Origin of the sequence: Thermoclostridium caenicola (genome assembly GCF_900142095.1) — a bacterium.
Lineage (GTDB): Bacteria > Bacillota > Clostridia > DSM-8532 > DSM-8532 > Thermoclostridium_A > Thermoclostridium_A caenicola.
The window spans coordinates 1-52,869 of sequence record NZ_FQZP01000013.1 but is presented as its reverse complement, the minus strand read 5'-3'; the positions used below and the strand labels follow the sequence as shown (position 1 = coordinate 52,869).

Annotated in this window: 58 protein-coding genes; 5 read left to right on the top strand and 53 right to left on the bottom strand. The window is 44.4% G+C overall.

Features of this window, described 5'->3' with window-relative positions; genetic code table 11:
• Nucleotides 1–688: 688 nt before the first annotated feature.
• The 13 genes from F3H12_RS05505 to F3H12_RS05445 form a co-directional block, all read right to left on the bottom strand.
• Nucleotides 689–2,050, bottom strand: a complete 1,362-nt coding sequence (locus F3H12_RS05505; RefSeq protein ID WP_103083271.1) for a hypothetical protein — start codon at nucleotides 2,048–2,050, stop codon at nucleotides 689–691.
• Between the two features lie 94 nt (nucleotides 2,051–2,144).
• Entirely contained in the window at nucleotides 2,145–2,618 is a 474-nt protein-coding gene (locus F3H12_RS05500) for a hypothetical protein (RefSeq protein ID WP_243133201.1), read from the bottom strand.
• A gap of 112 nt (nucleotides 2,619–2,730) precedes the next feature.
• Nucleotides 2,731–3,276, bottom strand: a complete 546-nt coding sequence (locus F3H12_RS05495; RefSeq protein ID WP_078683308.1) for a LysM peptidoglycan-binding domain-containing protein — start codon at nucleotides 3,274–3,276, stop codon at nucleotides 2,731–2,733.
• A 56-nt stretch (nucleotides 3,277–3,332) separates the two neighbouring features.
• Nucleotides 3,333–4,067: an endonuclease III domain-containing protein gene (locus F3H12_RS05490; protein WP_149678343.1), complete on the bottom strand. Its 735-nt coding sequence runs from the start codon at nucleotides 4,065–4,067 to the stop codon at nucleotides 3,333–3,335.
• Between the two features lie 44 nt (nucleotides 4,068–4,111).
• Entirely contained in the window at nucleotides 4,112–4,513 is a 402-nt protein-coding gene (locus F3H12_RS05485) for a hypothetical protein (protein WP_149678342.1), read from the bottom strand.
• Nucleotides 4,514–4,648: 135 nt separating this feature from the next.
• Nucleotides 4,649–6,217, bottom strand: coding sequence for a recombinase family protein (locus F3H12_RS05480; RefSeq protein ID WP_149678341.1), 1,569 nt, complete (start codon nucleotides 6,215–6,217; stop codon nucleotides 4,649–4,651).
• Complete coding sequence (locus F3H12_RS05475) at nucleotides 6,180–6,671, bottom strand: recombinase (RefSeq protein WP_015051360.1); 492 nt, start codon at nucleotides 6,669–6,671, stop codon at nucleotides 6,180–6,182. Before F3H12_RS05475 ends, F3H12_RS05480 begins: the two co-directional genes overlap by 38 nt.
• Entirely contained in the window at nucleotides 6,635–8,203 is a 1,569-nt protein-coding gene (locus F3H12_RS05470; protein WP_149678340.1) for a recombinase family protein, read from the bottom strand. Before F3H12_RS05470 ends, F3H12_RS05475 begins: the two co-directional genes overlap by 37 nt.
• Nucleotides 8,204–8,264: 61 nt before the next feature.
• Complete coding sequence (locus F3H12_RS05465) at nucleotides 8,265–8,483, bottom strand: SHOCT domain-containing protein (protein WP_149678339.1); 219 nt, start codon at nucleotides 8,481–8,483, stop codon at nucleotides 8,265–8,267.
• 53 nt (nucleotides 8,484–8,536) lie between these two features.
• Entirely contained in the window at nucleotides 8,537–9,541 is a 1,005-nt protein-coding gene (locus F3H12_RS05460; RefSeq protein WP_149678338.1) for an N-acetylmuramoyl-L-alanine amidase, read from the bottom strand.
• Nucleotides 9,538–9,957 carry a phage holin family protein gene (locus F3H12_RS05455; RefSeq protein WP_149678337.1) on the bottom strand — a complete coding sequence of 140 codons (420 nt, stop codon included), beginning with the start codon at nucleotides 9,955–9,957 and terminating at the stop codon, nucleotides 9,538–9,540. Before F3H12_RS05455 ends, F3H12_RS05460 begins: the two co-directional genes overlap by 4 nt.
• 87 nt (nucleotides 9,958–10,044) lie before the next feature.
• The gene (locus F3H12_RS05450) at nucleotides 10,045–12,513 is read right to left on the bottom strand and encodes a glycosyl hydrolase family 18 protein (RefSeq protein WP_149678336.1); all 2,469 of its coding nucleotides are present in this window, start codon (nucleotides 12,511–12,513) and stop codon (nucleotides 10,045–10,047) included.
• Nucleotides 12,510–13,085 (bottom strand): hypothetical protein, encoded by a 576-nt coding sequence (locus F3H12_RS05445; protein ID WP_149678335.1) that lies wholly within the window; start codon nucleotides 13,083–13,085, stop codon nucleotides 12,510–12,512. Before F3H12_RS05445 ends, F3H12_RS05450 begins: the two co-directional genes overlap by 4 nt.
• Nucleotides 13,086–13,291: 206 nt before the next feature.
• Here F3H12_RS05445 and erm point away from each other — a divergent pair, with 206 nt between their 5' ends.
• Nucleotides 13,292–14,080: a 23S ribosomal RNA methyltransferase Erm gene (gene erm, locus F3H12_RS05440; RefSeq protein ID WP_058258360.1), complete on the top strand. Its 789-nt coding sequence runs from the start codon at nucleotides 13,292–13,294 to the stop codon at nucleotides 14,078–14,080.
• A 218-nt stretch (nucleotides 14,081–14,298) separates the two neighbouring features.
• Here erm and F3H12_RS05430 read toward each other — a convergent pair whose 3' ends face one another.
• Genes F3H12_RS05430 through F3H12_RS05420 form a run of 3 tightly spaced genes read right to left on the bottom strand, consistent with a single transcriptional unit; the run spans nucleotide 14,299 to nucleotide 19,901 of the window.
• Nucleotides 14,299–16,821, bottom strand: a complete 2,523-nt coding sequence (locus tag F3H12_RS05430) for a phage tail spike protein (RefSeq protein ID WP_149678334.1) — start codon at nucleotides 16,819–16,821, stop codon at nucleotides 14,299–14,301.
• Between the two features lie 4 nt (nucleotides 16,822–16,825).
• On the bottom strand, nucleotides 16,826–17,599 hold the full coding sequence (locus F3H12_RS05425) for a distal tail protein Dit (RefSeq protein WP_149678333.1): 774 nt from the start codon (nucleotides 17,597–17,599) through the stop codon (nucleotides 16,826–16,828).
• Nucleotides 17,600–17,612: 13 nt separating this feature from the next.
• Nucleotides 17,613–19,901, bottom strand: coding sequence for a phage tail protein (locus F3H12_RS05420; protein ID WP_149678332.1), 2,289 nt, complete (start codon nucleotides 19,899–19,901; stop codon nucleotides 17,613–17,615).
• A 133-nt stretch (nucleotides 19,902–20,034) separates the two neighbouring features.
• Between F3H12_RS05420 and F3H12_RS05415 the strand changes: the two genes are divergently transcribed.
• Together F3H12_RS05415 and F3H12_RS05410 are read left to right on the top strand one after the other, a co-directional pair.
• Nucleotides 20,035–20,307 (top strand): AbrB/MazE/SpoVT family DNA-binding domain-containing protein, encoded by a 273-nt coding sequence (locus tag F3H12_RS05415; protein ID WP_004463997.1) that lies wholly within the window; start codon nucleotides 20,035–20,037, stop codon nucleotides 20,305–20,307.
• Nucleotides 20,304–20,708, top strand: a complete 405-nt coding sequence (locus F3H12_RS05410; protein WP_013810281.1) for a putative toxin-antitoxin system toxin component, PIN family — start codon at nucleotides 20,304–20,306, stop codon at nucleotides 20,706–20,708. The genes F3H12_RS05415 and F3H12_RS05410 overlap by 4 nt, the downstream gene beginning before the upstream one ends.
• A gap of 48 nt (nucleotides 20,709–20,756) precedes the next feature.
• On the opposite strand, the gene F3H12_RS13465 is transcribed toward F3H12_RS05410, so the two are convergent.
• From F3H12_RS13465 to F3H12_RS05310, 20 genes are all read right to left on the bottom strand, one after another.
• On the bottom strand, nucleotides 20,757–20,948 hold the full coding sequence (locus tag F3H12_RS13465; RefSeq protein WP_015051368.1) for a hypothetical protein: 192 nt from the start codon (nucleotides 20,946–20,948) through the stop codon (nucleotides 20,757–20,759).
• Complete coding sequence (locus F3H12_RS05400) at nucleotides 20,945–21,328, bottom strand: hypothetical protein (protein WP_149678331.1); 384 nt, start codon at nucleotides 21,326–21,328, stop codon at nucleotides 20,945–20,947. The genes F3H12_RS13465 and F3H12_RS05400 overlap by 4 nt, the downstream gene beginning before the upstream one ends.
• Entirely contained in the window at nucleotides 21,328–21,927 is a 600-nt protein-coding gene (locus tag F3H12_RS05395; protein ID WP_003516029.1) for a major tail protein, read from the bottom strand. Before F3H12_RS05395 ends, F3H12_RS05400 begins: the two co-directional genes overlap by 1 nt.
• A gap of 5 nt (nucleotides 21,928–21,932) precedes the next feature.
• Entirely contained in the window at nucleotides 21,933–22,277 is a 345-nt protein-coding gene (locus F3H12_RS05390) for a hypothetical protein (protein WP_149678330.1), read from the bottom strand.
• Nucleotides 22,274–22,705, bottom strand: coding sequence for an HK97 gp10 family phage protein (locus F3H12_RS05385; RefSeq protein ID WP_149678329.1), 432 nt, complete (start codon nucleotides 22,703–22,705; stop codon nucleotides 22,274–22,276). The genes F3H12_RS05390 and F3H12_RS05385 overlap by 4 nt, the downstream gene beginning before the upstream one ends.
• 16 nt (nucleotides 22,706–22,721) lie before the next feature.
• The gene (locus F3H12_RS05380) at nucleotides 22,722–23,057 is read right to left on the bottom strand and encodes a head-tail adaptor protein (protein ID WP_149678328.1); all 336 of its coding nucleotides are present in this window, start codon (nucleotides 23,055–23,057) and stop codon (nucleotides 22,722–22,724) included.
• A gap of 107 nt (nucleotides 23,058–23,164) precedes the next feature.
• Nucleotides 23,165–23,473: a head-tail connector protein gene (locus F3H12_RS05375; RefSeq protein ID WP_014256683.1), complete on the bottom strand. Its 309-nt coding sequence runs from the start codon at nucleotides 23,471–23,473 to the stop codon at nucleotides 23,165–23,167.
• A 21-nt stretch (nucleotides 23,474–23,494) separates the two neighbouring features.
• Nucleotides 23,495–24,697: a phage major capsid protein gene (locus F3H12_RS05370; RefSeq protein WP_013297316.1), complete on the bottom strand. Its 1,203-nt coding sequence runs from the start codon at nucleotides 24,695–24,697 to the stop codon at nucleotides 23,495–23,497.
• 13 nt (nucleotides 24,698–24,710) lie between these two features.
• Nucleotides 24,711–25,436, bottom strand: coding sequence for a head maturation protease, ClpP-related (locus F3H12_RS05365; protein ID WP_149678327.1), 726 nt, complete (start codon nucleotides 25,434–25,436; stop codon nucleotides 24,711–24,713).
• Nucleotides 25,375–26,697, bottom strand: coding sequence for a phage portal protein (locus tag F3H12_RS05360; protein WP_149678326.1), 1,323 nt, complete (start codon nucleotides 26,695–26,697; stop codon nucleotides 25,375–25,377). Before F3H12_RS05360 ends, F3H12_RS05365 begins: the two co-directional genes overlap by 62 nt.
• Nucleotides 26,694–28,298: a terminase large subunit gene (locus F3H12_RS05355; protein WP_479694066.1), complete on the bottom strand. Its 1,605-nt coding sequence runs from the start codon at nucleotides 28,296–28,298 to the stop codon at nucleotides 26,694–26,696. The genes F3H12_RS05360 and F3H12_RS05355 overlap by 4 nt, the downstream gene beginning before the upstream one ends.
• A 102-nt stretch (nucleotides 28,299–28,400) precedes the next feature.
• Nucleotides 28,401–28,595: a DUF5049 domain-containing protein gene (locus F3H12_RS05350; RefSeq protein ID WP_004400074.1), complete on the bottom strand. Its 195-nt coding sequence runs from the start codon at nucleotides 28,593–28,595 to the stop codon at nucleotides 28,401–28,403.
• Nucleotides 28,596–28,598: 3 nt separating this feature from the next.
• Nucleotides 28,599–29,066 carry a gamma-glutamylcyclotransferase family protein gene (locus F3H12_RS05345; RefSeq protein WP_149678324.1) on the bottom strand — a complete coding sequence of 156 codons (468 nt, stop codon included), beginning with the start codon at nucleotides 29,064–29,066 and terminating at the stop codon, nucleotides 28,599–28,601.
• A gap of 61 nt (nucleotides 29,067–29,127) precedes the next feature.
• Nucleotides 29,128–30,027 carry an amidoligase family protein gene (locus tag F3H12_RS05340; RefSeq protein WP_149678323.1) on the bottom strand — a complete coding sequence of 300 codons (900 nt, stop codon included), beginning with the start codon at nucleotides 30,025–30,027 and terminating at the stop codon, nucleotides 29,128–29,130.
• A gap of 142 nt (nucleotides 30,028–30,169) precedes the next feature.
• Nucleotides 30,170–30,400, bottom strand: coding sequence for a DUF4314 domain-containing protein (locus tag F3H12_RS05335; RefSeq protein ID WP_013297311.1), 231 nt, complete (start codon nucleotides 30,398–30,400; stop codon nucleotides 30,170–30,172).
• Nucleotides 30,401–30,403: 3 nt separating this feature from the next.
• A complete protein-coding gene (locus tag F3H12_RS05330) occupies nucleotides 30,404–30,733 on the bottom strand; it encodes a hypothetical protein (RefSeq protein ID WP_028306848.1) in 330 nt (109 codons plus the stop codon).
• Entirely contained in the window at nucleotides 30,726–31,400 is a 675-nt protein-coding gene (locus F3H12_RS05325; RefSeq protein ID WP_149678322.1) for a virulence factor, read from the bottom strand. Before F3H12_RS05325 ends, F3H12_RS05330 begins: the two co-directional genes overlap by 8 nt.
• A gap of 116 nt (nucleotides 31,401–31,516) precedes the next feature.
• Complete coding sequence (locus F3H12_RS05320; RefSeq protein WP_149678321.1) at nucleotides 31,517–32,770, bottom strand: site-specific DNA-methyltransferase; 1,254 nt, start codon at nucleotides 32,768–32,770, stop codon at nucleotides 31,517–31,519.
• A 5-nt stretch (nucleotides 32,771–32,775) separates the two neighbouring features.
• Nucleotides 32,776–34,074 (bottom strand): site-specific DNA-methyltransferase, encoded by a 1,299-nt coding sequence (locus tag F3H12_RS05315; RefSeq protein WP_149678320.1) that lies wholly within the window; start codon nucleotides 34,072–34,074, stop codon nucleotides 32,776–32,778.
• A gap of 1 nt (nucleotide 34,075) precedes the next feature.
• Complete coding sequence (locus tag F3H12_RS05310) at nucleotides 34,076–34,627, bottom strand: P27 family phage terminase small subunit (protein WP_149678319.1); 552 nt, start codon at nucleotides 34,625–34,627, stop codon at nucleotides 34,076–34,078.
• Between the two features lie 206 nt (nucleotides 34,628–34,833).
• Here F3H12_RS05310 and F3H12_RS05305 point away from each other — a divergent pair, with 206 nt between their 5' ends.
• Together F3H12_RS05305 and F3H12_RS05300 are read left to right on the top strand one after the other, a co-directional pair.
• On the top strand, nucleotides 34,834–35,325 hold the full coding sequence (locus F3H12_RS05305) for an RNA polymerase sigma factor (RefSeq protein ID WP_149678318.1): 492 nt from the start codon (nucleotides 34,834–34,836) through the stop codon (nucleotides 35,323–35,325).
• Nucleotides 35,312–36,607, top strand: a complete 1,296-nt coding sequence (locus F3H12_RS05300; protein WP_149678317.1) for a hypothetical protein — start codon at nucleotides 35,312–35,314, stop codon at nucleotides 36,605–36,607. The genes F3H12_RS05305 and F3H12_RS05300 overlap by 14 nt, the downstream gene beginning before the upstream one ends.
• 384 nt (nucleotides 36,608–36,991) lie before the next feature.
• On the opposite strand, the gene F3H12_RS05295 is transcribed toward F3H12_RS05300, so the two are convergent.
• From F3H12_RS05295 to F3H12_RS05210, 17 genes are all read right to left on the bottom strand, one after another.
• Nucleotides 36,992–37,351, bottom strand: a complete 360-nt coding sequence (locus tag F3H12_RS05295) for an HNH endonuclease (protein WP_149678316.1) — start codon at nucleotides 37,349–37,351, stop codon at nucleotides 36,992–36,994.
• A 489-nt stretch (nucleotides 37,352–37,840) separates the two neighbouring features.
• Nucleotides 37,841–38,296, bottom strand: a complete 456-nt coding sequence (locus F3H12_RS05285) for a hypothetical protein (RefSeq protein WP_004400053.1) — start codon at nucleotides 38,294–38,296, stop codon at nucleotides 37,841–37,843.
• Nucleotides 38,297–38,387: 91 nt separating this feature from the next.
• Nucleotides 38,388–38,690: a VRR-NUC domain-containing protein gene (locus F3H12_RS05280; protein ID WP_014256659.1), complete on the bottom strand. Its 303-nt coding sequence runs from the start codon at nucleotides 38,688–38,690 to the stop codon at nucleotides 38,388–38,390.
• A gap of 301 nt (nucleotides 38,691–38,991) precedes the next feature.
• Nucleotides 38,992–41,547 (bottom strand): phage NrS-1 polymerase family protein, encoded by a 2,556-nt coding sequence (locus tag F3H12_RS05275; RefSeq protein WP_149678314.1) that lies wholly within the window; start codon nucleotides 41,545–41,547, stop codon nucleotides 38,992–38,994.
• Entirely contained in the window at nucleotides 41,544–41,969 is a 426-nt protein-coding gene (locus F3H12_RS05270; RefSeq protein WP_149678313.1) for a DUF7768 domain-containing protein, read from the bottom strand. The genes F3H12_RS05275 and F3H12_RS05270 overlap by 4 nt, the downstream gene beginning before the upstream one ends.
• 15 nt (nucleotides 41,970–41,984) lie before the next feature.
• Nucleotides 41,985–42,806, bottom strand: a complete 822-nt coding sequence (locus F3H12_RS05265; protein WP_149678312.1) for a phage antirepressor — start codon at nucleotides 42,804–42,806, stop codon at nucleotides 41,985–41,987.
• Nucleotides 42,807–42,810: 4 nt separating this feature from the next.
• Nucleotides 42,811–44,733 carry a bifunctional 3'-5' exonuclease/DNA polymerase gene (locus tag F3H12_RS05260; RefSeq protein ID WP_149678311.1) on the bottom strand — a complete coding sequence of 641 codons (1,923 nt, stop codon included), beginning with the start codon at nucleotides 44,731–44,733 and terminating at the stop codon, nucleotides 42,811–42,813.
• Between the two features lie 57 nt (nucleotides 44,734–44,790).
• Nucleotides 44,791–45,543 carry a hypothetical protein gene (locus tag F3H12_RS05255; protein WP_046499199.1) on the bottom strand — a complete coding sequence of 251 codons (753 nt, stop codon included), beginning with the start codon at nucleotides 45,541–45,543 and terminating at the stop codon, nucleotides 44,791–44,793.
• 107 nt (nucleotides 45,544–45,650) lie between these two features.
• Nucleotides 45,651–46,067, bottom strand: coding sequence for a gp33 family protein (locus F3H12_RS05250; protein ID WP_188118392.1), 417 nt, complete (start codon nucleotides 46,065–46,067; stop codon nucleotides 45,651–45,653).
• The gene (locus F3H12_RS05245; RefSeq protein ID WP_188118391.1) at nucleotides 46,057–47,529 is read right to left on the bottom strand and encodes a DEAD/DEAH box helicase; all 1,473 of its coding nucleotides are present in this window, start codon (nucleotides 47,527–47,529) and stop codon (nucleotides 46,057–46,059) included. Before F3H12_RS05245 ends, F3H12_RS05250 begins: the two co-directional genes overlap by 11 nt.
• Nucleotides 47,492–47,683, bottom strand: a complete 192-nt coding sequence (locus F3H12_RS05240; RefSeq protein ID WP_014256703.1) for a hypothetical protein — start codon at nucleotides 47,681–47,683, stop codon at nucleotides 47,492–47,494. The genes F3H12_RS05245 and F3H12_RS05240 overlap by 38 nt, the downstream gene beginning before the upstream one ends.
• Before the next feature lie 75 nt (nucleotides 47,684–47,758).
• Entirely contained in the window at nucleotides 47,759–48,151 is a 393-nt protein-coding gene (locus F3H12_RS05235) for an RNA polymerase sigma factor (RefSeq protein WP_014256704.1), read from the bottom strand.
• A gap of 658 nt (nucleotides 48,152–48,809) precedes the next feature.
• Entirely contained in the window at nucleotides 48,810–49,724 is a 915-nt protein-coding gene (locus tag F3H12_RS05230) for a hypothetical protein (protein ID WP_014256706.1), read from the bottom strand.
• The gene (locus F3H12_RS05225; protein ID WP_149678309.1) at nucleotides 49,708–50,220 is read right to left on the bottom strand and encodes an RNA polymerase sigma factor; all 513 of its coding nucleotides are present in this window, start codon (nucleotides 50,218–50,220) and stop codon (nucleotides 49,708–49,710) included. The genes F3H12_RS05230 and F3H12_RS05225 overlap by 17 nt, the downstream gene beginning before the upstream one ends.
• Nucleotides 50,221–50,402: 182 nt before the next feature.
• A complete protein-coding gene (locus F3H12_RS05220; RefSeq protein WP_149678308.1) occupies nucleotides 50,403–50,927 on the bottom strand; it encodes a hypothetical protein in 525 nt (174 codons plus the stop codon).
• A 12-nt stretch (nucleotides 50,928–50,939) separates the two neighbouring features.
• A complete protein-coding gene (locus F3H12_RS05215) occupies nucleotides 50,940–51,632 on the bottom strand; it encodes a hypothetical protein (RefSeq protein WP_149678307.1) in 693 nt (230 codons plus the stop codon).
• A 123-nt stretch (nucleotides 51,633–51,755) separates the two neighbouring features.
• On the bottom strand, nucleotides 51,756–52,295 hold the full coding sequence (locus F3H12_RS05210) for a hypothetical protein (protein ID WP_149678306.1): 540 nt from the start codon (nucleotides 52,293–52,295) through the stop codon (nucleotides 51,756–51,758).
• Nucleotides 52,296–52,869: the final 574 nt, after the last annotated feature.

Genomic DNA, 52,869 nt, shown 5'->3' with positions numbered 1-52,869 from the left:
GGTATTTTGTGTGCTAACTTAATTCTACCAAACGGTTACGTCCATGTCATTTTTATTGGACTTCTATGAATTTGCGAAAAATATTATACTTTATCGTGAGGTATATAGAATCAAAGATAATAAATGAAAAATATCATTAATAAATGAGTTAACTAGTTAATAAGCAATAAATATCTATCTTATTTCCTCAACCCCCTGTAAAAAAGGGGGTTATCTAATCTGGTAACTCAACTATTAATTTTCGCGACGGTTGATATGTTCCCGCAAACAACAAAAATAATGGTTTCCTGACATTGCCACATCCGGCAGATCGGACTCGAGAAAAGCTAAATGTCTGGAAACCCTTTATTTACAAGCTTTTCAGTTTTTTATTTCTCAACCTTTGACATCAATATCACGCACTCCACATGGCTTGAGCCGCTCGGATTGATGTCTTGGGCTTATTTTTTGAACCTTACGTTTACGGGAACATGTCAATGGGTTTTTCGGTCTTTTTTTCTGAAAACCGACGTTCAAGGAAACAAATCAATCTGTATATCATGGCTATACCATTCAATCTTATTAATTGTACTTACACAGCAGTAAATGCCGACCCTCTTTTCCCAGCTTGATGGTAATGGCAGTATTATGTATGTTCTTGAACTTTCAGACATAATATATTTCTTATTTGATAAATTGAATGGTTCCGTTATGATAAATAATCAGCAAAGTTAAATTCCCAAGGCTCTGCATATTTTTCAATCCACCCTTTATCTTTACCACCATTAGCTGAATACCCCGTTTCTAGTTTCCAATGTTCTCCGTCAGCATATTTAATTAACTTTATGTAATAATAAGGAGAAAGATATGGTGCAGACTCATTTTGAAAGACAATTCCAGCATCATTAAGCCTTGCAGCATAAACATAAATAACAGTACCATCGTTCTCATATTTGTAACAATCCGTCATGCGATAGTACTTTCCAAAGTAATCGGGGAGATAACTTGTGATCAACTCAACAGCACCTTCTAAAGTCATATCTTTCCCGGTAGAATCATACAAATTGATTTGAATCGTGCCAATATAGTCTTTATTTGTTGAGTGCTGGATTAGATACAGTATTGTTTTATCATCATGTATTGATTTGAGGTTTCTTTGCTTTTGTGCATGTTCACTTATTGTTGTAACCTCAATTCGGGAATCCCCAATATTTTTATAGAAATTAACAGCATCGGTATAATTATCATAAATTAAAGGATGATTAGGTAGAGTAAGTAATTCAATAATACTTTTATCAGTGACAGTAGGTTCATTCTCTTTTACATTCTCATTTTTGGGAACAGCAATCAAAATAACAATAAGCGAAATTATTGCCAAAACTACTGTAACACCGAGAATTTTAGCGACAGTCCAGAGGCAGCCATTTTTATTTAATTTTCTGATCTTTATTTTATTTATCATATTACGTACTTGATTACAAAGTTCAATTTCTTCTTGACTAATACCCCTTTCTAGTTCTGCGCGTTTTTCAAACAAATTACGTCCTTCATTATAAGCTTGTATACTGTAGTTAATAAATCCTGTTATGTAATTTAAAATAGCCGCATCTGTACCAATGTTTTTAGATGAACGGCCAGCTTTAATTACGAAACTAAAAGCATCGAGTATTTTTACTGCAGTTATTTTCTCTACGGCAAAATCAAAATTATCATCTTTTCCGATAAAAACAACACGCTTATTAGTAATAATGATATCACCATAATTGCAGTCCCTAACAGTTCCTCTTATTGGCTTTCCTCCATAGCCACCAGTTCGAAGGGAAACTCCTTTTGCAACACGCACACTTACACCGGCGGTTCTGCCTGTATAACCGGTTATCTGTGTTTTATCTTTAAACGTGTATGCTGGTGCTGCATATATAATGAATTCATCTGGTTGAGTGAAAAAACCAGAATAGTATATTTGCGGAAAACCAAACCCAAGCTCGTATGGAATAATATCCGCGTAAGGATTTATTCTGTGAGCAACTGCTATTTTCTTCAATTTTTCCTGTGTCAATTCAGTTGACATTTTAACCCTCCTTGTCATATTTCCTCTATTTGATAGGGAATTAGATTTCGGATTCTAGTTGCATGATAAATGACTCTTTTATTAATCAATCCCTTTATTCAATGCTGTTCATTATCTCTTTCATACTGTCAATTAAATAATCCGTTTCAGGATCTGATGCTTCGTTGTTTTCTAGTAAGCTGGTTATATAGGATTTAATAATATCTTTTGATTTTACAAAGCTGATGTTTCCAGGCAAATTGCTGAGTATCAATTGAGCGTCTATAAATGCGCCCATACTATTAATAACTTGATTCATTGATTTTTCTGCTTGTTCGATGTTCCCGTTTTTCATTGCTTCTTTTGCAGAAATACTAAGGCTACGGATGTCTTCTCCCCATATTGCATATCTTGATGGAGTTGCCTTGCAGTCTTCATCACATGAGTCAAAAATTGCTCTTTCTAGTCTGTCCATGCACATTCTTTCACTGTCGTGTTCTTTTACTCTTGTGATTACTACGGGAGCATTTCTGTTGTTAAAATTATAAAAGTTTATTACAGCCCGCATCAATGATTGTATTTGAGCCAATCTTTATCATCCCTTTCAGCTTAACAATAATAAAAATACCCTGTTCCGGTCTTTTATAGAAACCAGGCAGAGAACAGCAACACGTTTTTTAACTGTTTCATGCTACCACTCACTAGTTCACTTTTGCACCTTTGTCAATATAAATCGGTATCTTTAAAGTTTCTCCCGCTTTTATAAAGTTAGGTTCGGTAATGTTGTTAAGTTCCAGAACCTGTTTAGCATACCATTCATAATTCATTCTGTAATGTTCATTCATAAAGTACGGGTTGATAATATCAACCAGCGTATCTCCTGATTGAATGGTTACCTCACGTACCTCTTTAAGTTCCCATACATCGTCGGGACGGTTTGAAATATTTATACCGCTGGGTATGCCTACTTCATCAGGATCAAAGTATTCTTCGGGCGGTATTACCTTTTGCCCATTTTCAACGATATACCAAATGCCGGTAGTTTCATTAACATACCGTCCTGTCTGTTCGTCATAGGTATACCCTTCAAGTGGTTCAGGATTACTATCAGATATGATTTTTCCAGCAGCATCAATTATAAGTTTCCTACCATCCGGTAATATTTTTTCTCGTGTTTCTACCCCTCCACAGCCAGCAAGGATTATAATTACCAGTCCTATTACAAGTAGAACACTTATACGTTTCAACTATATCACCTCCAAGGCAAACTGCCGCAAAATATATCTTATTATGTAAAAATTGTTTAAACCCTCTTCTTGCATTCAGAATTAATAATACATTCGTTGCAATTAGGATTACTCGGCCTGCACCAGGTTCGCCCGATCTCCCAGCATGAAAAATCTATAATCCCAGGAAACTCAGGATTTAACTCTCTTGCCTTATAGATAATTGAATCTAAATCAGCGTTATTGTCAACCAAACCTGTCCGTCGCATTACTCTTAGAATATGCACATCTGGTGATATGTCAATTGAGTAATAATCAGAAAACGGGATCTTAAATTGTCTGGCAAGAATATTAGCCGCCATTGTGGCAATTTTTTTGCCGCTTCCTTTAAACTGCAAGAATTCATAAACCACTTTTGCGCTACTAGGGTTGTTGCTCCATATTCGCGAAGCATCCCCATTATACTTTACTTTAATATCCTGAACTGCAGAATAAAACACTTCTGCCATTGTATCGTTAAATCTATGCAAGACATTTCTATTAAAAATATTCTTGTACTCTTCAAGTGAAACGCTGGCTAAATCATCAATTTTAAAGCTTCCTATAATCTCCCTTATTCTAAAGGGAATTGACCACGCTCGCTCCGCTTTAATCTGCCTATCCATCAAGCAGGCTAAAACAAAAGCATGGGGCGTGTTTTCAATATCGTTAAGAAATTTATCTTGTTCTATGTCATTAACAAAAGGAATAAGATGTCTTTGTGAATCACTAAATCGTGCTTTTCCTATTGTTACAAGCAAATGTTCCGCCATATTATCACCTTTCCATAGCTTCTCCTCATGCTTAGCGCTATACTTTAATCTTTTAATTTGATACGGTTTCCCGGCAATGCTTCAAACATATCAGGGTAATGCCCGCACCTTGCCCTTATCTGTGTATATTCCGCCTTACTGCCATCCTTTTTTAAATACAGCCTACGCCTATATATCTCATCGGCAAGTTCAGCAGCATGCATCGTTTTGTTTTCTGCCTCTGATAAGACAATTTTCATAGCTTCATGAAGCGTAAAATTAGGCATTTCTTGCATGCCAATTCCTGTATCAGCTAAATTATTTTCATCGTATTTTAAGACTATATAAACCGGCTTATTATCTTTAAGCAGAACAACTTTTCCGTTTTTATCAACAACAGAGAATACATGGTCTATATTGGTTTTCAATGAATCAAAGGGAATTAAGCTATCTATTCTAATATCCATAATTCACCACCTCATTACAATTATACATGAAAAATATTTATTTGTCTATATATTTGTTTATACATTTGTATAAAAATAAAAACGCCGCCAATTAAGAAGGTTTCCTCCTCAACTGGCGGCAATCTTATTTTAATCCTATAGATTCACTTCTATTTCTAACCCAGACTTAAATTCAACCAATATCCTGTCATCATATACCGTTGCTTTTTCAACCAGTTTTCTGACCAGTTTATCATCAAACTCCGTAATATCACCGGTTTGCGTGTTAAGGAAGTCCGACATTTCAGCAATCCGATCCCTCTTATCTTGGCGAAGAGCGTTTCTTGAAAGTGTTTCTTGCCTTAAGTCCCGTAAGTGGTAAATCTCGTTGACAATATTATCGTATGCTTCCTTTGAATTTGCCTTTTGGATCAACTCGGTTTGGAGTTCTTCCAGCCTTTTATCAATATCTGCTGTACTCTCATCCAAATCCTCGCTTAATACGGTTTCAATATTCTTTTTCAGTATAGCCAGGAAAGAGTTTTTCCCGCTGACGGCTATATTGATAGCTTCTACAATCTTCTCTTTGAGAGTATCTTCAAGTATAGTGGAAGCGGTACAAAACAAACCGGTGTTTTCCAATCTGCTGACGCATCTCCATACGATTGATTTCTTTCCTCGGTTATTCCAATGAACCCTGCGGAATACTTCATGACACTTGCCGCAGAACACCATTTGGGATAAGGGATGATTATTGCTGTAGTTTCTCTTCTTTCCGTTCTTACTTATATGCACACATCTTCTGCGGACAAGCTCTTCCTGAACCTGCATATAAATTTCACGCGGGATTATGGGCTCATGGCTGTTTTCTACATAGTATTGAGGAACTATGCCGTTATTGGCCACCCTTTTCTTCGATAAAAAATCTACTGTATAGGTTTTCTGCAACAGCGCATCACCGATATATTTTTCATTCCTCAAAATCTTATTGATGGTGCTGGTATGCCATCTGTGATTGCCTGCACCTGTCAGAATTCCGTCAGCTTCCAGACCTCTTGCTATCTGTAGCATACTGGAACCTTCAAGATATTCTCTGTAAATGCGTTTGACGATCTCAGCTTCTTCAGGTACGATAACTAAATTGCCATCCTTATCCTTTGTATAGCCAAGAAACCGGTTGTGATTGATATGGATTTTTCCTTGCTGATATCGGTACTGAATACCCAGTTTTACATTCTGGCTTAACGATTGGCTTTCTTGCTGTGCCAAAGATGCCATAATGGTCAACAGGATTTCTCCTTTGGAATCCAATGTGTTTATATTTTCCTTTTCAAAGTAAACTGGAATATTTTTTTCTTTAAGCTGCCTTATGTACTTTAGGCAGTCCAGCGTATTTCTTGCAAAACGGCTGATAGATTTCGTAATTATCATATCGATTTTGCCCTGCATACATTCTTCTATCATCCGGTTAAACTCTTCACGCTTTTTCGTGTTGGTTCCAGTAATCCCTTCATCCGCAAATATGCCTGCTAACTCCCATTCGGGATTGCTTTTAATGTAGTTTGTGTAGTGCTCAATTTGCGCTTCATAACTGGTTGCCTGCTCTTCGCTGTCCGTAGAAACACGGCAATAGGCTGCCACCCGAAGCTTAGGCAATTCCTCGGCCTTTGCACTATTCCCAATTCGCTTACGAGCAGGAATTATCGTAACATTCCTGGTTGTCATCTAAAATCACCTCGCTCTTGATAAGACTATAAGCATACTCTGCCTGCTGAAATGGATCATCGTATAGATTATCTGGCATTGAAGCATGAAACCTAAAATTCAGGCATTTCTTTTCATTTCCTTTATGTTCATAAATCCTGCCAAGCGCCTCAGCTCGTCTGCGTCTTTCAAGTTGTGCTTTTTCGAATGTGTCCCTGCTGATAATTGGCGGATAAAATTTATCCTCAACATACCGTTTATCTGTCAGCATTCTTGCAATAGATGTATGGCAGCGCTTAATACCCGCGTTTTTGGCCGCTTCAGTTAAAGAAAGCCCGGAAAGATAAGCCCCAAACAGCTCCTTTATCTTAACCGCTTCCTTTTCGTTAACAACAGCCTTGCCGTTTTGAATGGTATATCCAAAAGGTATATGGCTCATCATTTCATCAACCTTTCCCTTAAGTTCAACCCGCATTTCATTTTGAAACCTATTTCCTCCTGTGAAAACACAATGATTTCTTCAATAAAGTTCTCAAATATATCGCTATCAAATGCATCAATCTGCTTTTCAGCCTTCGTTGCAAATTTAAAAAGCTTTTCAACCTCAAAGAGGATAGTCTGACTCCCATCGATTGTATGTTTTATGGCTTCTTTTTGTTCCTTTAATAAGGCCGCTTCTTTAAGCAGCTCATTTTTCTGTGTATTAAAAAGAGCGGGTTCCAGGTATCCCTTAGCCATAAGTCCCATGATTACCTGAACCCGTTCTGTATTTTCTTTGATTTTTATTTCCAGCTCTTGAATCTTCGCTATATTTTCTGAGTAATTTGTTTCCTTTAAACTTTGTAGCAATGGCCTTAGAATGAACTTATGTCCGAAAATAAGCTTATTCATCATAACAACAAAGGCCTGATGGATCCCATCCTCTCTGACAAATTTCATTGAACAAGCCGAAGCGTCTTTTATATGCTTTGTGCAGCACCAGGCAATGTATTTATGATTACCACTGCCATGAATTCGACGCTTAAAACTGCTGCCACATTCTGCGCATTTGATTTTCCCCGAGAAAGGGTAGCGGTTTTGATATTTACTGCTTCCCTTGATTACGCCTTTTTCTTTACCTCTTTGCTTCAATATTTCTTTGACGGCTTCAAATTCCTCATGGGATATAATGGCTTCATGATGATCTTTTATCATGTATTGATCTTTTTCCCCATGATTATAATGCCGCTTAAAATTCTCATCTGTATAGGTTTTTTGCAGAAGGACATCCCCAGTATATTTTTCATTGCTTAAAATGCCGCGGATAGTTGTCGCTGTCCAGTGTGAACCTCTCTTTGTTGGGATTTTATCCGAATTTAGCCCATCTGCAATTATCTGTGTGCCTTTACCGTCCAAAGCCTCGGAAAAAATCCGCTTTATGATTTCAGCCTGTTCTTTATTGATAAATAGCTTTCCATCCACATAATCGTAACCATAGGGAGGATACGAAATTTTGTATGTTCCGTTTTGGAACCTACGTCTGATAGACCACTTACTATTTTCTGCAATGGATAATGACTCGTTTTCTGCAAGACTGCTCAAAATTGTCAGCACCAATTCGCCTTCCATGCGCTGTGTGTTTATATTCTCTTTCTCGAAATAGATGAAAACACCGAGATCGGTAAGTTTTCTCACCATCTCAATACAGTCGGTTGTGTTTCTGGCAAATCTGCTGACCGACTTGGTTATAATAAAGTCAATTTTTTTGTTTTCGCAATCTGCAAGCAGTCTCAAAAGTCCAGTTCGGTTTTCCTTTTTTGTGCCTGATATGCCTTCATCATAATAAATCCCTGCAAATTCCCAATCAGGATTTGCTTTTATATAGGATTCATAATGGTCCTTTTGTGCTTCCAGGCTTGCCATTTGCTCATCACTGTCTGTTGAAACCCTGCAATAAGCCGCTACCCTCACCTTTGGCTTGAAAGCTTGGAGAGCATTGTTTCCATCAATCCTTGTTACCTTTCTCACTGTTTTCACCTCCTTTGGGCATGTGACATGTTACCTCTGTGTGCCGCTAATAGCAAGCTAATTAGGCCATAAGCTGTGCATACATCGGCGTGAAAGTTTTGCGGTTCAACTTGTCGATTTTGTTGAATTCTTCTTCTGAAATCAGTCCCGCCTTAAGCATCCTCTGCAGAATTTTGTACGCCCGCCAGTAATCAACCTCTCTTTGAATTTCCTCCTGTGATATCTTTGTATAGTTCGTTTCCTGCGGGTTATATGGTAAATGATTAGCCGCCTCTATCATTCAAGCACCTCCTATAAAAACTTGGGACAGCCGCGATTGGCTGTCCTTTATCGTTATTTAGGCAATTTCAGAACTTGTCCGGGGTAAATAGTATCCGTAGTCAGGCTATTCAGTTTCTTGATCTCCGGATATCTTGTTCCTCTACCGAGTTCTTTTTCCGCTATTCTCCATAAGGTGTCGCCTTTTTGCACTGTATAGGTTCTATTGCACTTGTTATCAGGAATGCTGTTTACAATTACAAGGTTTTCTTTTGCTACCCAAGTGTTTATGCCTGCAATCTCTTGACCGCCGGATTTCTTAACCTTTTTGCCAAGCAATACACATTCTTTGCCGCCTTTTATGACCGGCTTGCCTTTGTATAAAGTCTGTGTGACCCTGTGGTAATAGTCATTTTTGACCCACGTTGGAACTTCCACACTGCCGGGGTAGTAATTCTTTACACTGACCTTAAACTCCACCATATCTCCAATTCCAATATCAGTATTGATATCTGTACTGTTCTCCAGCGCTTTTTTTACTGCTTTACGGAAAGTGTCCATATTCTCCCCATGCTTGGGAAACCAGTGCATCACATCAGCATGGTTGCTGGCAATACCGAGCTTATATCCTTCGGAGTGGCAGATGATGTCATTCTCATTAAGACCGTACTTCTTGCAGAGCATAACGCAGAGTTCAACAGCATTCTGCCACGCTTTACGGAAATAATCTTCCTGCTTTGCTGCATCATAACCCACCATTACCGACCCGGATTTATACGAAAACCCAGCAGGCTCACAGATTTCAAAGCCAATATGGGTATTGTTGGCTGCTCCTCCCGCATGCCACCCGCGATGATCCCAAGGCAGGTATTGCCAAACCTCTTTATCGTCTACAAAAGCGTGAACACATACCTGCCTGTTTATTTCGCCGGCCTTGTAAGATTTGTTCCAACGGGAAAACCACTCAGCCGCCATTACACCCGGCACAGCTGTCGAATGTACCATGATTCCTTTAGGCGTGATTTTGCGGCCTGCTGTATAGCAATCGTTTCGCGTCATGTATTTAGTAAAAAGCTTCATTTCTTTTCATCCTCCTCATTTGAGCGGCCATGCAGTTGTTCCAATGCGTTCTTCAGCTTTTCAGGAATGGGCAGTCCTATATGTGCTGCATTCTCAAGAATTGAAACTCCTTCATTACTTAGGTAAAAGAAAATCACTGCTGTCCGAATTGCCCCGCCATTGCCGAGCACCTGGCTGTCGATTATGTGTCCCACACCTACAAGTACAAAAATAAGCACTTTCTTAAAGATGCCCTTGGCCCCGACTTCACTCGAAAGCTTTCTGTCTACAACGGCACACATCACTCCGGTCACATAGTCAATGGCTACAAAAGCGATGAGTGCATACAAAAATCCATCCAGCCCTCCAAGAAACCAGCCAAGAAATCCGCCAATAGCAGTAAAAACCGCCTGTATCCAGTTCCATACTGTTTTCATTGTCTTAACCCTCCGTTCAACTTGAGTTTTGCATATAAAAAAGCGCCCTGCCTTATAGCAAAGCGCTGAATAAATAAAACTATTAACCTATATTTGTTTCGGGAGTGCCTCCCACAGCCTCATATCCTCCTGTCCAAGCGACCAGATAGCTATACCTCGCAGTTTCCATCGATAAGCCGCTTCGTTTGCCCAGTAAACAAGGCTGTCCACATCCTGATAATACAGAATAGAAAAACCATCTGCATCTCCGAGGAAGAGACGGGATATCCAGATATTGATGTCTTTCGGTATAATCTTTACTTCATAGTCATTACCGCAGGAAAGCGTCAAAAGCTGCGAGTGGAAAAAATCATAGTCCATCGAAATGTCCTCATTGCGAGTTGCCGATTCCTCCACATCGCTATTTACTGAAAACACCTGAAATTCATCATCCCACGTGACACCAGTGCGAGCAAGCCTGCCAAAGCTGGTTATATTTCCATCCGGAAGTTCCACATCAAAACGCTCGTATGGTTCATATACCCATGCATCGCCCAGTCTCAGTAGCTCGCATACCGTCCGGTTGTCCGAGCAGTACCCTGCATAACCACTACCACCGTTTACATTCACTGTGAAACGCAGGGGTGAAGCTGCACCTGAATATACTCTTACCTTATTGCCGCGTTTTCGCATCTCTATAGTATACATATTCGGATTAGCACGAAGATCGGCATCTGCAGTTTTTGAGAAACTGGTGGAATAGCTACCAAGCAAGGAATTACCTTGATAAAGCTCGACTCTTTGCGTGTCATAATTTAAGCAGCAGAAAATATCCCCAAGGAACACCCCAGCCCGTCCACTGCTATTTTGAGGGAAAGCCAGCCTTGCCCGGATATGGATATCGGAAAACCCGTCGTATTTCCATGCAAGTTTGCCATATCCCTCGAGCTGGGAATATGGGCGACTTTCTGTGCTGTCTGGGTCTTGCCAAACATCCCATTCGCCGTCCAGCACAGTCCAATAGTTTTCGGGCAGGATGTTCCTGTCCCGAAAATCCTCATACCAAATAAGCGCCGAGTCGGGTTTTCTTCGCAACATTTCAAAGGTCAGTTTAAAACCTCGATCCGGCTCAACCATCACACCATTTACATCCTTGAACCGACGAGGAGAGAGCATAAAGCTGGCTTCACCGGCAAAGGGATACTCCGAAAATCCACTGCAAACCCTAAAACCGTAAAACTGTACTCCCGGCACACCACCGCTTATGCTGACAGCATGCGTTCCCTCTTGGAGAAATACACCTTTTGCAAGTGTCAACCAGCAAACTCTTCTCCAGTATGGCCACCATAAACGGTTCTCGCTGAAAGTCTTTGAGTCACCATCAAGGGAAACGATAATCGCATTTTTGTCCCAGTAAGGAAAGCAAAGCTGTACTGCAATATCGTAATATCCCGCTTCTGTTATCTCAAAACGGTACTCTGCTGACGCCTGGTCATCTCCAAGTGAGGCCATCTCATCAGTAATAATGACATTTCCTTCATATTCATCTGGAACTCCGTTCCTGTCAATATAAATGGTTCCGAACTCCGCTTTCTGCTCCTTGCCATAGCTTGTCAAATATCTTCGCCTGTTATAAACCCCTTTTAGCAGCGGATATTCCCAAGATACAGCATCCCATCCTTCCATATAGTCATATACATGAGGAAGAGCCCAAGGTACTTTGTTATAGTCATCCCAGTAAGCCACAATTGGAATAAACGGCTGGGGCGGTGCATCGCCTGTGAAATTGTAAACCCCAGTCATCCAGTATTTTGCCGCATAGTAGGTATTAGACACCCCTCGATAGGTTATTCCAAGGTTTTCAGGTGTATCATGAATCCTCCAGTTCCAGCCATAAGCAGGCAACCCCATGAATATCTTATCGGGTGACATAACGGAAACAGCATAATCATATATGCCCTCAAGCCAGTCACGAGGAGATACTGGGCCGGGAGCAGAGCCCGCCCATGCCATGCCATAGCTCATGATGGCGGCGGTATCGCAATAGTCGTTAAGATCGGCATAAACACACCAGTTTTCACCGCCCACCGAGCCTTGAACGCCGGTCATACCAGGCAGGCAGATGTTGACAAGCTTTGTTGCATCATAAGACTTAACTGTATTGTATATATCCCTAAATAAAGCATTCGCCGCATCCTTGTTTTCATAACCGCCGCCGCGTTCCAGGTCAATATCTACCCCAGCGCACCATGGGTACTTGTTCATGATTCGGATGATTTCAGTAAGAAACTTATCCTTTGCACCGTTTTCGTTGTTGCGAAGTGCAGTAAAAATATTGGCTATTCCATGATTCATAATAGTGAGCAGCCACTTAATATGAGGCCATTTCTGAATATACGGAAGCATGCTGCTGATGCTGGTACCGGTTTCAGTAATTGTGCCTGTTGCGTCAACCTCAAAAGTAAAAATGCCTACCGTATCAAAGCGGTCGCCGTAATTGGAAAGTGCCTGATACATCCGGGTATTTCCCATAAAGCTCCACACCATGCACCGCTTGCCTTTCAAGAAATCCCTCACAACCGATCACCGCCTTCCTGCATCTCCTGAAACTCAAAGAGCACTCGCGCCGATTTCCTCTCCTCCAGCTTCACCATATGTTTGCTATCCCATGCCGCAGAGTATTGATAAAACCCATCCTTACGAGTGGGACTTCCGTTTTTAATGCATTGGCGGGTGGAAGCCTTGAGCGCCAGCTCATCGCCTGCGTTAACCGGGTCAAGAAACTTTACCTTATGCGCGCCCATACCTTGGGACATTTCAATACTTCCTGCGGCCATATCCTGTATAGGATAGATATAGCAGTCAAGACCAACAGAAGTTTTACCCAGGTTGAATAAAATTACAGTCTCCGCTGTTCGCACCACACCGTTATAATGCCGGGGCGGAACTGGCTGCCCGTTTTCCTGCATTTTCGTTAGCATTTTGCTGGTGTGGACGGTATAGCCTGTCAACTGATCTCCATCCTGAAGCTGCAGGTCGGTGAAATAGATAATTCCGTTACAGTCGGAAATCTTGAGTGTCACAGTTACGCTCACCACATGATTATTGTTTTTTAATTGTATGGTTTCTGCAAACCTTGAAAACTTCATAGTTTTTTCCTCCAAAACCATTTGACAAACATAGGCATTAATGCTAAACTATAATTTGATTTTATATTTGGAGGCTAGTATACACCTATGTATGGTATTTTTCGTATTCGTAAATAAAAGTGCACAGAAAGAAAGATAGCTCATAGCAGCATCTTTGTTTTTGTGCACCTTTTTCGATTACGAAAAAACGAAAGAGGTGTATTTTTATGCCCCAAAATAGAAAAAAAGGGACAACTCCGCCCATTTGGGTATCTCAAAACTTTTTAACAAGTTACAAAATTATCAACAGAATTATTCGCAGAACAACCCTTAACAAAAAAGATCATGTTATTGAAATTGGTCCGGGAAAGGGTCATATAACAGGTTTCTTGATAAAAAGATGCCGGAAAGTTTCGGCAATTGAAATTGACGGCCGTTTATATAATAAATTGACAGCAAAATTCAAGGACGTCAAAAATATCCGTATATATCATCAGGACTTTTTGAAATGGAAACTTCCTAATTATGAAGATTATAAAGTTTTTTCAAATATCCCTTTTTGCTTCACTACGGATATTATGCGAAAATTGACGGAATGCAAAAACGCACCTTCTGAAGCATGGCTTACCATGGAAAAAGGCGCAGCCAAACGTTTTATGGGTGAGCCTTCAGAATCATTGCGTTCTCTGCTTATAAAGCCCAAGTTCGATTTAGATATTGCTTACTATTTCAGCAGGGAGGATTTCCATCCCAAACCAAGCGTTGATGCAGTACTTCTTCACCTTAAGAAAAAGAGCCAACCGGACATACCCGCAAACCAGTGGTTTGCCTATGAACAATTTGTTTCAAAGGCACTAAAATATGGATTCCGCAGTCTTTTTACAAGCAAGCAGTTATCTAGGGCATTCCGTCAGGCTGGTGTGCAAAATAAAAATATTACTCCTACAGAGATTCTTTATGTTCAGTGGCTCTGCCTTTTCCGATGCTACTGGGAGCATGTGTTAGGCAGAAAATAATTTTAGCGGCTCATTACCCGTCCAATGTCCACCGGATTTCGCATACATGCCCGATCCATCCAGTGGAAACCGAACCGCCCTGAAGCAATAAGTCTGTAAAGTACACTGTGCCGGTGCAGTCAGTGACGCACAGCCTGATGGTGATAGATTTGACTCTGCTGATACTTTTGGGAGAAATACTGTGTGCAATCTGATTGAAATATGCCATATCATCACCCTCAAATCAGGTCTATAAATCTTGTTTCTGTTGTACCGTCCTCGTATTCAATGACTATCTCAACACCAACTTGGCCGTTTTCGCCCTTTTCAAGGTTTTCGGAAGCAATCTGCGCTGAAAATGTATAGCTTTTACGTGTCGCTGGGTATACCGTCTGTGACAGACTCTTTGTCATACCAAGTACACCAACAGCCTTGAAGGAAGCAGTTCCCGAAACACCATTCTCAGTGTCTACTTCAAAACCGGAATTGACCCAGTAGGCAAAACCATCATCCGCTCTGGAATTGCGCAGATGGTTGAATGGCACCATATCTTTAATTTCCTGACGGTTTATCAACTCTGCTGAGGACAGCGCATCCGCTGCCTTGTCCCACTGTGCTGAAGAATCGCCGAGTTCCCGCAGTTTAGTTGAAAGCTCAATCACTGTTTTCCATGGCTCCTGCAAGTTATACTGCCTTCTCACAACACGAGTCTTTACCAAAAGGCCTAGTTCCTTATCGTCCACTGTAACAATATCACCCAGTTTCCATGCTTCGTGCTCATAACCGGTTAGCGCAGATAAATCCATTGCAGACAGTACATAAGAAACGCGAGGCTTCGAATATTCTGCAAGCCGCATTTTTGCATATTCCAGCATCTGATACGGATTTGTAAACGACGAACAATCAAGCGTCGACACCTTCACTTCACTGGAAAAAGTGTAATCTTCCACGTATTCCTTACCTCCATTAATTGAAGCGAAGGTCATTCCGTCCTTTCCATAAGCATAGAGCCTTGTCACTAATTCGCGTGTATCGACTACCCGCTGAATACTTTTCAGGTTCTTTCTATATGAAAAAAGCGCTCCGCTGTCGGTACCGCTAAAAGTCAAAAGGTGTACCTGGCGGTTGGCGCTGTCAAACACCAGATCGCCGCCATAAATATTCTGTACGGCTCGAAGGATGGATAAAGCATTTTTTTCTGCACACTGCCATGTCCGTTTCGTAGTGACAGTAACATTACCTACTGTCCAGCCTGTACCCAAAAGTGCATATTGCATCGGAACATCTGCAGTATCTGCATTGAATTCCCTAGGTTCTTTTTCCGCACTGAAAGACAGATCGTAAAACACCGCTTCAGCATATACTTGCGTAATAACACGCCCATCTTCACCTTTATTATCCGTTAAGGTACGGATCCGGTAAATGTCATTTACGATTTGCACTTGTTTTTCATTTTCCAGTGTGCTTCTTTTTGGATCATGGAACGGAAGCTTGAATTCCAGCGTATCCGCACCGTTCACCTCACCAGTGACAATGACATCAAAAGCATTTTCAAGAACAGCTTCCCATGCTCCGTTTTTGTCCAAAATCACAGGACGGGCAAAGCCTAATTTCTCATAGGGCGCTTTCGGTATATCATGAAGCTGTATTTCCAGAAGTTTTGGCGTCCTCAACGGATCGCTGCTGGTAAGGGTAACACGGAACCTTATATATTGCCGATTTGGCGATTGAAGTTCACCGCTGGTTCCCACAGCCTGCCATGCAGACCATTCTTCAAGATCATCGCTTGTGCTGGTCTCTACTAAAGACACTGACGTAACACCTGCAGTATATTCGCTTGTCACAGCTACACGACCGCTGCCCGATAATGCACATGGAACCGCCCTTGTATAAAGTACGCCACTTGCAGGATACTCGCCATCTGTTGCTTTAAGGGTGACTGCGCCAGGCTCTGCCAAAGCATCTACATCCGAAGCCGCATCCCCACCGTTTGCATGTAAAGACGACTTAAAATATAACAGCAAATCATCAGCTGTAAGCTGTGAGTCCGTTTCCAGAAACCAGTCGTCGAAGCCTCCGGCATAGTAGTAGGTATTTGCATGCATCCCCATAATAATGTCTGCTATACATTCCCGATTCAACTCTCCCGAAAAGGAACGCACAGGCGACACCCAGGTTGCCCCGTCGCTGCGATCGCATATGATGTTCTGTACCTTTTTGTTGCTTACTTCAATGATGGAGGCGATAAAATACCAGCCGCCGTTTTTCAAGGTAATGGTAGCTGTTTCACTCTGGTCGTAGATTAGTGTGCCGGAGGAGTTATACAACATAAGCCTAAGTCTCCCTTGATAAAGTGAAACATAAAAAATTGGCTGACCGGGTCCTTGGCGGGTATTGAATATGGGTATATATGTCTGGCCGACCGAATAGGTGGTAGGATTAATCCAACCTCCTACAACAATCTTTTCGCCCAGATTGCTAAAGAAACTCCCATCATTTTCTGCTATAAGATGGGTCTTTTCAGAAGTCGGATTAACAATATTTTGCCTAAAGTATCTTCCGAATCTTCCAGCAATAAGGTTTGCCGATGTCCCTGACCAGCCGGAGATGGTAAAATGTCTGCCATGTCCCGATGAGTCTATAAGCTGAAGATTTTCGTCTGGTGTTTTTTCATTAAATCGCCATAAAGCAGACGTCCTTGATGTTACAGGAAACTCACCGGTAAAATCCTCTTGGTTTGTCAGGATTGATTTTATCGCCATGTTATCACCTCCATCTGCTTTTTGCCTGTATTTTTAACTCAGTAAAGGTCGCGTTTTCTGCGGCAATCTCAATATGATTAACACCTTTCCTGAGAATTGGAAAATTCAGATCCTGCAGGCTGGGAAGACCATTTCTCAAGGTTCGGCCTGTTTCATCAATAACCTTAGCTGTTACCATGCCGGAGTCGACAATCAGAGTTTCACCTTCAGATAATGAACCAACAATTCTCAATTCCTCGCCGTTCGTAATAAGCGAAATATAGCTTGATGAGGACGTTGATATCAAACCCTTCAATAGATAAACCGGATTGGAATCCGCATTTCCTTTAACCCTCTCCAGCTCATGCAGACCTGTTTCAGAAAAAACAAATACCTCATCTTCCAACGCGTAAACATACGGGTCGGGACAAACAAACCGAAGTTCAAAGCTGCCCGCTGTCCGCAGTAATCGCTCACAGTCAACCGCTTCTGATAAGCGAGCCATGAAATATCGGTCGGGCAAATCATCTATAACAAGTTGTTTAAGCCCGTTTTCCGGATTTAACCATTCAGCAACATTATCAAGAACCGATACAAGATCGGCAAAACTGCGCTGGGGAAGCACACTACAGCTAATTATTATGTTTCGTTCTGATATGTCGCAGCCAAAATCTGCAATACCTGCTTTGCCCGGCACAGTTTCAAAGGAATTGCGCAGGGCAGGGGAGACCTGCCATTTGGTAAGTCTTGCTCGTATTTTCATACTTTGCGACGATATTCCATTGTAGATAAATCCCATATGCTTCCCTCCATTATGCTGTTATAAAACGTCCCTGCGCCCTTGAACCTGTCTGCATCAGGTTATATAACTCCTGTGAAATCCTACGTATGTCTTCTTCACCACGAACAATCATCTGCTGTACCACAACAAGCGGTCCAGAAGCTAAACCGCTAAATTCACCTCGTCCACTTACATTAATGTCAGGAGATATATTAAAATCTGTCGGCACTGCATTTTGCATATCGTCTGCCACTCTGGCCATAGCCTTGTCAAATCCCTCACCAATACCCAGTGCCATATTGCCGCCAATACCTTCAAAAACAGTGGACGGAGATCTGATTCCGAGGAAATTCTTTACTCCATCAACAACACCGGAAAAGAAACCGGAAACCTTATCCTTAATCCAGCTACCAAGGCTTTTAATACCTTCCCAGATGCCTTTTACAATGTTCTTACCAATCTCAACTACTGAAACAACCGCCTTGCCCAAACCTTCTATAATAGCCGCAACAATCTGAGGTAAAGACTTTACTAGTTCTGGAATGGCTTTCACAAGCCCGACAGCAAGCTGTACGATAAGCGTAATTCCTAATTCTATGATCTTCGGCATATTGTTCGTCACAAAGTCAATGATTGTTGTAATTATCCTCGGCAGTGCTTCAATTAGTTCTGGCAATGCATTTAAAAGTCCCTGCGCCAGTCCCTGAATCAATGTAAAAGCAGCTTCAAGGATTTTGTCCATATTACCAAGAAGCACCTCGGCAATTAGGAGAATGGCTTCGACAACAGCGGGTATCAGCTCCGGAAGCGCCTTCCCGATACCGGATGCCAGTGTCACAATCATTTGCACTGCTGCTTCCACCAGCGCGGGTAGGTTGTCGATAATCCCCTGCACCAGCGCCATGACAAGTTGAAAAGCGCCTTCTGTTATCTGCGGTAGCGCATCGATTAAAGCCTGCAACAGGGTCATGACAATCTGAACCGCCGCGTCGATAATGACTGGGAGGTTCTCCACTATTGCACCGCCGATGGATGTGACAATATCCAAGCCTACCTGAATGAGTTTCGGTAGGTTTTCCATCAGCATATTTACAAGGCTTCCCACCGTATTGCCGATGACCTCGCTTATCTTTGTCCAGTCGCCACCCGCTTCAGATAACCCACGAGTAAATTCCCCAAGAAGCGTAACTCCGTCGTCGGCCAATATCTGAAGCTGGGGAAGCAATACGGTACCCAGCATGTTCTTGGCTGCTGCGCTGCCTGCTTTGAGCCGCTGGATACTGTCATCAAATTTGCCGAGAGCATTCAGCGAATCTTCGCTCATAACCGCACCCATACGTTTTGCTTCCTCGGTCAGCTCCGCTATCCCTACCGAACCCTGCGCGATCAGGGGGTTTAGTTCTTGGGCCGATTTACCGAAAATTTGCATGGCCAGCGCGTCGCGCTCGGTTTCGTTTGACACCTTGCCAAGTGCGTCTATGGTTTCCCAATAGACTGTTTCGCTGTCACGCAGGTTGCCGCTGGCGTCGGTGACTGAAACGCCAAGCCTCCGGTAAGCGTCTGCGACCTCGCCGGTGCCTTTCCGAGCGGAAGACATGGATCTAACGTTCCTTGCCATGCTGCCCGTTAAAGTATCCAAGGAGACATCCACAAGCTCTGCAGCGTATTTATACGCCTGCAGGCTGTCGGTGGACATGCCGGTTACGGTTGAAGCGGTAAGGATTTCATCGGCATAGGCAGCCGAATTGACCGACATATCCACCAGCGCCTTGCCAGCACCAACCGCTGCTGTACCAATGGCTGCAAGCGCCGCTCCCATGGCCACACCGATACCTTTCAATACACCTCCCAGTTTTTCAAAGCGCCCGCCTGCATCGTCTGCCTGATCCGCGGCCTTTTTAATTTCTCTGCCAAATTCGTCCGCCTGTTTTTCCGCTTCGTCAAACTCTTTTCCCGCATTGTCCAGCGCTTTGTTGTTCGCTTCCAGCTCGCGCTCCATTTTGTTCAGCTCTGCTTTGGCGTTGTTAAGCTGTATCTGCCAGGACTGCGTCCGCTTGTCGGTCTCCCCGAAAGATGAGGCGGCATTGGCAAGGGCTTTCTCCAAAGTAGCTATTTTTTCTTTCTGCAATTCGATCTCTTTGTTAAGCACCTTGTTTCTTGCAGTAACAGCTTCAACTGACTTATCCTGCTTGTCGAACTGAGATACGACCAGGTTCATTTCGCTACCCAGTACCTTAAAACTTTGATTGATCTCACGAATGGCGTTTTTAAATTCCTTTTCGCCTTCAATCCCGATCTTCAGGCCAAAATTGTCTGCCACATAACCGCCTCCTTTCGAGTAAAAATTAAAAAATTATAAAAGGCTATTGTATTTCAATGCGGTTTGGCATATACTAATAGTAGGGAAAGTAGGGAATTTCCTGCTTTTCAAATCCTAAAAAGGAGGACTTAGCATGAACGTTCCCATAGTTGATAATGCAAAGGTAATGGCAAAAGGCCAGATCACGCTGCCAAAAGATATCCGCTCCAAACTTCGCCTTTCCACCGGAGACCGCGTCACCCTCATTTGCGAGGAAGACCGGGTTATTCTTATGAACTCCGCTGTCTACGCCATGAAAATGCTACAGAAAGAAATGGAGGGCGAAGCGGAAAAAGCCGGGATCCGCAATGATGACGATGTTATGGATCTGGTGAAGGACGTCCGCGCGGAGATTGAAGGTCTATGAGAGTGTTAATTGACACCAACATCCTGATCTCCGCTTCCTTGAGCTGCGAAGGAACGCCTTATCAGGCGTACATTAAAGCTGTAACACACCCCAACCACGGTATGGTTTGCGATCAAAACATCGATGAGCTTCGCCGGGTATACAACCGGAAATTCCCCCATAAGATCCAGGCGCTTGAACGCTTTTTGGCGATTGCGCTTACCGTTCTTGAAGTTGTTCCAACTCCCGCAGTTGACGTGTCGGATGAGGCGCTTGTCCGGGACGCATCCGACAGGCCAATACTCAGGGCGGCCATTGCGGCAAAAGCTGACGTGCTTGTAACCGGAGACAGGGATTTCCTTGAATCCGGCGTAACAAACCCAAAGATCGTAACAGCGGCAGAGTTTTTGCAAATGGAATAAAAGCAGCTTTTTAAAGCAGGGATTACAGCCACCCTGCTTTTTTGCTGCTTATATTCCATAAGGTATCACATCATCAATGGTCAGCATACGCTTCGGTTTGGACAGTCCTAAAAACTGCTTATGGCACTCCCATAAATCAAGCAGGTATCCAATAGGCATGAGCCATACTTCTTCCTCTGAACGATTAAGCTGGACAGTGCCGTAATATAAAAGCCGAGTGAACGATTCCTCATCGCTCACTCGGCCGGTGTGTTTTTTAAATCATCCTCACTTTCAACATTTCTTTTGGTGCCTTTGAACATCGCTTTCATGATAGCGTCTTTATATGCTGCCAGTTCCAAAGGAGATGTGAGAAGTTCCACTGTCTCTTCGGTAAGGAGTTCATGCTTATCCTGATGTTTGAGATTGTGTATCAGAATGCACTGGTTAGCCAGCAGTGTAATCAGCCATACCACTTCGTCAAGAGCCATCTCGAAGTTCTCGGTTTTCATCAGTTTCGTGCCGAGGTTTTCAAGACCGCCGTACCTTTTTGCAATCTCCTTTGTCGCTTTAGTGGTTAGAATAAGCTGATATTCTTCATCGCCGATTTTGATAATTGCGCTTCTGTCATTATCCTGCATTATTCGCTGCCTCCTCCCACAGCAAATACCGGCTCATAAACTTCCGTATACCAGCCGGTAATAGTTTCAGGCGATACACCGGGATCGTCTTCGCTGACCTCCGCCTTCCAAGGGTGCTTTCCCTGGCCATCTGGTTTGTTACGTCTCATGACTGTCCCTTCAATGGTGGGTGTCGAAAAGGTAATGCTGTCGCCCTTCGTCTGCAGATTTGTCGCCGGGATGCCGAATTTAACCCTGTAAAGCCAAAAATACCTGTACTTGCCGTTAGCTTTCTTGGCTCTAAAGCCGATTGCTACAGGCGCGCCACCATCCTCGCTGGTGGAAATCAGCACCTTATTGTCATCAAGGGTGGCTCCCGTCAAAACCTCAGCAGCGTCTACTCCGATATCTGCAACACCAAGAGTCAGTGTGCCGCTTTGAAATTCCTTGACCACTTCTGCCGCCCCGTCATCGGCATAAAGCGTCGCCTCTGCCAGCTCCACAGAAAGCTCTGCCGTAATAGCCTTAGCCAGCGGAACAGGCGTGGCGTATGTCTCTTCTCCGTTTTCATTCTCAGTTATTTTGGCATAATATAACCTGTCCAGTCCGATTGTGGCCATGTTTTTCATTCCTCCTTTACTTCATACTCTTTTGCCACATCAATGGCATAGTGGTGATAGACGGTATCGTCCTCATGGCCTATATACCGCCTGTCGGTAATGGTAAAGCCTGCTTGAAGCAATGTGTTCACTATTTCGTTTTTACGGGCAGTGTAGTTTCCCTTTATAAATAAAGACAACCTTACCTCCTGGGTTTCTACCTGAGGCCGGTTGTCTGCAAAAACTTCAAATGTATCTGTCATCGGAGTAATGACAAGGTACTCATCTGGCGGTACACCGCTAAATACCCCGGTTTCAATGGGTATGCCCAAAGCATCCAATAACGAGTTTAACTCTGACAATATGCTCATATACGACCCAGCTCCTGTTCCAGTCTTGACTTCATTGCTTCGATGCAGGACTTCCTTGTAGCCGATTTTGCAGGTTTCAAAAAGGGCCTTGGAGGCTGCCCGGACTTGCCATACTCAATAATATTGGCAATCTTCGCATTGCTTTCCCCATCCTTCCTTGGTTCAGTAAAGCCGATTTTTATGTTGTGGTTTCCATCCCTGTCCTGTTTGGCAGGAGAGAGTCCCAAAGCATTTACCAATTCACCGGTTGCTCTGGACGGATATTTAGTGCCGCTCCCGATAACTGACTGAAGATTGGACTTCACTTTTGAAAGAACCACTTCCCCGCCTGCTTCCAGCACCTTAGGTATGATTTCGTCTGTTCTTTCTCCAAGTCTGGATAACTTGAGCAAGAACTGTTCCGGCAATTTAACTTCCACCTTAGCCACGTTGCAGCCCCTCCTTTTATGCTTTGCTTGATTTCACTTTTTCCGCAAGCACCTCAATATACATTCCACGTCCTTTTACGTCCTCAACACTGATAATGTTGTACCTGCCATCGCTGCAAACGAGTACAAGATCTGTGGTAATTTCAAGGTTAGGTATCTTACGGAAGCGGAACAGGGCAGACGCCTGCGAAAACGCCGCCCTGTTTGCCCATTTTTCACTGCCATGCCTGTCTTCCTTGTATGCCCTTACCGAAGCAAGAATAACATCACCTTTTTCAGCAAAACCCTCACTATCCTTAACCGGCTTGACTGAGATGATGTCCACAAAGGTGTTCATTTTCCCAAAGCTCATATCGTCCTCACAAACTCCATATCATTCGTTTCCGCGCAAGCGCGAAAAGCTCATTCATTCCGTTGTTCGTCCTCTCCCCACAAAGTCGGATGACTTTGCGGGGGCCCCTATATCTTCCAATCCCGGTCAAGCCGCAGCAGCATATTCACCGTATTCCACACCTGCTGCCCGGCCTGCACGCTATCCCCGAAAAAACCGGCCGTCGAGCCATCCCTGCTTTCATAAAAATGGCTCGACAGCATAATGACAGCCTGCTCAGTAGTAGGCGGCATGGGGTTTTCGGCATAATATCCTTCCGGCTTTTTCTGGTAACTTTCCGCATAGGCCACTGCGGCTTTGATATACTCTTGTAAAAGTGCGTCATCTTCGCTGTGCTGCAATATGAGGTTTGCTTTAACCTTCTCCAATAGTTCCATGCCGCAGCACCTCCGTTTTCATTAAGCTGATTTCTGCTGCAGTATCTTGACTGCTTCAGACAGTACCAGCTTGCCATCTACACGCTGGGTTGCCATGAATCCAACTTGTCCGGTCGCAGCATACAACTCATTAAGCCGCTTAAAAACCCTGCCCTGACGGTCTGCCACCCAGTAATAAGAAAAATCGCCGAATACAATCGTTTTTGCTCCGGCGGCAATGGCTGGCATAAATGCAGAAGTTTTAACTGGACGATTGAGGATAGTATCCGGTGTTCCAGCAGTTACAGAAGGCTGCCAGAGATACTGACCGTTGTTGTCTTTGAGCTTCCTTATAGCTTTAATTGTCGAATCATTCATAATGAATACAGCGTTCCTGCGGTACGGAGACTTTAGGCTGTAGAACAAGTCCATGATCTCGTCAAGGGTAATGGCTGTTGCACTCGCCGCAGTTACTCCTATCTCGCCACCGCCGTTATCTGCCAAGATACCGGTTGGCTTGCCAGATCCGTCACCGATAAAAAATGCTTCCTCCTCTTTTGCTCCGATTCGGCGGGCGAATTCTTTGGCTATATACTGTTCAAGGTTAAATACACTATCGTTTAACAATTCCTCTGATACCTTGATCATAGTAGCCAGCTTATATGCGCCAATGGATACCTGTGCAAAGGAATCGTCGCTTTCGGGAATCTGGCCTTCCTCATCCACCCAGGATGCAGTACCCTTGCTTGCCACCACAGGAATTTTCTTGTCACCGCTGGACGTGGTAATAACATTGGCAATCTGCCTAAAGATATTCTCCTCCTCCAGTGCTTCCACAAGAGTACGCTCAAAGTCGTCGGGAACAAGATATCCTCCTTCGGTGTCCTCTCCAATCTGCAGCGCGTTGTGTACGTCATATTTGCGCCTGCCGCGCATCATGTTCCAGAAAGACTGCCTGTACTCATCGCTGGCACGTCCGGTTTTTTCATTGTTGCCAGATATGGAAGTGGGTTTGTCTGTAATAGGAATATTCAACGGTTTTGACAGTTCCAAATCTATGGCAGCCTGACGCTCAAGACGCTCTATTTCTTTGCCCAGCGCAATAACGTCGGCTTCCATTTTTTCATAAGTCGCGGTATCCTCCGGTGAAAGCAGTCCGTCGTTCCCGCGTTTGCTGTCGAGGAAAGCTTTAGCAGCTTCCCATACTTTAGCGCGTTTTTCACGCAGTTCCAGTATTTTGCTCATAATCAAATCCTCCTTAAGGTTTTAATAAAAAAAGCCGCTTTTCAAGCGACTCAATTGGTGTTCCTTTTGGTTTTTCTTTTGGTTTAAGCTTTTGCAGGATGGAATTTGTTACTGCCTGCCTACTGAAGATCATTCCTCCTGATACTTCAAATTCGGATGGGAATGATTCATCCTCCATAAACAAGATTCCATCGGCAAAGCCAAGTTCCACCGCTTTTCTTGCGTTAAACCAGCTTTCTGCATCCATTAGGTGCGATATTTTTGCCCTGGAAAGTCCGGTTTTCAGTTCATAAGCGTTGATGATGGATTCCTTTATTTCTTCCAGCATTGCAATAGCTTTCTCCATTTCTTCTGTATCACCGATGGCTATTGTCATAGGGTTGTGAATCATCATCATGCTGACTGGTGACATAAAGACGTCACCTCCGGCCATAGCTATGACCGAAGCGGCGCTGGCTGCAATACCGTCAATCTTTACCGTCACTTTGCCTTTGTAATCCATAAGCATGTTGTAAATTTGATTAGCTGCAAATATATCTCCGCCAGGGCTGTTGATCCAGATCGTTATATCACCCTCTCCGGACAACAGCTCTGATTTGAACTGTTTGGGAGTTACTTCGTCTCCCAGCCAGCTTTCTTCAGCTATTGGGCCGTCAATATATAATGTCCGGCTGCCATCATCGTTTTGTATCCAGTTCCAGAAGCGGCGAACCGGTTTTTGTTTTTGTGATTTGATCAACTTTTGATCCCTCCGTTTCAGCATTGTTTTTGCCTGCAAATGCACCTGCATCGGCAAGCCTGGTCATGTTACCGTTAACAAGATACAGATCTCCACCCAACTCCGCCGGCATCCGGTTCATGTCCTCAAGCTCGCGGATATCGTTAGCAGACATCCAGCCGTTCTGGCGAGCTACAGCATAACCATTCATGCGGCTTGCATAATCACCGCGCAGAAGGCCATCTACATTGAATTTGACAAAGTATGCCCGCTTCTCTGATGGTAAAAGCAGCGCTTTTTGGAGAGCCTGTTCCCAACGCACCACCCACGGGTCAAGCGTGTATTTAACAAATTCCAGAGATTGCTGTTCGATGTTTGAAAAGCTTGACTTTTCAAGATCTCCAACCATATGGGGAGGTACTCGGAATATCCGAGCAATTTCATTTATCTGGAACTTTCTTGTCTCTAAAAACTGTGCCTGTTCGGGTGGAATGCCGATTGGTTGAAACTTCATTCCCTCTTCCAGAACTGCAATGCGATGAGCATTGGCACTTCCTTGATAAACAGCGTTCCAGCTTTCCCGCACCTTTGCCGGATCCTTTAGTACACCGGGATGTTCCAGAACGCCACCCGGATTTGCTCCGTTGGCAAAAAAGGATGCACCATACTCCTCACAGGCAATAGCCATGCCTATGGCGTTCTTGGCCATAGCAATAGGGGAGTATCCGATCAGTCCGTCAAAACCGAGTCCCGGGATGTGAAGAACCTCATCACTTCGTAGGTATATAAGGCCTGCTTTTGGATTAACCCTACTCTCATCGCTGTCGCGCCGATAACTGTAAAACAGTTCTCCGTTTGGAGCCCTGTCTACCGTCATTTTGTTTGGCAAAAGTGGATAAAGCGCCAGCACTCGTCCGGAACCGTCCCTAATAATTTGAGCGTAAGCATTTCCCCATAAAAGAAGATGACTCATCAGTGTTTCTCGGAACACGAATGAAGTCATCTCAGGGTTTGGTTCATCATGGAGTAAATAATAGAGCGGGTGGGTCAACGCTTTTTCTTTGCCACCGTCTTCTTTATAGCGGTACACATGAAGCGGAAGCCCGGCAATTGCTTCCGCAAGTATCCTTACACAGGAATACACTGCCGTTGTCTGCATGGCCGTCCGCTCGTTGACAGCCTTGCCGCTGGATGTGCCGCCGAAGAAAAAGCTGTAAGCATTGCCGAACAGGCTGTTTTTCGGCTTGTCCCTTGCTTTGAACAAACGGGAAAATACACTCATATAATCAACAGCCCCCTTTCATCATAAATTGATCCGTTGCGTTCATCCCCGTCATGCCTTAACGCGCGGTCAAGCGCCATAATTAACGCTACCGCACCATCTATTCTCTCGGTGGATTTTTCTTTATCAGGCTTAATGTTTCCGGCGGGATCGGTTTTGACATAGATATTGTCCATCATCCACCGCAGTACTGGATTACCACCATGGGCGATGCGTTCTTCCAATGTCAGCTTCATCAACTCTTTTGTAGGCGGTGACATATCCTTGAAACCCTGACCAAACGGAACAACCGTAAAGCCTAAGGCTTCGAGGTTCTGCGTCATCTGCACCGCGCCCCAGCGGTCAAAGGCTATTTCCTTAATGTTATATTTCATTCCGAGTTCCTCAATAAAGGTTTCGATAAAGCCATAATGCACGACGTTACCCTCGGTGGTATATAAAAAGCCTTGCCTCTCCCAGACATCATAAGGCACATGATCTCTCCGCACACGCTGATCAATATTCTCCTCCGGTATCCAGAAAAAAGGTAGAATCTGATATTTGTCCGAATCATCCAGCGGCGGAAACACCAGTACAAATGCGGTAATATCGGTAGTAGATGACAGATCAAGCCCACCGTAACAGGTTCTGCCGCGCAATTTTTCTGCATCAACAGGAAACGCACACTTATCCCATTTATCCATTGGCATCCAGCGCACCGATTGTTTCACCCACTGATTTAAGCGGAGCTGACGGAATAAATTTTCCTCTGCAGGATTTTGCTTGGCATTTTCACAAGCCACCCTCAATTTTTCGATGTCGACTGTAATGCCCAGTGACGGGTTAACCTTTCTCCATACCTTTTCGCTTGTCCAGTCATCGGTATCGGCTGCGCTGTAGATAACAGGGTAGAAAGTCGGATCTATCTTACGCCCTTGAAGAATATCCTCAGCCTTTTGATGTACTTCCCAGCAGATGGAATTGCGGTCTGTGCCAGCAGTTGTGATCAGGAAAAACAGCGGTTGTTTTCTTGCATCGCCAGATCCGTGAAGCATTACATCATAAAGATCCCTGTTTGGCTGAGCATGAAGTTCGTCAAATACCACACCATGGACGTTTAGGCCATGTTTTGTATATGCCTCCGCTGAAAGCACCTGATAAAAACTGCCTAACGGTTTATAAACCAGCCGCTTCTGTGACAACATTGGTTTAATTCGAGATTTTAATGCCGGACACTGTTCCACCATATCTACTGCAACGTCGAAAACAATGGATGCCTGCTGACGATCAGACGCACATCCGTAAACCTCGCCGCCATGCTCGAAATCACCGCAGGTAAGATATAAAGCAATTGCCGCTGCAAGTTCGCTCTTACCCTGCTTTTTTGGAATTTCTATATAGGCAGTGTTAAACTGCCTGTATCCGTTAGGTTTCAAGATTCCGAATATATCCCGGACAATCTGTTCCTGCCAGTCAATTAATTCAAAAGGCATTCCATACCATTCACCCTTGGTATGCTTCAGGCAGTTTATAAAAGTAACAGCGGCGTCCGCCGCTTCCTTGTCATATCGAGAACCTTCCGCCATAAACTTGGTTGGTTTATATCGCTTTAACTTCCGCAGCTTTGCCGCCTCCTTTCCTAAAATTGAGCAAGAAAAAAGGAACCTCATGGATGAAGTTCCTCTCTTTAGTGGATTTCTATGAAACTTGTTACGTTATAACCGTTATCGTTTGCCTGTCAGGATAAACTCGGCATATTCTTTCTTGTGTTCATTAAGAAATACTACTAATTCATAAAACCCCATTTTATATGCCTCTTCCTGTACTCTTGGCAAGTCAAACATATTGCAGGCACCGCTGTCCCGTATGGCCATAATCTGCCGATAAATCTTATCAGTTATCAGATTCTCGTTACCCATGTCCTACACCTCTGACTTCTCTGCCGCTGAAATTGAATCTCTTACCGCTTTATTGAGAAACGAAATATCAAAACCCGCATCTATATAGCCCTGCCGAATCACCTCGTAATAGTAACGACTCGGTGCTCCCAAAGGTCTACCTTCATTCATGATATACACCATTGCGGACAACCACTGTCCTTTGAAACGCACCTTAACCGTTTCTTTCCTGTATAGATGCGGATAGCCTTCATAGCGGTCCAGCGCTTCCTCGTCATAAGGCGTGATTCTCCAGAGCAGTACCGGCACGCTTCCGCCTTTTTGCCTTTCTATCGTCGCCACCGCGCCTCCATTGCCGCCCCGGAATAACAGCCGGTAGCCTGTGAGTTTTGCACTCCCCAGCACTTTTGCCGTCGGGCAGCGGTATGCCATCTGCCTTAAGTTCAGATTGCTTCCGTATGCTAAATATATGGTTCCTTTTTCTTTGCTCATCGTATCATCCTCCTTGTATTTACCAAGGCAGGGGCGGAGATCCGCCCCTGCGCTTGTCTATCTATGCCGCCCGAAACCGCCATGCCGCGTTGCCGCCCAAGTGTTTGCAAAGGTGCTCCCGACAATTTTTGAACTCATCACCAATAAGTCCTATGCGGTTGAGATATGTCCGCATGGCAAACTTCTCGTTCTCGACCTGCGGCTTTTTGCTGGAAGCGCATTTTTGCGTCAGCGCCTGATGGTTGAGCGCCAAGGCAAGGACGATGTAGCTCCTTATTATCCCGGCGTGGAGTTCGCTGTTGAAGCCGCGAAGCTCGATCGTACCGTTGCCGTTGAAAAAGCTGTGCAGATTGAGAAAATAGTACCGACTTCCATGATATCGCTGGCTGCGGCTTTCGCTGTAACCCTCATACCAGATGCTCTCAATGGCCGCCATGGTCTTCGGCTTGCGGCGGTTTATCTTCTCCACCAGCGCCGCGTCCATCTTCTTGCAAAAACGCATCCTTTCCGGCTCAATCTGCAGCGCCTTGTAGAGCAGGTCGTTCTTGCTGGCAATGATGTTGATGAAGTTGCGGATGCTTCTTGGCGTGTGGTTTGCGCTGTCAAGATGGACATGAATTCCTGCACTGCTGTTGCTGAAGCCGCCCGCCTTGCGGAGCCTCCTGATCAGCTCCTGCAGGGTTTCAATGTCCTCCCGGTAGGTGAGTATGGGGCTTACCAGCTCCACGCTGTATTCCCGGCCCGCCTCCACAATCCGGCCGCGTTCCTTTTTCTGCGTCCGGATGCTCCCGTCGCTCATGAATTTCCAAACCCGTCCGTCCGGCGCGATAACTTTCTGCGTGTTGTAGTAGTCGCTGCCGCTTTCGACCCTCCCGCCCAAAAACTCCGCGGCGACCTTTGCCGCCTGCGCCCTTGTAATACCTGTAAATTCTACCTCGATCCCGAATCTCGTTTCAAGCATTGCGCCATTCTCCTCGCTTTCTCTGTGTTTTCTGCCCTTCGGCAGTGTACATTAGGCCATTGAAAACACAGGATAGCAAGGCAATTCTGCATGAGTTTCCGCAGGATTTTGAGCAATTTTTCGCGTCTTAATTTGTGTACATTTACAGCTTTCTGATCATGTCCGCGCCATAGGCCGCGCCGAGGGTTGAACCGCAGTCCCAATCCACAAAAATAGTCCCTATATCATCCACAAATGAAACAGTGCCTTGATCTCCCGGTTTCAGCGCGGCGTACGGATCATCCATGCGGATGAGCTCCACGCGCGTTCCGGGCGGATATTCCTCTCTCAGCCTTTGAACAGTTTCTTTTGAAGGAAAGCCTCCTGCGCTCATCTTTCAATCCTCTCCTCCCGGATAATATGCGGCGTATTTGGGATAATCCGTGTCGTCCGGCATCACCAGGACTCCGTCCGGCCGCCCGCGCCGCTGTACCAGCAGGCATTGCCATACCCCGTCTTCGTCAATGCGGCAGAGTTCCTTATTTTCCTCGATAAACCGGCGGCCGACGCACAGATCGGCAATAAAGTTCTCATAGTCAATCTTTGAAAGCCCGATAGTTTTCACAACCGCAAAAGGCTTTTCCTCCTTATGCGGATGCGGTTTTCTCAAATCCTCGATCGCAAACGGACGCCGCACAAAGAAGGCGGTGTTTTGAAAATCAGTCATCTCCATCCGCCGCCTTTGCTCTGCCTTTCCGGTACGCCCCGTTGCCGGACAGCCTTGAAAGCAGCACCTTGCGCTCAGTTCTGAATTCATCCCCGATAAACCCCAGCCTAAGCAGGAAGCAGCGGAAGGCATACTTTTCATTGTCCGCCGGTTTTTCGGCAGCCAGCACGCGCTTCTGTGTCTTTGCCTGTTCCGCCATCTGCCTTGCAAGCGTGATATATGTCTGCACCTCGTCGGCATTTAAAGTCGCATTCCAAAAAGGGAATGTGATTTCGCCGTTTTCAGCCGAAACTTCAATATTGCGCTTGACAGACAGCGCTTTCTTGAGCAGCGTTTCCTTGCTTGCCAGCAGGTTTTTAAGGTTTTCAAGGCTCGCCTCGCCAAAGCCGTGCAAAGCAAGCGCAATCGTCATGTTTTCCTCCGCTGACAGCCCGGCGATATTCATCGCGTCGATCACCGGCCTGACGCTTTTGATTTTGTCAAGGCCGATTTCCGGCGAATGCACCACGCTGTTCCTGTCAACCGTCCAGCCATCAGCTTCGTAGGTAAAGCCCGGCGCTCCGGCATAGCGCACCTGGCCTCCGAGGGCCTCGGCGATTATTGCGGCAATGACTTTCCTCTCCTGGCCGGCAACCTTCTGTGAAAAGCGGAAGCTGTTATTTCTCATTCCGTACACCTCCCTCCGGAAAAGCTGAAATTGCTCTGATGATCATAAAAAATCCCACCTTTCTTTATTGGCGGGGTACATTAACGCTCTGTTTTAAGGGGAAAGCAAGGACATTTTTAATCAATCTGTGTTTCCGCGTAAGGTATTTTTTCACTACCTGTTACCAAGAATACTGAATCTGCGCCAAATTGTGAAACATAGCGCTTTACAATCACATCGCAGTATTTCGAGTCAAGCTCCATCATAAAACAAACCCGCCCGGTCTGCTGTGCCGCAATCATTGTCGTACCAGAACCACCGAACAGGTCAAGAGTTAAATCTCCAATATGGGAACTATTGAGCATTGCCTTTGCTACAAGCGATACCGGCTTCATGGTAGGGTGCTCCTCCGATACTTTAGGACGGGGTATCTCCCAAACATCTGACTGTTTACGGTCTTTAAGCGGGCAAAGGCGTGTTCCTTCAAGCCAACCATACCAGATCGGCTCGTACTGGGTATGATAGTCCTTTCTTGATAGTACCAAGCTGTCTTTTTTCCATATAATTGTGCTCGACCAGTGATACCCTGCCTCCCGCATGACGTTCATCAAACTGCCCCATTCCTGAGCACTCATTACCACATAGGTCATGCATCCGGCTTCAGAAACCTCTTTCATGCATTTAAAAGCGCGCAATAAAAAAGCGCCGAATTCTTCGGTGCTCATATTGTCATTTAGAATTTGTCTTGGCTTCCAGCTTGGATGCCTGGTATCTGAACCGTAATCAACATTCCATGGTGGGTCGGTGAAAACAAATCTCGCCTTTTGTCCGTTCATCAGCTTTTGCACATCTGAAAGCATGGTGCTATCACCGCACATCAGACGGTGGCTGCCAAGTACCCATATGTCGCCCTTTTTGGTAACCGGAGTTTTAATCTCTGCAATTGCCTTTTCTGTATCGAAATTATCCTCTTTGACATTAGCGGCTGTTTTATCACGGAACAACTCATCAATTTCCGAAGCATCAAACCCGGTAAGAGAAACGTCAAAACCATCTTCATTTAAATCCATAAGCAGATCAGTCAAAAGCGGAATATCAAACTCGCCGCTGATTTTATTCAGTGCAACATTGAGTGCCTTTTCCCGCTGTTCATCCAAATCAACTACAACACAGTCGATCTCCTTGTACCCCAAAGCTGTAAGTACTTTATAACGCTGATGTCCGCCGACAATGTTCCCGGTGCGTTTATTCCATATGACCGGCTCTACATACCCAAACTCTTCAATAGACCGACGTAATTTTTCATATTCAGGGTCACCAGGCTTTAAATCTTTCCGCGGATTATATTTAGAAGGTTTTAGTTTTTCTGCTGGTATTTTCAGTATATCCATAAATCTTAACCCTCCAGTTTGACGGCTTTTTCACCGGTGAATTCCTCCCAGCGCTTAACAGCTAAATCACAGTAAACAGGGGATAACTCCATTGCGTAGCATTTGCGCTCGGTCTGTTCAGCCGCAATTATAGTGGTGCCGCTGCCTGAAAACGGCTCAAGCACAATGCCGCCTTTGTCGCTGTGCATTTTGATGCACCGCCATGGAAGCTCTACAGGGAACATTGCAGGATGCTCCTTGTTTGCCCGTACAGTGGTCATCTCCCATATCCCAGCATAGCCCCATTTCTTGCGTTCTTCCTTTGTAAGCCGTTTCACAAATTTATAACTGTGTCCCGCAAAGGCTGAAAGCCATACATATTCCTGATCGTTATATTCCTCAACTTCTCCTTTATTGCTGAAGGCTGAAATATACTCATACTGCTGAACCGGCTTGTTTGAAACAAGATGATAAGGTCCTACACCGAAATTTTGCCCTTGTTTCTTCCAAATGCGGATCCAGATAGGGCGGTAACCATTGTCCAAAAACATATTCACACTGTAAACACTGGTGGGTTCAATAAACTGAGAGCCGGTGGCATAGAGATCACCTAAGTTCCAGCAGACAATATCTGCATACCTGCACAGGTTTCTAATCACTGGGCGTACTGTCTCGAACCATGGCTCAATCCCGGCTTTTTCATATTCTTTGCCTACCCCATATGGAGGGGAAGTAACCGCCATTTGAGCATGCGCTCCGTCCATGAGCTTTGCGAAGTCAGCCTCGCTCGTGGAGTCGCCGCACATCAAACGATGATTCCCGAGAAGCCAGATATCGCCCCGCTTCGTTACCGGCTCGCGCTGCACGATTTCCTCGTGCGCCTTGTCTATGTCGAAGCTGTCCTGCACCGCTTCCTTGGAGTACCATCGGCTCAGCAGTTCGTCGATTTCAGATGCGTCAAAACCGGTAAGCGAAACATCAAATGCACCTGCGTCCAACTCAGCCATCAGTTCAGCCAGTTTATTCTCGTCCCACTCTCCCTGAATCTTATTAAGAGCAAGGTTAAGCGCTTTTTCCCTCTGCGGGTTAAGCTCCACTACGACGCAGTCGATTTCGGTCTGCCCCAAATCCAGCAGCACCTTCAGCCGCTGGTGGCCACCTACCACATTGCCGGTCTGACTGTTCCAAATGACCGGCTCGACATACCCAAACTCCTCGATGGAACGCTTAAGTTTTTCATATTCCTTATCGCCGGGCTTTAAGTCCTTGCGCGGATTATATGCCGCGGGATTCAAAAGCTCGGCTTTGATTTTCTGTATGTTCAAATCAGCCACCTCTTCTTGCCGTAAGCAGCCGCTCCATAGCGTCGTCGTGGGGCGTCGCGCCTTTATAATCCGACGCACAGTTTTCGCGCACTACTTGGTAAATCTGATACCACAGGTTGTTGGCCTGCTTCATGAAGCTTTGGCTCATGGCCACATAAGGCGAGGGAATGGCGTTGCCGGTGGTCGGATGCTTGGCAAGAAAGCCAAACTCGGTAATGCATTCCTCACACTGGATCCACCGCGCCACGCTCTGGGCATATTGCTCGATAAGCTGCGCAGGTATAAGATGATCACACCGGCGTTCCTTAAGCCACCGCCATGTTTTTTCGTATATTTCCACCGCCAGTGTTGTTTTTCCGTTCTTCTGCTTTGCGGCAAGATAATCCCTCGGCGGCGGCATGTTCTGTCCCTCCAGATCCGCAGTGTCCGTAAACTCCATTACCATAAGCTTGCGTCTGCCTGGATTTCCTTCCAAAATCTTATCCGCCAGAGGTTTTTTCTTCTGTCCCGCGCCAATACGCGCTCCGCCGCGGCTGGTACCGTCCTTTGCCATACACATCACCTCGATTCTATAAATAATGGCATTGTGTTTTTCACAAGTTCTCATGAATTAATGCGAAGAATCTGCCGGTTGATATTACATGAAGATAACTGGTAAAGCTTTTTCTATCAAAAACATAGTTAAGCTTATAAGTTTTCGGGATACTATGCAGCCTTTTTGTCGTCTAAAGCGTATATAGGGTGAAGGAGGTGGAGCGAATGGCATATAAGTCCTGCCGGCCAGAGGACTTTGAGGTGTTTGTAACAAAACATGAAAACAGGCTTTATCGCACTGCACTTGCTATTACAGGAAACGTATCCGATGCCGAGGACGTGGTGCAGGAGGCATTTTTGCGTGCTTACGAAAAGGCTCCCGAATTCGAATCGGAGGAGCATGAGAAGGCATGGCTTATCAGGGTAACAGTAAACCTCTGCAACAGCTGTCTGCGATCCCCTTGGCGAAAACGTACGGAACCGCTTCTTGATTCATATCCTGCTATGGATCTGAAGCAGCATGAATTGTTGGAGCGAATTCTGGCCTTACCGCCCAAATACCGCACTGTCATCCATTTGTTCTATTACGAAGGTTATTCCATTAAGGACATTTCCGGTCTGACCGGACAAAAGGAAGCTACTATCAGAAGCCATCTGACTCGTGCCCGGCAAAAGCTCAAATCTGTTTTAAAGGAGGACGATTATGAAAGCATATAACGAATACATGAATAAAATATCGGTTTCTGACACACTGCACCAGAAGCTCGTGTCTTGTGCTACTGATGCCAGACCTGTTCGCTGCCCGTTCACGGTTAAACGCTATGCCATAGCCTTTGCCTGTCTTGCCGTTATCTTATTGAGCGTTGTTACAATGCCTCAGCTACTACAACATAATGTGACACCGACGCCGTGGAATAACCCGTCTGTTTCGCAGCCCAGCGAAGATGCAGCCTCACCCGACACGTCAAGCAAATACACTCTGTATTTCAATAAAGCCGATTTTCGGGCCGCAGCCGATATCGCTATCCCGGGACATTTCTGGCAGGAACTGACTGATAAAGAGCTGAAGGCAGTTTTTCCCGGCCTGACAGAGACGCACAGTATTACGGCCACCGCTAATTTCCAAAGCGATGAAAGGGGAGCCTCCCTATTCAATATTGATGCCCACGCCGTATCTGCCACCGGACTCAAGACATATATCCAGCTAGCACCCGGCGAAGTCGTACTCGACTATAAGTTTGATGTCGAAGCAAGATCCTCAGACGTTCTTGGAACAGCGGTTACAGCGGGCTATTTTGAAACCAAACCAAACAGTAAGGGGCTAAGAAACGTCATTTATTTTGCATACTTCAAGCTTTCCGGTATAGCCTACTATGTTGAGCTTGGCGGAGCGGAGGCAGAAAAGGAAGCTCTTAAAGATGAAATCTCTGAGTTAATCGGTCTTCTGATTGAAGGAGGAGCAGCCGATCTCAGCGTACTCCATCCTGTCGTACCCGAGCTGCGCGAGGATCGGCTTAATCTGGATGAAGCTCACGCAGATGCCGATTTCGGTGCGTACCTACCAGCAACACTCCCAGAAGGGTTTGTTTTTCAGGACGCTTTGCGCTTTATCAATCAAGAGCGGAATGAACTAAATGTCCGTTGGGAAAAGGGCATGGGGTATATCGATTGGCGTGTTTCATATCTTGATGGTAACGACAAAGCGCGTATCACATCTGTTGCCGACAGGAAGAATTACGACCTTTCGCTCTATCCCATTCCCCGCGCCGACTCAGTACCCGACGATTTACGGGAGATTGTTGACAATCCAATCTTCCTTATAGACGAGCTGACGCTCGATGCAGTACGGGCAAGGACTTATGAGGTTTCGGATTCGGGTGATCAGCCAGATATTCGAATGAGATTCGGCGTATTGTACGGGAATGTTCTGGTGGAACTCAGTGTCAAAGGCGCTACGCCGGAAACTATGTTTGATATACTGCAACAGATTAAGAAATAACGTATATTTTTTAATGGGAGCGGTTTGTGGAAGCCGCTCCCATCCTTTTTATTCCGAGAATCTACTTGATAGTTTTAATCTGACCTGACACCTTTTAATTGCTACAGCCACATCGCTTGTATGTGCACCGCCTCTGTTTGTACCGTCCTTTGCCATACACATCACCTCGATTCATGTAAAAATAAACAGGGGATATACCCCGTTTGAAACTGCGATTTTTCGCGCGTGACCCCCCGCCCGTTGCACAAAACTGCTTCACCAGAGATTTTGACCCCCCCTTCGTCGCAGCGCCCTCCGCTCATCGCTTTCACGCAAGCGCGAAAGGCTTACCGCTTCAGGGCTGCTCCTCTCCCCAAAAAGTCAAACGACTTTTCGGGGACCCCATTATTTTCTTGCCCATCGCTCTCCTTCGCGGGCAGTAATCGATGAGTGGCATTGTTTGCACAGGCTCATAAGGTTACTGTCTGCATTGGTTCCGCCTTTGGATAAAGGGATAATATGATGTACCTCTTCGGCTGGTGTTAGCCTTCCGTACTTTTGACACTCCTCGCAAAGCGGATGCTCTGATATATATCTGTCCCTGATGCGTTTCCATCTCCGGTCATAGCGTTTTCTTGTTTGGGGATCTCGTTCATATTTGTTGTAATAAGCATCCATTTGCCTTTGATGCGTGTCGCAGTACCTTCCGTCCGTCAGCTCAGGACAGCCGGGAAAGGAGCAAGGCCTTTTTGGCTTTCTTGGCATCTGGCCACCTCCTTTTCGGGTATTAAAAAAGCCCTCACAGGTTCATCCCATGAAGGCTTATCCATAACTTTTCACAATACCATTATATTTGGTTTTTTACTGAATTTCATCTCATAAAAATCTCATCTGGAATACTAAACAGCACAATTGCTTTTCACCCATGGCATCCTGCCGTTATAATACTTATCGGAGATATACCGCTGCATATCGGGTGGTAAAGCTGCAAGCAAAAGATAAGCTTTTTTTCTGTCTTCCTCTAAATCTTGGGTGCTCTTATAGAATGAACATTTATCTTGCTGACACTTGCGTACAGTCAGTATATTGCAGCCATTCCTTCCGTTGCTGCCAAAGCATTTGTCAACCATCTTCCCTCACTCCTGTTTTATGGCATAAAAAAGCCCCGAAGGGCTTATGCGTTTTAATGACATTTTTTCATGATATCATTATATATGGGATACCTGTGTTTTACATCTCATAAAAATCTCATTTCTACTTCCCGTATAAAAGCAGTGCCAGATGATTAAGCGCCTTGTCTTTCCTGCGGTACACCTGTGCTCTTTCAAGAAACAGCTTCTCTCCGATGTTTGCTACAGCTTCTGTCTTGCTCACATCATTAACAAAAAATTCTGTCAGTATAAACTGTTCTTCCTCCGACAGGGCTTCCCAAGCAGGCTTGAACCACTCCATATATTCCAATGCCCGCCTGTAACGTTCTTTCAACACATCAATCTCGTCAAGGCAAGCAGCAAGGCGTTCTTCGCCGCTTTTGGGATTGTGTTTGCCCGGAACTCCGGTAATCTTTGCACTATGAGGGCTTGTCATACGGGTTTCAACTTCATATATATCCTCATCACTGTGCTCGATAATGTACTGCATGCTGCTGTAATCTTTCAAAGCTTCAACAGCAGCCGCTTTTTTATCTAAATACTGCCATGCAATCAGCATATCGCACCTCCAAAAAATCAAGATAAAAAACCTTGATCTTTGAAGCAGTGTGCTTTTTTTCGTTGCTTTGCAGTGCTTGTTTCCTTGTTCGTTATATCTTCGTTCTTTGCAGAAGGCCATGCTTTTCCAGAATAACCTTCACCTCATCTACCGAATGGACAACCGCCGCCACTCCTCCGGCATTGAGGATTTTTTTGATGGTTGCTTCCTGCAGTTTTGTTGTCTTTCCCGATGGGGTTTTTACTTCAAAAGCTATAAACCGCCCATTTACACAGGCAATAATGTCTGGTATTCCTGCTGTCCCGTACATACCGCCATGTTCCTTCCAACAGAAACACCCCGGTACTGTCTTTAAGTACCGCAGGATTTTAGTCACAATACTCTTTTCAGACATAACCGCTTATCCTCCAAAAATGTTACCTTTTCCCCTCTTGTTACCCCGGTATTTCTAAAAAGGTAACTTCTCAAACCCGCTTTACAAGCGCATTTGCGGATTTTGTTACCTTGTTACCTCTTTTTTGGGGTAGGTATAGACACAAATATTTATATTTTTTTATTTTTTATTTTTCAAAAAATAATTTCATCTCTCGCGCGTATATATAAAGTTGAGGTAACAAAGGTAACATAGGTAACAAGTGGCTATTCATCAGCGTTTCGGGTGTTACCTTTTTGTTACCTTGTTACCTTTTTTGAGGTTAAAGAGGCTCAATATCTGTGATCTCAAAGCCGCTCACATCGCATCGCTCTTTCAATATCGAAAAATCAAGAGCCCACGCTTTCTTAGTTTCGTTCCCGAAACGCATCGTTTTATTGCTCTCCAGAAAAAAGTCACTTTGCCTCAATTGCTTCAGAAACTGGTTATACGGAAGACATTCACCTGTGATTGCATAATCGCGTCTGTACTTGGTATAGCGGTCATATACATCACAGAAACGAATCCCGATAACATTGCCTCCTTTATCAAAAGTGTAGTCTTGATTCGGAGCCAGTTTCATCCGGGCCATGATTTCCAGCGTCTGTTCTACAATAGTCTTGTTGTTGCTGCCGCCATCCAGCAAGTATTCCTGCACACCGTTTTGAAGATATCGAATACACGCCCCTTTGTTAATGGGAAACACTTCAGACCATGTAACATTAAGGAATTCACACAGTTTGTTTACTAGGCTCAATCCGGCATAGCAACAGGCGAGATTATTGACGATACGGGATGGAAACTCATCAGATATCTCTGACTTTGCTTCCTCATACCATTTCTCCGCATCCACGGGCGATACTCTGAGCGCTATATCCAGCAGGCTCCGACCGAAGCTGCCCAGCAGATCCGCTTTTGCACACAACTTATAAAATGCTTGCCTGTGGCTGGCCGGTTTTAAGTCCTTCTTGCTGAAAAGCAATTCAATGCTTCTTTCCCTGATAGCCGCTTCATCCGGCGATTCCTCACCAGCTACAATAATAGGTGCCAACAGTTCATAAGTAACAGCACTTTGATCCGCCCGGCCGCGGACACCTTCGTGCCCGTCATATGCATCACGAAGATGGTTGTATAAGGCATTAAGCTTTAATTTGTCTATCTTTGAAGGTTTGAACTCATCCATCAGCTGTGGTATCAGATTTGATGATGCAGATTCCTTCATCAATGTAAATGCAGTAACCTGTGTAGCCGCGCGAATTTTACTGCATGAAAATACCGGCAGAATAACCCGCTCCAATGTATTACTCTTTCCGCTGCCCTGTTCTCCGACAAGCAATAAGTGTGGAAACTTAATGCCTGTTTTTTTAAGATGCGGTTTAATAAAGCATCCGGCTACCCATGCCATCACTGACACCGTTTTTATAGGTTCGTTATAGCTGAGGATCCACTCTCCAAGCATGACAAGCTGTTCCTTTGTCAATGGTTCAAAGGTAAGGATATCGGTTGTTATGCTTTTATACTTATCAAGCTGCACAATATCTTCAACAATTTTACCTCCCGCTTCAATGGCGCCGTCCGTTGAAACATAGACCATCCGTCCGCCATGCTCATAAATTCCAAGAGCCTTGACCCCTGTCTTCCGTACCCATTCCATTTCGGATATATAACCCTTCAGCAGTTCCAAATCCCCTTCAGAGCCAAAATAGCCTAAGGATATTGTCCGGCGGTTCAAGATATTTTTAAATTTTTGGATGTTATTGAAGTCGGTGGTCATAAAGGTCTGACGGTATATTTCATCGCGGGTTGTAACAAGATCGGCGGTCATCTGCGTTTCGTCTTCCGATACAATCATCTCCACCGGCTGGATGATAAAGTTTGTTATAGGATACACGCTTTCGCCTTTAGTGCGGTAATACCTGCCCTCATATTCAAAGATAGCTGACTCGCTCTCGCGACTGTATACGTTCTCTGTGGTTTCGATGGCCTTATCCAGTGTTTCCTGTCCATAGGTTGCACCGCTTGCATGATGTACCGTATCCCATTTTTCCCGGAACAACCCGGATTTTCTGAACAGCCTGTCCATCTGCTCTTTGTTTTTACCCGACCAGAAAGCCAGCATACAGCAAAGGGCAAGGTCAGCTTCGGACTGGCTGGGATAGGCCGCTTCCTGCCATTTTCCTTCCCATAGCAGGTTAAATTCCTTATGGTTTTCGGCTGTCCGGGCTTTCTCCAGGATTTCCTCATCCGTAAGCGGTTCTAGCTTTGTATTCTTGCGGTTTTTCTTACTTTTCCCGCTCCGCTTCTTACTTTTGATATAGTTATCATGTATCCAGGCCAGTGCCCCGTTATCTTCAGTAATGTAATCAGGAGTCCCTGGCAGTCGCTCGCCAGTCATTGTGAAGTACCTGCTGTGAGCATACATTTCAACGCCGGTTTTTGTGTTTTTATTGCCTTTGGCAGGCATCTCCCCTTTATAGAAGATATGAAGCCCGGTTCCTGAAGGACTGATTTCCGTATAGGACGGAAACCGCTCAAGGATAGCCTTGGCGGTATCGTTTAATTCCCCAGTATTTTTGTCGCGGCAGTGATCGATGTCAACTCCTACTAAGCCTCCTCCTTTTGCGAACACAAAACCCAATCCGGTATAGAGGTATTGTTCTTTCGCCGCAATCGCATCGTCAAGGGTCGACCAGTCGTTTGGGTTAGTGCTTGAGGCCTTTCTGCCGGTTAAGGGATTATAAGGGATTTTACTGTCTTTTCCGTCTTTTGTGTTTGGTTCCAGACGCCAGCAGATCCATTGCTTCCGGTCAGCCAGTTCTTGAGGGAATGAGATGCTCACTGACACCGCACCTCCTCGCATCGTTCATTAAAATACCGGATCGGAATGCTGCGCTGCTTTGCCTTCTCAATTTCAATGGACATTCCTTTAGTAATCTTTCTGCCAAACACCCACACTTCAGAACACTTTGACATCAGCACCATGCCAAAAAACAAGCCCAGATCCCGCATTTGTTCGTCATCGTCGTCCATAAACTGCGGAAACAAGAGGTGCGGAGCAATAGGTATGCAATTCCTGCTCACTGCAAAGCGGCAGTACCCCTGAGCCTTACGGATATTACGTTCTATATCTCCAGCATATGGGCTGCAGATAAATACCATCGGTCTGTAAGGCGCTTTCCTGGCCTCTCGCTCAATCCTAAGCAATGCTTCATAAGGTGTGGGGTCGTAATATCCTTCCGCGTTAAACTTGCTGATACTCATGGTATTACCCCCTGCCTATGCGCTTTTTTGTTCACGTTCGATTACAGGCAATATACCTTTCTTGTTTTTAAGAAGGTCATAGATAAATAGCCTTCCTTTTTGTGTCCAATATGTGTGCATTACGCTTCTTTCTGCATTAATAGCATGAGTCTTGGACTGCGTGTATCCTTGATCGGCGTACTCCTGATATAAAAGCCAGCAGTTTCCCATTTTGTACTGTACTCCAAGCTCATGAAGCAGCTTATTGAAAGCGCGGCCAGACATTCCGTAATCCTTGGCAATCTTGCTGATCGGCACAAGGCTTTTATTTTGCAATATGAGATCATAATAGCTCGCTTTGGGCTTCAACTCACTGATAATCTGTTTATTCTTTGCATTCTCTATTTCTAAAGCTTTCCGTCTGTCGCGTTCTGCCTTCAGTTCAGAGAAAATCCTGATACCATACTCCGGATTAGAAATCATCTCTTCGATAACTTTATCTGTAGCATAAACTCCATATTTTCTGATCGTGGGCAGCACTTCATCAAAGACCCATCTTTCAAAGCGTTCAGCAGCAGGAAGTTTGCTACGTATAATGAGACGATATAGATTTCCCTCTGTAATATAAGTCCGTTCAACATGCTGTTCAGTCGAGACACCATATTGATTTGTAGTTAAGGTGACCCCGTCGTGTTTCACGACCCCGTCTGGTTTGCAATGGCGTTGTATCGCATCACGAGGGTTACTATATCCTAGCATCCTTGCACAATCCGTTGCAGGAAAGTATTCCTTTCCATCAATAACGAGTACTTTAAGTTCTCCAAATTCTGTATTCTTAAAAACCTGTAAGTTATTCATAACATCAATCCTCCATTTCTTTCATTTCTCCAAAATTTCTCCCTACCGAAGCCTCTGCCACAATAGGTACATCAAATTCAGGGAAGGGTTGTGTTTCCATACACTCTTTTATAAAAACAACTGCTTCGTCCGCCTTGTCTTCCGGTAATTCAAAAACCAGCTCGTCATGTATCTGCAGTATAGGTTTCAGCCAGAGCCTTTCGGGAAGTCCACTGATGATGCGCCCACAGGCAAGCTTTAGAATATCTGCCGCTGTACCTTGAATAGGTGTATTTAATGCGCACCGCTCGGCAAACGACTTCTTGCCCCAATCTGATGACCGAATTCCCAGCAGGTATCTTCGCCTGCCCAGCCATGTTTCTGTATAGCAGCTTACAGCAGCCCGCTTTTTTACCTCATCCTGCCATTTGGCAAGACCGGGGTATCCGGATTTCAAGTTTTGAATGATGGTCTCACATTCGGACAAAGTTGGGTTCAGCCCAGCTTTAAATTTAAGTGTTCTCTGTAAGCCAGTAGGAAACAGGCCATAGAACACACCGAAATTGCAGTTCTTTGCAATGGTCCTACGCTCTTTATAATGTGGAGCATTTTTGTCTGCTGCCTCCTCAAAAGGAATGCGGTAAATAACAGAAGTGGTCTGAGCATGGATATCACCGCCAGTACGATAGGTTTCCAGCATACGTTTGTCCCTGCAATAAAACGCTCCGACGCGCAGTTCTATCTGTGAAAAGTCAAGGGATAAAAGAACCTTTCCGGCTGGCGAAATGATAAATTTCCGTACGCCTATTGGGTCATTGTCTTTCTGCGGACAATTCTGCATATTCGGGTTTCTTGACGCAAATCTGCCTGTCTCTGTCCCCAATGGTATAAGGTCCGGATGAATCCTGCCGGTATCCTCATCAATAAATCGAAGATACCCGTCTATATAGGTGGATTTGAGTTTTCCCCACTTGCGGTATTCCTGCACCAGTTCAAATAAGCGAGCAAGTTCAGGCCTGTTGGATTCACACCATCCTTTTAATAGGATCATGGTTTCATCATCGGCAGCTTCCTGATGTTTTGCGGTCGTTTTCATGACCGGAAGACCGAGATCCACAAAAAGATATTTTTTAAATGCTGAAGTTGAAGCATTTGCCCCAATCTCTACATTGCCGATAATTCCGGTAATCTCTTTTCTGATACTGACAATCTTTTCTGCGGCTTCCGCTTGTTTCTTCAGCATGGCTGACTTATCCACCAATATGCCGTTATACTTCATTATCCCGACATATACTGATGTAGGCGATTCTACCTCTTCCACAATAGTTCTGTGTTTGGGTAAAAATCTATCAAACCACTGATTGAAAACATGATACAAGCGAAGAGTGTAGTCGCTGTCAGCACAAGCGTAGCGGACAGTCTTCTCATCCTGAGGGTTCAATTCATCGAAAAACCGACCTTCAGTAACCGTTGAGAATTCTGTCATTTCTGCTTTGCAGAGTGCAGGTGCAAGCGTTTTTAATCCGCTGTCAGCAAGACTTCTGAACTCCCACTTGCTTTTTAATGTAAGTTGTGATGCTGCAATCGTGTCATAGCAAGGCTTTTGAAGGACGATACCTCTTGCGTAAAGGAACATAGACTCAAAAGCCAGATTATGAGCAACTTTTATTACATCTTTTGATTCGAATAGTAATTTCAGATAATCCCATATTGCCGCCTGGTTCTCTGCATTTCGCCCGCTACGATGTTTAAGTGGAACATATATAGCAGTCCCTTCTGATACTGAAAAACTGATCCCTGTAATATCTGCTTTATGAGCATCCAGAGCTGCACTTTTATCGTTCCTCCATTTATCGCGGGGTGACGTTTCAAAGTCGAAAGCAAATAGGACAGTGTTTTTCAGATACTCTTGTATTTCAGACAGCATATAAACACATTTGTATCCCATGCGGTTCTCCTTTCCGCCCTATCGGAGATAGAAGTTACTCTCCGATAGGGCCTTTGATCACTTAAGCGGCTCAGTAATTTCACCTGATTCAGGGTCTACATTTATTACCTCTTCACCGGCAGGTTCAGTGTCATGGCCGACTCGGGTACTGAATGCTTTGACCTGCTCGGAAAGCTTGGATATCAACGCATATTCGTCAGCGGTCAGATTCCGATCTACAGCAAACTGAGCCTGTGAATAGGTGATACCGCTTGAATTGGTCGCCTTTTTCAATGAAAAGCGGGTAACTACGCTGTTCGATTTTTTACCTTTAGAAAGCAGCCTTTTGATGTAGCGGGAAAACTCTTTCAACGATCCTGTTGGCAATGAGAGTATCAACGGGAAAATCTCCCCTTCACGCAGTACATATATCCTGCGGCGGTTCTTGCAAGCTTTGCTGCCGTTTTCCCCCGAACCGAACTGATTATATGGGCATTTGGCACAGCTTCCCCCGGGGTCTCCTTCGCCGGTTATACCATCAAAGCTTCCGCAATCCGGTGGGTTACTGCCTCCGGTATACTTGTCCTTGTAGTATGCATAAAGTGGATGATGATAAAGAATTACCGCTGAGAATTCTTTGACAGTATCAGGTTCTCCGGGATTTTCCCCGGGTACTTCGAATACTGTGCTGCCTGCGGACGGGATTTTTATGCGTTCAAAAGTCATGTCAAGACCGTCAAGTTCTGATGCCATTGCCTCGTCAAGATTGAAATCAGCGAGCTGAAGAAAACCTGTATTTTCGTTAATAGTTACGAGTTCATTGTTTTTCATGCTTTTATACCTCCGTAAATATGAATTTGAAATGTAATCTATATCATTGTTCTTTGAAACTTTGATCTTAGAACCGTTATTCCTTGAGCATTGCGCAATGAAACTATTTACCTTGCCGCTTTTCGCATAGTTACTGTTGTCTTTTCGAAGACATTCACAAGGCCTTTCAACCAGTCGGGAATCTCGTCTCCATTCTCGGCAATCTGTTCTTTAACAAATGCTGACAGAGAATTTGCATTGACTGTTTCATAGATGAGTTCTCCAAAGCCTTTACTGCGTAGTGCGTCAAACAGTTCCTCCTTCATGCCTGCGGCAGCACTGGCTCTTGTTGTCGTTGAAAGGCAGAACATTGTTCCTGCTCTTGTGAAGTTTTGCGTCTCACTGCTGATCATCAGCTCAGACAGACGGTATTCGACCTCGTCAATCTCCGCATTTATGCTTTTCAGTTCCTCTTCAACAGCCTTCTTTGCCTCGCGCAGCTCCTTCAGACGGTCAGCAAGTTCAAACATCGCATTATCGCTCATAGCTTTCACCTCCCTCTGGGGCAAAAGGATTTGCTCCTTTGCGGTAGTCGTCTATCAGCATTTTTGCAAGATCTGCCTTATTGCGTAGAGCAGTCAGGATTTTTGAATCCACAGTACCCTTGGCAATAAGGTAGATATATGTGCAGCCATTCTTCTGTCCAACTCTATGGATGCGGGCCTTTGTCTGCTCGAAATTCGACATGGAATAATCAAGGGAGTAAAATACCATTGTGCTTGCAGCGGTCAGCGTAATACCGAGTCCAGCGGTTGCAATCTGGCCTACAAACACCATGCAGTCGGGATCACATTGAAACCGGTTTACTTGCCCTTGGCGATCCTTAGTCGCACCATAAATACATGCATAGCCGATGTTCTTTTTCTCCAACAACCTGCATATAGCATGAATTTCAGGGATAAACCTTGCTATGACAACCAGCTTATGTCCTTCTTGAATACTGCTTTCAAGGATATCCTCAAGAGCTTTCAACTTGGCATCACTGACTTGCTCGATTTTCCCACCGTCATCGCTTCCGATGAAGCCGCCGGTTAATTGCGAAAGACGAAGCAAGCGTGTCAGTATGTTTGTAGCTGTTACTTCTCCAGCTGCCAGCTCAGTATAGCTTTGTTTGACAAGCTCTTTATATTTCTTTAAAGTGACAGGCTCAAGCTCAATATGGCGAATAATATCGGTGGTTTCCGGCAAATCCAGGCACTCCGCTTTGGTCGCCCGGAATGCAATGCTGTGAATCCTTTTCATCAAATCCTGTTCCATTGATTTTTTCAGCACTGGCGTATGGTTGCCATAGCCAACCATATCGAAGTATCTATTGCGGAACGCATAGAAGCTTTGGCCAAAGACGGCGGGACTCAAGAATTTGTACTGGCTGAACACGTCGATGGCCTTGTTGGTAATGACCGTCCCTGTGAGCAGCAGCCTGTACCGCGCCCTTGCGCCCAGCCGGTGCATGGCCTTGGACGCCGCAATGTTATGGGTTTTGATCTTGTGGCCTTCGTCCGCGATGAGCAGGTCGGGATTCCATGCGGCAAGTTCCTTTTCCAGACGCCATGCCGATTCATAATTGATCACCGCGACTTGCAGGGGAGAGCCGCGCATGTGCCGCAGGGTATCGATCTTCTTTGCGGTGCTGCCTTCAAGAACCGCAAGGCTGTAATCGAAATCCGCGAATTTCTCGAACTCTTCCCGCCAAACACCAAGGATGGAGAGCGGGGCCACCACCAGAATCCTGTGGATTTTGCCAGTCTGATACAAAGCGCCGGCGACCGCAATGCTGGTTATGGTCTTTCCGGTGCCCATTTCCATGAGCAGAGCCGCGCCGGAAGATGCCATCCCGCTCGCCGGAATCAGGCCGAACTTGCCGCATACGAAATTGAAAGCGTCGATCTGATGCTTATACGGCGCGGCTTTAATCGGCATGGGCAGAAGCGGCTTCGGCTGTTCCATCCGTTTTGTCCCTCCCTTCGTCAGGCGGCTTTTCAAGCGTCGCCAGCTTTTTTGCCAGCCGTTTTGACACTATGCTGATGGCGGTCAGGATGCCTACCAGTTCTTCCGTCGTTTCCTCGCTCTGCGTCAAAGCGGCGTTCACGCTTTTTCTCATGTCTCTCACCTCCGTTTCGGGGCAATTAAAAACCCCCTCACAATCCAAAGGAAAGTTTGGGGGTGGTTGATAACCTTAAGTCATCAATTTTTTTAATTTTTCCAGTATGCGGTTACGGCGCTTATGTATGGCCGGTTGGGATACACCTATTTCACGAGCTATTTCGCGTTCCGACTTATCGTTAAAGAACAGCTCGTCAATCAGAACCCGCTCCTCCTCGGTCAGTTCCGAAAGCGCCTTGGACAGCATGTCTAATAACAGCTTGTCCTCGACGATCTCGTCAACCAGCGCCTGCCCGGAAGGAATCTCAAACCCCGCGTCCGCAAACGCTTCGAGCGAGAGCTCCTTTTCCGCGCGAACCTGCCTGCGCTTGCGCTCTCTCCAAGCAGGGCGCTTGAAGGCATAATATACTTCCTTGCTTACCGGAATTTGCCTGCCGTTTATTTCAATAAAATACTCCTTGTCCATCCATTTCCACCTCCTTTCCCGAAAACTCATGGGAAAGGAGGCGGGGAGGGCTGCGGCATCTCTGTAAAACAGCGCAAAGACAAAAGCGGCCGAGTTTACTGAAATCCGTAAACTCGGCCGCAAAAACTATTCTATCAAGCAGTGCCCTGCCTAAGGGTCGTCATCTCTTTTTGCGCTGTATTGTCTTTTTATACGGGGATGGAATCTTTTCCGGCGTATAGCTTTTGCCTTATGTATATTGGCAGAGAACCGCTTGATATTGCATGAAGTACATATCATACAATATCAACCTCTTAAGCTCCAACCTACACGGCAGCACCCGCCATACGCTCAGCTATTATTTAAGTCCGGCAGGTGTTGTCATGCCGAATTTTTCTTGTTTGCGCTTATGGATATTGCTTCATTTTTCCCTTGCGAAATATGGTACAATGTAGATTCCGCCTTTCTTTTTTTAAGATTAACGTTTGTTAACTATGTTTGTTTTATAATTTCTGTTCTGATTTTATTGTCGCGGCGACAAGCCGAATCAAGACAACAATTGAAACTTGGCGGTCTGATTTGGCATGTCCATGTGCATGAAAAGAGGCTTGAGTTTCTCCTATGCTTAAATAGCTGCACCGCCCTGCTCAATAATCCGGCACCTTTGCGCAACGTTGCCTCAGATTATAGATTTCATCAAGCCAATAAGTTGTTTGTCGGTTTCCTCATAACGTTCACGGCTTTTTTCTTCATCAACTTTGTCTTCAGTCTTGACAACATCTGCTTCTGCTTCAATGGCAATACCGACTCTGTTTTCCAAGTATATCAACTTCCTAACATGAGGTACCTTTGCATTTACATTGGTTGATGGATAAAAATCATCTATATGGATTTGTCCGTTTGGCTTGGTTACATTTTGGACTTGTTCCAGTTCTTCTGTGTTGAAATAATCTACTAAGAAATAAAAGACGCTGAAGCGGTTTTGAAATTCCAACGTATCTTTGTTGTAGTAATAATAGTCTGTACGGAATGCCATGACTTCACCAGTTGCGTCGTCCACCAAAACGCTTTGTGTTGTCGTATAATCCCCTTTGGGAAGAACAGGTGAAATAATAGATATATGCAGAACTGATTCTATACTATCTTTATTAAATTGTTGGTTATCCCAATGTGAACCGACACCCGGGTTTTTCTTTACAAACTGAAGCCAATTTTGAAAAAAATAGCTTGCCGGTACGTTTGCTTCATATGGTTGCCTAATAATCTGCGATATATCTATGTTATGATAAACTGCACTGTTTTGTCCTGTATTATCAAGATTAGTAGAAGAGGGAGCCTGAACGCTCGGCTGGTCTAATCCTTTTTCACTTGGGAGAATATTATTGTTATTGATATATGGCTGAACACCTATAAAAGCAATAACAACCACCACCACACATGCGGCAATGGAAACATATTTCCTGTTCAATCTAAAATTGAAAAAAGTAATTTTTGATTTCTCCCTAATTTTTTCTATTGTTTGAACTTCCAGCCGCGGTGGAACCTCAACGTCATCCAATCCTTTATGAAGTGCTTTTTCAATCGAGGTATTCATAATCCGACCATCCTTTCTCAGTTAATATTTTTTTGAGATAATTTTTTGCTCTATGCAATCTTGAGTTTACGGCAGGCTCTGTTAGTTTAAGTATTCTCGCAATTTCTTTTGATGTGTAGCCGTAATAGTATTTAAGCAATATTACGTCTTTATAATCCAAAGGTAATGTAGTTATAATATGATAAAGCTCATCATATTCATCATATTTTGCAGCATCAACGCAATCGTTGCAGTCGAGAATGCTTTCGTCTGTACTATTCCTTAACGAACGGCTTTTTAGAAAATCTTTACACGTATTAATGGCAATTCTTGTCAGCCATGTTTTAAACTCGGATTTGCCACGAAATGTAGAGCGTTTCCTTATTAGTTTAATAAAGACTTCCTGAAAGGCATCTTCCGCGTCCTGACTATTGCGTAGATAATAACGGCATATTCTTAAAACATCTTTTCCATAAGTCTTAACTAAACATTCAATATCATCAAAATCATTCGCCATTAACCTGCTCCCCGATCGGCTGCGTTCCAATAAACGCTCTCCAATTCTACTAAAATATCCCTATTTTATATTAGACGATAACAAAATCGTTTTTCATTCGCAATAAGGCATAAAAATCACCGCAACCCAAATTAAGGATTGCGGTGATTTTTTTACTATAAAACATTTTTCTGTAGAATAAATTACTCTGATATCTTTAGTCTTTGCAGAATCTCCTTGTCTTTAGTCGCAGTTGAGGTTCCAACCGCTAAAACATCACCTGTTGTCGCATCTATCTCTATATTGACATAAGACGCTTTGATTGGGTCAGCACCTGGACGTACCCTTGTAAACGTAAATTCCCCGGTCAATGTTACAAGATATACTTCGCGGTCATTAGCTACAGAGTATGAGGGGCTGAACACGCCTTCTTCAATAAGCAAACCGTGTGTGGTCATAATTGAGTCTATAATGCTGGGTGATAATTCTCCACGAGCTTTAGCAACATCAACAGAAACCTTTTCTATTTCAGTCGAAGACAAGTATGGTCCACCCGATTTGCCTGGCAAGTTCTTTGGCATTTTGTATTCGGATTCAGAAGAAGCGTTCAACGGTAAAGGAACATTTGACACTTTTTCTCCCATGGCTAATGCACTAAAAGCAAGTAAAGCTATTATAATGATTGACAGAGCAGATACTACCATCCATTTGTTTGGCCGTTTAATCATTATCACCACCTCCTAATTTTTATAGGTTTTCCCTAGTTTATATGTTCCAGTGTCTCGCCATTCCCAAACAAAAGGTGAATCATCATACTCGCTTATGCTTCCGGCATCTTTCCAATATTTCCATGTGCCGGCTTTTAAGACTTGCATATACTCTGGATAAGTTGTTGTAAGTGTATTTTGAGAACTTGTTACTTCTGCGCCCACATCAACCGCTAAAGTTCCTGCTGACTGAGTTGACGTACCAACTTTTGTGTAGTCAATATAAGCTCCCCAAGTATTATATGCATCGTATTGTACCTGGTAGTGGTGCAAAGAACCTGTTGAGCCGGGTGTAACTGATGTAACTTTATACTCGTTATACGTTGGTGTGTACTCTGCCCAATACATTGTCCAAATGCTGTCGTCACCTTTCCAGCCTTTAGTTAGGCCAACTTCCACCCATCGGTATTGTTGGTTTTGAGTCGTCACCCATATAACCTGAGAGGTAAAACCTCCATCAACAGTTGTATATTGTGTTGGAGTTTTCCATTGCGCATATCCTCCAAGGAAATTTTCATTAGCGCTTGGAGCATCAACAGTTGCAATGGCGTATAAATTTTGCGCTAAGGCTGGTTCAGCATTCCACCCTACTAAAAATAGGATCGCGATAAGTAGTACAAGTAATTTAGGGGTCTTTGATCTGCCAATAATCCTGTCGAACCGCACAGCTAATCACCATCCTTTTCATCATTCTCGCAATCTAAATAACGGACTAATATTCATAAGCCCAATGAAGTCATCTCCTCTGATTTTTGTTCTCATTAATAAAACAATAGTTATTCAGGCACGTTATTTGATGCTATAAGAGAACGTTTCAAGCACTTCACCACTATTAGCGTCAATTACAACATTTTGATCTGCATACACTGTACCGCCGGCCATCCCTTGTTTCTGTAACGTGACGCCATGATATGTCACAATCCAAACGGGGTAATCCTTTAATGCAATATTAGATTCAGGCAATACAGGCGTTTCTGTATCTGTGAATTTTGCTAATACGGCAGTAATTGATTCTGCTTTCGTGCTAATTTGTTTGCCGACGCTCTCATTTGCTTTCTTAATTGCAGCAGTCTTATCCAATTTTACCGCTTCAGTCAGCGCCTTAACCTCAAAGCCATGATTCTGAAAGTTTGTATTCTCCGTTAATATATTTAAAGAATCACTGCTTGAGGATGCGGAATCGGGCAAGGTTGTAGTTTCAGAGGTAGCCGGAACTGATGGCTCTGGAACATTGTTGTTATTTGTACTTGCGAAAGCCCCGGCAGCCAAACTCACTGTGAATACTGATAATACAGTAATAGCCGCAGCGAGTGCAATAATTTTTTTCATGAAATTTCACTCCTTTTTTTGTTAATAGCGCAATATTGTTGTTATATTAAAACAATGGTATCATCCCCTTTAAAAAAGTCTTTGTTGTCTCTATTGTATTTGACGATTAGAAAACCATTTTTCTTTCCGTAATTTTAAAAAAATAAATTAATATTATTTAAAGTCTGAGTAAAGCGATGCGTTTCAGGCCTTTTCATTGAGTTTTAAATTGATGTATTTATTCCCGCGAAACACATCAAACCATTTCAAACCTCGTCTTTTCCGTCTACACAACCCCTCCCGCCGGAAGCCGCCCCGAAAGGCTGTGGATGTGTTTCCACAAATAATCACACACATAAAAATACAGGGTTTCCCGGCATCTCCGCCGCCAAAAAGCACATTTTCGGCAGATGGCAAATCACCTGAAAGCCCTGTATTCAGGCCGTTTTTCAGGCGCTTATTTGTTTTTTACATTTGTCATCAATGTCACGCACTCAACATGAAATGTACGAAGGAACTGGACGATAACAGTCCGACAAAGAATGATTTGAAAGATCCTAAGACCATAGCCATGCTGGTGAAGGACGGAAGGTAC

Coding starts and splice junctions, on each gene's coding strand:
- F3H12_RS05505 (WP_103083271.1), bottom strand. CDS start 2,050: ATGTCAACTGAATTGACACAGGAAAAATTGAAGAAAATAGCAGTTGCT.
- F3H12_RS05490 (WP_149678343.1), bottom strand. CDS start 4,067: ATGGCGGAACATTTGCTTGTAACAATAGGAAAAGCACGATTTAGTGAT.
- F3H12_RS05485 (WP_149678342.1), bottom strand. CDS start 4,513: ATGGATATTAGAATAGATAGCTTAATTCCCTTTGATTCATTGAAAACC.
- F3H12_RS05480 (WP_149678341.1), bottom strand. CDS start 6,217: ATGACAACCAGGAATGTTACGATAATTCCTGCTCGTAAGCGAATTGGG.
- F3H12_RS05475 (WP_015051360.1), bottom strand. CDS start 6,671: ATGCGGGTTGAACTTAAGGGAAAGGTTGATGAAATGATGAGCCATATA.
- F3H12_RS05465 (WP_149678339.1), bottom strand. CDS start 8,483: ATGATAGAGGCGGCTAATCATTTACCATATAACCCGCAGGAAACGAAC.
- F3H12_RS05460 (WP_149678338.1), bottom strand. CDS start 9,541: ATGAAGCTTTTTACTAAATACATGACGCGAAACGATTGCTATACAGCA.
- F3H12_RS05455 (WP_149678337.1), bottom strand. CDS start 9,957: ATGAAAACAGTATGGAACTGGATACAGGCGGTTTTTACTGCTATTGGC.
- F3H12_RS05445 (WP_149678335.1), bottom strand. CDS start 13,085: ATGAAGTTTTCAAGGTTTGCAGAAACCATACAATTAAAAAACAATAAT.
- erm (WP_058258360.1), top strand. CDS start 13,292: ATGCCCCAAAATAGAAAAAAAGGGACAACTCCGCCCATTTGGGTATCT.
- F3H12_RS05430 (WP_149678334.1), bottom strand. CDS start 16,821: ATGGCGATAAAATCAATCCTGACAAACCAAGAGGATTTTACCGGTGAG.
- F3H12_RS05425 (WP_149678333.1), bottom strand. CDS start 17,599: ATGGGATTTATCTACAATGGAATATCGTCGCAAAGTATGAAAATACGA.
- F3H12_RS05415 (WP_004463997.1), top strand. CDS start 20,035: ATGAACGTTCCCATAGTTGATAATGCAAAGGTAATGGCAAAAGGCCAG.
- F3H12_RS05410 (WP_013810281.1), top strand. CDS start 20,304: ATGAGAGTGTTAATTGACACCAACATCCTGATCTCCGCTTCCTTGAGC.
- F3H12_RS05400 (WP_149678331.1), bottom strand. CDS start 21,328: ATGCAGGATAATGACAGAAGCGCAATTATCAAAATCGGCGATGAAGAA.
- F3H12_RS05395 (WP_003516029.1), bottom strand. CDS start 21,927: ATGGCCACAATCGGACTGGACAGGTTATATTATGCCAAAATAACTGAG.
- F3H12_RS05390 (WP_149678330.1), bottom strand. CDS start 22,277: ATGAGCATATTGTCAGAGTTAAACTCGTTATTGGATGCTTTGGGCATA.
- F3H12_RS05380 (WP_149678328.1), bottom strand. CDS start 23,057: ATGAGCTTTGGGAAAATGAACACCTTTGTGGACATCATCTCAGTCAAG.
- F3H12_RS05375 (WP_014256683.1), bottom strand. CDS start 23,473: ATGGAACTATTGGAGAAGGTTAAAGCAAACCTCATATTGCAGCACAGC.
- F3H12_RS05370 (WP_013297316.1), bottom strand. CDS start 24,697: ATGAGCAAAATACTGGAACTGCGTGAAAAACGCGCTAAAGTATGGGAA.
- F3H12_RS05360 (WP_149678326.1), bottom strand. CDS start 26,697: ATGAGTGTATTTTCCCGTTTGTTCAAAGCAAGGGACAAGCCGAAAAAC.
- F3H12_RS05350 (WP_004400074.1), bottom strand. CDS start 28,595: ATGGGTAACGAGAATCTGATAACTGATAAGATTTATCGGCAGATTATG.
- F3H12_RS05345 (WP_149678324.1), bottom strand. CDS start 29,066: ATGAGCAAAGAAAAAGGAACCATATATTTAGCATACGGAAGCAATCTG.
- F3H12_RS05340 (WP_149678323.1), bottom strand. CDS start 30,027: ATGCTTGAAACGAGATTCGGGATCGAGGTAGAATTTACAGGTATTACA.
- F3H12_RS05335 (WP_013297311.1), bottom strand. CDS start 30,400: ATGAGCGCAGGAGGCTTTCCTTCAAAAGAAACTGTTCAAAGGCTGAGA.
- F3H12_RS05330 (WP_028306848.1), bottom strand. CDS start 30,733: ATGACTGATTTTCAAAACACCGCCTTCTTTGTGCGGCGTCCGTTTGCG.
- F3H12_RS05325 (WP_149678322.1), bottom strand. CDS start 31,400: ATGAGAAATAACAGCTTCCGCTTTTCACAGAAGGTTGCCGGCCAGGAG.
- F3H12_RS05320 (WP_149678321.1), bottom strand. CDS start 32,770: ATGGATATACTGAAAATACCAGCAGAAAAACTAAAACCTTCTAAATAT.
- F3H12_RS05310 (WP_149678319.1), bottom strand. CDS start 34,627: ATGGCAAAGGACGGTACCAGCCGCGGCGGAGCGCGTATTGGCGCGGGA.
- F3H12_RS05305 (WP_149678318.1), top strand. CDS start 34,834: ATGGCATATAAGTCCTGCCGGCCAGAGGACTTTGAGGTGTTTGTAACA.
- F3H12_RS05300 (WP_149678317.1), top strand. CDS start 35,312: ATGAAAGCATATAACGAATACATGAATAAAATATCGGTTTCTGACACA.
- F3H12_RS05295 (WP_149678316.1), bottom strand. CDS start 37,351: ATGCCAAGAAAGCCAAAAAGGCCTTGCTCCTTTCCCGGCTGTCCTGAG.
- F3H12_RS05285 (WP_004400053.1), bottom strand. CDS start 38,296: ATGCTGATTGCATGGCAGTATTTAGATAAAAAAGCGGCTGCTGTTGAA.
- F3H12_RS05280 (WP_014256659.1), bottom strand. CDS start 38,690: ATGTCTGAAAAGAGTATTGTGACTAAAATCCTGCGGTACTTAAAGACA.
- F3H12_RS05270 (WP_149678313.1), bottom strand. CDS start 41,969: ATGAGTATCAGCAAGTTTAACGCGGAAGGATATTACGACCCCACACCT.
- F3H12_RS05265 (WP_149678312.1), bottom strand. CDS start 42,806: ATGAATAACTTACAGGTTTTTAAGAATACAGAATTTGGAGAACTTAAA.
- F3H12_RS05260 (WP_149678311.1), bottom strand. CDS start 44,733: ATGGGATACAAATGTGTTTATATGCTGTCTGAAATACAAGAGTATCTG.
- F3H12_RS05255 (WP_046499199.1), bottom strand. CDS start 45,543: ATGAAAAACAATGAACTCGTAACTATTAACGAAAATACAGGTTTTCTT.
- F3H12_RS05250 (WP_188118392.1), bottom strand. CDS start 46,067: ATGAGCGATAATGCGATGTTTGAACTTGCTGACCGTCTGAAGGAGCTG.
- F3H12_RS05245 (WP_188118391.1), bottom strand. CDS start 47,529: ATGGAACAGCCGAAGCCGCTTCTGCCCATGCCGATTAAAGCCGCGCCG.
- F3H12_RS05240 (WP_014256703.1), bottom strand. CDS start 47,683: ATGAGAAAAAGCGTGAACGCCGCTTTGACGCAGAGCGAGGAAACGACG.
- F3H12_RS05235 (WP_014256704.1), bottom strand. CDS start 48,151: ATGGACAAGGAGTATTTTATTGAAATAAACGGCAGGCAAATTCCGGTA.
- F3H12_RS05230 (WP_014256706.1), bottom strand. CDS start 49,724: ATGAATACCTCGATTGAAAAAGCACTTCATAAAGGATTGGATGACGTT.
- F3H12_RS05225 (WP_149678309.1), bottom strand. CDS start 50,220: ATGGCGAATGATTTTGATGATATTGAATGTTTAGTTAAGACTTATGGA.
- F3H12_RS05220 (WP_149678308.1), bottom strand. CDS start 50,927: ATGATTAAACGGCCAAACAAATGGATGGTAGTATCTGCTCTGTCAATC.
- F3H12_RS05210 (WP_149678306.1), bottom strand. CDS start 52,295: ATGAAAAAAATTATTGCACTCGCTGCGGCTATTACTGTATTATCAGTA.